This is a genomic window from Protofrankia sp. Cas3 (genome assembly GCF_963555955.1).
Lineage (GTDB): Bacteria > Actinomycetota > Actinomycetes > Frankiales > Frankiaceae > Protofrankia.
The window spans coordinates 1-48,525 of record NZ_CAUVXP010000023.1 but is presented as its reverse complement, the minus strand read 5'-3'; the positions used below and the strand labels follow the sequence as shown (position 1 = coordinate 48,525).

52 protein-coding genes and 2 pseudogenes are annotated in these 48,525 nt (G+C 68.2%); 36 read left to right on the top strand and 18 right to left on the bottom strand.

Annotated features, from left to right (window positions below; genetic code table 11):
- Positions 1-120 precede the first annotated feature (120 nt).
- Positions 121-1,173 (bottom strand): lactonase family protein, encoded by a 1,053-nt coding sequence (locus U9983_RS07045; RefSeq protein WP_322748258.1) that lies wholly within the window; start codon positions 1,171-1,173, stop codon positions 121-123.
- A 358-nt stretch (positions 1,174-1,531) separates the two neighbouring features.
- On the opposite strand from U9983_RS07045, the gene U9983_RS07035 reads away from it, so the two are divergent.
- From U9983_RS07035 to U9983_RS07025, 3 genes are all read left to right on the top strand, one after another.
- Positions 1,532-2,143 carry a TetR/AcrR family transcriptional regulator gene (locus U9983_RS07035; protein ID WP_322753244.1) on the top strand — a complete coding sequence of 204 codons (612 nt, stop codon included), beginning with the start codon at positions 1,532-1,534 and terminating at the stop codon, positions 2,141-2,143.
- Between the two features lie 78 nt (positions 2,144-2,221).
- Positions 2,222-3,712: an MFS transporter gene (locus U9983_RS07030; protein ID WP_322753243.1), complete on the top strand. Its 1,491-nt coding sequence runs from the start codon at positions 2,222-2,224 to the stop codon at positions 3,710-3,712.
- 51 nt (positions 3,713-3,763) lie between these two features.
- Positions 3,764-4,225 carry an SRPBCC domain-containing protein gene (locus tag U9983_RS07025; protein ID WP_322748261.1) on the top strand — a complete coding sequence of 154 codons (462 nt, stop codon included), beginning with the start codon at positions 3,764-3,766 and terminating at the stop codon, positions 4,223-4,225.
- A gap of 192 nt (positions 4,226-4,417) precedes the next feature.
- On the opposite strand, the gene U9983_RS07020 is transcribed toward U9983_RS07025, so the two are convergent.
- From U9983_RS07020 to U9983_RS07005, 4 genes are read right to left on the bottom strand one after another with little or no spacing between them, the layout of a single operon-like run.
- Positions 4,418-5,155 carry a hypothetical protein gene (locus U9983_RS07020; protein ID WP_322753242.1) on the bottom strand — a complete coding sequence of 246 codons (738 nt, stop codon included), beginning with the start codon at positions 5,153-5,155 and terminating at the stop codon, positions 4,418-4,420.
- Positions 5,152-5,532: a hypothetical protein gene (locus tag U9983_RS07015; RefSeq protein ID WP_322753241.1), complete on the bottom strand. Its 381-nt coding sequence runs from the start codon at positions 5,530-5,532 to the stop codon at positions 5,152-5,154. The genes U9983_RS07020 and U9983_RS07015 overlap by 4 nt, the downstream gene beginning before the upstream one ends.
- A gap of 43 nt (positions 5,533-5,575) precedes the next feature.
- Positions 5,576-6,499, bottom strand: a complete 924-nt coding sequence (locus U9983_RS07010; RefSeq protein ID WP_322753240.1) for a M48 family metalloprotease — start codon at positions 6,497-6,499, stop codon at positions 5,576-5,578.
- A 2-nt stretch (positions 6,500-6,501) separates the two neighbouring features.
- Positions 6,502-6,951, bottom strand: coding sequence for a BlaI/MecI/CopY family transcriptional regulator (locus U9983_RS07005; protein ID WP_322753239.1), 450 nt, complete (start codon positions 6,949-6,951; stop codon positions 6,502-6,504).
- A gap of 115 nt (positions 6,952-7,066) precedes the next feature.
- Between U9983_RS07005 and U9983_RS07000 the strand changes: the two genes are divergently transcribed.
- The 13 genes from U9983_RS07000 (at position 7,067) to U9983_RS06940 (ending at position 16,641) form a co-directional block, all read left to right on the top strand.
- Positions 7,067-7,501 carry a hypothetical protein gene (locus tag U9983_RS07000; RefSeq protein WP_322753238.1) on the top strand — a complete coding sequence of 145 codons (435 nt, stop codon included), beginning with the start codon at positions 7,067-7,069 and terminating at the stop codon, positions 7,499-7,501.
- On the top strand, positions 7,498-8,553 hold the full coding sequence (locus U9983_RS06995; RefSeq protein ID WP_322753237.1) for an undecaprenyl-diphosphate phosphatase: 1,056 nt from the start codon (positions 7,498-7,500) through the stop codon (positions 8,551-8,553). Before U9983_RS07000 ends, U9983_RS06995 begins: the two co-directional genes overlap by 4 nt.
- 181 nt (positions 8,554-8,734) lie before the next feature.
- Positions 8,735-9,736: an ABC transporter ATP-binding protein gene (locus tag U9983_RS06990; RefSeq protein WP_322753236.1), complete on the top strand. Its 1,002-nt coding sequence runs from the start codon at positions 8,735-8,737 to the stop codon at positions 9,734-9,736.
- Positions 9,733-10,608, top strand: a complete 876-nt coding sequence (locus U9983_RS06985) for an ABC transporter permease (RefSeq protein WP_322753235.1) — start codon at positions 9,733-9,735, stop codon at positions 10,606-10,608. The genes U9983_RS06990 and U9983_RS06985 overlap by 4 nt, the downstream gene beginning before the upstream one ends.
- 5 nt (positions 10,609-10,613) lie before the next feature.
- Positions 10,614-11,120 carry a hypothetical protein gene (locus U9983_RS06980; RefSeq protein ID WP_322753234.1) on the top strand — a complete coding sequence of 169 codons (507 nt, stop codon included), beginning with the start codon at positions 10,614-10,616 and terminating at the stop codon, positions 11,118-11,120.
- 338 nt (positions 11,121-11,458) lie between these two features.
- Complete coding sequence (locus U9983_RS06975) at positions 11,459-11,836, top strand: GntR family transcriptional regulator (protein ID WP_322748270.1); 378 nt, start codon at positions 11,459-11,461, stop codon at positions 11,834-11,836.
- Positions 11,833-12,726, top strand: coding sequence for an ABC transporter ATP-binding protein (locus U9983_RS06970; RefSeq protein WP_322753233.1), 894 nt, complete (start codon positions 11,833-11,835; stop codon positions 12,724-12,726). Before U9983_RS06975 ends, U9983_RS06970 begins: the two co-directional genes overlap by 4 nt.
- Positions 12,723-13,409, top strand: a complete 687-nt coding sequence (locus U9983_RS06965) for an ABC transporter permease (protein ID WP_322753232.1) — start codon at positions 12,723-12,725, stop codon at positions 13,407-13,409. Before U9983_RS06970 ends, U9983_RS06965 begins: the two co-directional genes overlap by 4 nt.
- A 541-nt stretch (positions 13,410-13,950) precedes the next feature.
- On the top strand, positions 13,951-14,703 hold the full coding sequence (locus U9983_RS06960; protein WP_322753231.1) for an SDR family NAD(P)-dependent oxidoreductase: 753 nt from the start codon (positions 13,951-13,953) through the stop codon (positions 14,701-14,703).
- Positions 14,704-14,953: 250 nt separating this feature from the next.
- Positions 14,954-15,157, top strand: coding sequence for a hypothetical protein (locus U9983_RS06955; protein WP_322753230.1), 204 nt, complete (start codon positions 14,954-14,956; stop codon positions 15,155-15,157).
- On the top strand, positions 15,154-15,777 hold the full coding sequence (locus U9983_RS06950; protein WP_322753229.1) for a hypothetical protein: 624 nt from the start codon (positions 15,154-15,156) through the stop codon (positions 15,775-15,777). Before U9983_RS06955 ends, U9983_RS06950 begins: the two co-directional genes overlap by 4 nt.
- Positions 15,778-16,171: 394 nt before the next feature.
- The gene (locus tag U9983_RS06945) at positions 16,172-16,402 is read left to right on the top strand and encodes a hypothetical protein (RefSeq protein WP_322753228.1); all 231 of its coding nucleotides are present in this window, start codon (positions 16,172-16,174) and stop codon (positions 16,400-16,402) included.
- Positions 16,399-16,641 carry a hypothetical protein gene (locus U9983_RS06940; RefSeq protein ID WP_416211299.1) on the top strand — a complete coding sequence of 81 codons (243 nt, stop codon included), beginning with the start codon at positions 16,399-16,401 and terminating at the stop codon, positions 16,639-16,641. The genes U9983_RS06945 and U9983_RS06940 overlap by 4 nt, the downstream gene beginning before the upstream one ends.
- Positions 16,642-16,658: 17 nt before the next feature.
- Here U9983_RS06940 and U9983_RS06935 read toward each other — a convergent pair whose 3' ends face one another.
- Positions 16,659-19,121, bottom strand: a complete 2,463-nt coding sequence (locus tag U9983_RS06935) for a heavy metal translocating P-type ATPase (RefSeq protein ID WP_416211300.1) — start codon at positions 19,119-19,121, stop codon at positions 16,659-16,661.
- A gap of 222 nt (positions 19,122-19,343) precedes the next feature.
- Complete coding sequence (locus tag U9983_RS06930) at positions 19,344-19,553, bottom strand: DUF2933 domain-containing protein (RefSeq protein ID WP_322748278.1); 210 nt, start codon at positions 19,551-19,553, stop codon at positions 19,344-19,346.
- 519 nt (positions 19,554-20,072) lie between these two features.
- Between U9983_RS06930 and U9983_RS06925 the strand changes: the two genes are divergently transcribed.
- From U9983_RS06925 to U9983_RS06900, 6 genes are all read left to right on the top strand, one after another.
- Positions 20,073-20,408, top strand: coding sequence for a cytochrome c biogenesis CcdA family protein (locus U9983_RS06925; protein ID WP_322753226.1), 336 nt, complete (start codon positions 20,073-20,075; stop codon positions 20,406-20,408).
- Between the two features lie 92 nt (positions 20,409-20,500).
- Positions 20,501-20,992: a BlaI/MecI/CopY family transcriptional regulator gene (locus U9983_RS06920; RefSeq protein WP_322753225.1), complete on the top strand. Its 492-nt coding sequence runs from the start codon at positions 20,501-20,503 to the stop codon at positions 20,990-20,992.
- Positions 20,989-21,141, top strand: coding sequence for a hypothetical protein (locus U9983_RS06915; protein WP_322753224.1), 153 nt, complete (start codon positions 20,989-20,991; stop codon positions 21,139-21,141). Before U9983_RS06920 ends, U9983_RS06915 begins: the two co-directional genes overlap by 4 nt.
- Complete coding sequence (locus tag U9983_RS06910; RefSeq protein ID WP_322748281.1) at positions 21,141-21,476, top strand: hypothetical protein; 336 nt, start codon at positions 21,141-21,143, stop codon at positions 21,474-21,476. The genes U9983_RS06915 and U9983_RS06910 overlap by 1 nt, the downstream gene beginning before the upstream one ends.
- The gene (locus U9983_RS06905; protein WP_322753246.1) at positions 21,440-21,883 is read left to right on the top strand and encodes a DUF3105 domain-containing protein; all 444 of its coding nucleotides are present in this window, start codon (positions 21,440-21,442) and stop codon (positions 21,881-21,883) included. Before U9983_RS06910 ends, U9983_RS06905 begins: the two co-directional genes overlap by 37 nt.
- Positions 21,884-21,944: 61 nt before the next feature.
- On the top strand, positions 21,945-22,703 hold the full coding sequence (locus U9983_RS06900) for a class I SAM-dependent methyltransferase (protein ID WP_322753223.1): 759 nt from the start codon (positions 21,945-21,947) through the stop codon (positions 22,701-22,703).
- 327 nt (positions 22,704-23,030) lie between these two features.
- Here U9983_RS06900 and U9983_RS06895 read toward each other — a convergent pair whose 3' ends face one another.
- Positions 23,031-23,732, bottom strand: a complete 702-nt coding sequence (locus U9983_RS06895; RefSeq protein WP_322753222.1) for a phosphate signaling complex PhoU family protein — start codon at positions 23,730-23,732, stop codon at positions 23,031-23,033.
- Between the two features lie 120 nt (positions 23,733-23,852).
- On the opposite strand from U9983_RS06895, the gene U9983_RS06890 reads away from it, so the two are divergent.
- Together U9983_RS06890 and U9983_RS06885 are read left to right on the top strand one after the other, a co-directional pair.
- The gene (locus tag U9983_RS06890; RefSeq protein ID WP_322753221.1) at positions 23,853-24,149 is read left to right on the top strand and encodes a hypothetical protein; all 297 of its coding nucleotides are present in this window, start codon (positions 23,853-23,855) and stop codon (positions 24,147-24,149) included.
- A 44-nt stretch (positions 24,150-24,193) separates the two neighbouring features.
- Positions 24,194-24,440: pseudogene (locus tag U9983_RS06885) on the top strand (DDE-type integrase/transposase/recombinase); the annotation flags it as partial.
- 159 nt (positions 24,441-24,599) lie between these two features.
- Here the strand turns inward: U9983_RS06885 and U9983_RS06880 are convergent.
- Complete coding sequence (locus U9983_RS06880) at positions 24,600-25,301, bottom strand: response regulator (RefSeq protein ID WP_322753220.1); 702 nt, start codon at positions 25,299-25,301, stop codon at positions 24,600-24,602.
- A complete protein-coding gene (locus U9983_RS06875) occupies positions 25,298-26,914 on the bottom strand; it encodes a sensor histidine kinase (protein ID WP_322753219.1) in 1,617 nt (538 codons plus the stop codon). Before U9983_RS06875 ends, U9983_RS06880 begins: the two co-directional genes overlap by 4 nt.
- 289 nt (positions 26,915-27,203) lie before the next feature.
- On the opposite strand from U9983_RS06875, the gene U9983_RS06870 reads away from it, so the two are divergent.
- From U9983_RS06870 to U9983_RS06860, 3 genes are all read left to right on the top strand, one after another.
- Positions 27,204-28,049 (top strand): ABC transporter ATP-binding protein, encoded by an 846-nt coding sequence (locus tag U9983_RS06870; protein ID WP_175324757.1) that lies wholly within the window; start codon positions 27,204-27,206, stop codon positions 28,047-28,049.
- Positions 28,046-28,921, top strand: coding sequence for an ABC transporter permease (locus U9983_RS06865; protein WP_322753218.1), 876 nt, complete (start codon positions 28,046-28,048; stop codon positions 28,919-28,921). Before U9983_RS06870 ends, U9983_RS06865 begins: the two co-directional genes overlap by 4 nt.
- Before the next feature lie 205 nt (positions 28,922-29,126).
- Positions 29,127-30,041, top strand: coding sequence for an ABC transporter substrate-binding protein (locus U9983_RS06860; protein WP_322753217.1), 915 nt, complete (start codon positions 29,127-29,129; stop codon positions 30,039-30,041).
- A gap of 203 nt (positions 30,042-30,244) precedes the next feature.
- Here U9983_RS06860 and U9983_RS27755 read toward each other — a convergent pair.
- Both U9983_RS27755 and U9983_RS06845 read right to left on the bottom strand, forming a co-directional pair.
- Positions 30,245-30,822, bottom strand: a pseudogene (locus U9983_RS27755) (transposase); the annotation flags it as partial.
- A gap of 218 nt (positions 30,823-31,040) precedes the next feature.
- Positions 31,041-31,262: an antitoxin gene (locus U9983_RS06845; protein WP_322753214.1), complete on the bottom strand. Its 222-nt coding sequence runs from the start codon at positions 31,260-31,262 to the stop codon at positions 31,041-31,043.
- A 301-nt stretch (positions 31,263-31,563) separates the two neighbouring features.
- Between U9983_RS06845 and U9983_RS06840 the strand changes: the two genes are divergently transcribed.
- Positions 31,564-32,751, top strand: a complete 1,188-nt coding sequence (locus tag U9983_RS06840; RefSeq protein ID WP_322753213.1) for an epoxide hydrolase — start codon at positions 31,564-31,566, stop codon at positions 32,749-32,751.
- Positions 32,752-32,855: 104 nt separating this feature from the next.
- Here the strand turns inward: U9983_RS06840 and U9983_RS06835 are convergent, their stop codons facing one another.
- The 3 genes from U9983_RS06835 to U9983_RS06825 form a co-directional block, all read right to left on the bottom strand.
- Positions 32,856-33,926: an oxidoreductase family protein gene (locus U9983_RS06835; RefSeq protein ID WP_322753212.1), complete on the bottom strand. Its 1,071-nt coding sequence runs from the start codon at positions 33,924-33,926 to the stop codon at positions 32,856-32,858.
- The gene (locus tag U9983_RS06830) at positions 33,923-35,092 is read right to left on the bottom strand and encodes an epoxide hydrolase (RefSeq protein ID WP_322753211.1); all 1,170 of its coding nucleotides are present in this window, start codon (positions 35,090-35,092) and stop codon (positions 33,923-33,925) included. Before U9983_RS06830 ends, U9983_RS06835 begins: the two co-directional genes overlap by 4 nt.
- A gap of 213 nt (positions 35,093-35,305) precedes the next feature.
- Positions 35,306-36,418 carry a type III polyketide synthase gene (locus tag U9983_RS06825; protein WP_322753210.1) on the bottom strand — a complete coding sequence of 371 codons (1,113 nt, stop codon included), beginning with the start codon at positions 36,416-36,418 and terminating at the stop codon, positions 35,306-35,308.
- A gap of 467 nt (positions 36,419-36,885) precedes the next feature.
- Between U9983_RS06825 and U9983_RS06820 the strand changes: the two genes are divergently transcribed.
- Positions 36,886-37,026: a hypothetical protein gene (locus U9983_RS06820; RefSeq protein ID WP_322753209.1), complete on the top strand. Its 141-nt coding sequence runs from the start codon at positions 36,886-36,888 to the stop codon at positions 37,024-37,026.
- Between the two features lie 193 nt (positions 37,027-37,219).
- Here the strand turns inward: U9983_RS06820 and U9983_RS06815 are convergent, their stop codons facing one another.
- From U9983_RS06815 to U9983_RS06805, 3 genes are all read right to left on the bottom strand, one after another.
- Positions 37,220-37,852, bottom strand: a complete 633-nt coding sequence (locus tag U9983_RS06815) for a DUF4232 domain-containing protein (protein ID WP_322753208.1) — start codon at positions 37,850-37,852, stop codon at positions 37,220-37,222.
- A gap of 37 nt (positions 37,853-37,889) precedes the next feature.
- Positions 37,890-39,017 (bottom strand): amidohydrolase family protein, encoded by a 1,128-nt coding sequence (locus U9983_RS06810; RefSeq protein ID WP_322753207.1) that lies wholly within the window; start codon positions 39,015-39,017, stop codon positions 37,890-37,892.
- Positions 39,018-39,274: 257 nt separating this feature from the next.
- A complete protein-coding gene (locus U9983_RS06805; protein WP_322753206.1) occupies positions 39,275-40,486 on the bottom strand; it encodes a cytochrome P450 in 1,212 nt (403 codons plus the stop codon).
- 475 nt (positions 40,487-40,961) lie between these two features.
- On the opposite strand from U9983_RS06805, the gene U9983_RS06800 reads away from it, so the two are divergent.
- The 7 genes from U9983_RS06800 to U9983_RS06770 all read left to right on the top strand — a co-directional run.
- Positions 40,962-41,195 carry a hypothetical protein gene (locus U9983_RS06800; protein WP_322753205.1) on the top strand — a complete coding sequence of 78 codons (234 nt, stop codon included), beginning with the start codon at positions 40,962-40,964 and terminating at the stop codon, positions 41,193-41,195.
- A gap of 78 nt (positions 41,196-41,273) precedes the next feature.
- On the top strand, positions 41,274-41,495 hold the full coding sequence (locus U9983_RS06795; protein ID WP_322753204.1) for a MazF family transcriptional regulator: 222 nt from the start codon (positions 41,274-41,276) through the stop codon (positions 41,493-41,495).
- On the top strand, positions 41,492-42,199 hold the full coding sequence (locus U9983_RS06790; protein ID WP_322753203.1) for a Fic family protein: 708 nt from the start codon (positions 41,492-41,494) through the stop codon (positions 42,197-42,199). Before U9983_RS06795 ends, U9983_RS06790 begins: the two co-directional genes overlap by 4 nt.
- A gap of 10 nt (positions 42,200-42,209) precedes the next feature.
- Positions 42,210-42,359, top strand: a complete 150-nt coding sequence (locus U9983_RS06785) for an XRE family transcriptional regulator (RefSeq protein ID WP_322753245.1) — start codon at positions 42,210-42,212, stop codon at positions 42,357-42,359.
- A gap of 117 nt (positions 42,360-42,476) precedes the next feature.
- Positions 42,477-42,614, top strand: coding sequence for a hypothetical protein (locus tag U9983_RS06780; protein WP_322753202.1), 138 nt, complete (start codon positions 42,477-42,479; stop codon positions 42,612-42,614).
- Positions 42,615-42,722: 108 nt separating this feature from the next.
- Positions 42,723-44,282 carry a sulfatase-like hydrolase/transferase gene (locus U9983_RS06775; protein WP_322753201.1) on the top strand — a complete coding sequence of 520 codons (1,560 nt, stop codon included), beginning with the start codon at positions 42,723-42,725 and terminating at the stop codon, positions 44,280-44,282.
- 232 nt (positions 44,283-44,514) lie between these two features.
- Positions 44,515-48,525, top strand: a 4,011-nt coding sequence (locus U9983_RS06770) for a hypothetical protein (protein ID WP_322753200.1), incomplete at its 3' end; no start/stop codon positions are given.

Genomic DNA, 48,525 nt, shown 5'->3' with positions numbered 1-48,525 from the left:
GCTCTGATCCGCGCAGCACACGGCCCCTGCGGCGTCAACCGGCCATGGCGGTACCGCAGGGCGGGAGGTGAAGATCCGCACGGAACAGGTCTCAATCACGCAACGCACTGAATTCTATGATCAACGTGCGGCCAGGCCGGCAACGGTCTGCGGAACGCCCTCGAACGCGCCGACCGGCGCGAGTCGACCATCCTGCCCCACCGCCCAGCCGAGAACCCGGCGGCCGTCGGTGTCGATCGCGTACAGGTAGCGGCCGTCGGAGGTGATGGCCTCGTCACGGATGCCCTTCGCATCCCTCCCGGTCGAACCCGCCACCGGTTCGAGGAGCGTGAGCCCTCCATCGTTGTCGACCTGATAGCTCGAGACCGTTCCATCACCGAAGTTCGTCACGTAGGCGAACCGCCCGTCCCTGGTCACGGCGGCCCAGCAGACCTCGCTACGGGTGTCGCCGACCGAACCACTCACCGCAGCGAGCCGGCCCGCGCCCGCCACGGCATACGAGGAAGCCGCCGCGGCACCGGCCTCACCACCGAAGGCCTCAGTCACGATCATCGAGCCCTGCGGGGTGAAATCGAAGCCGTAGGGAGTCCGCCCAGCGGCCGGGATCGTCGTGGGACCATCGGCATAGCCGCGCTCGTCGATCCGATAAGCGCTGATGCTGTTCGTCCCACGTTCGGTGACCACCAGCGTCCGGCCGTCCGGGCTGAAGGACACCTGGGCCGGATCCGCGTTGCCGGCGCTCAGGGACCTCGCCGAGCCCTCGAGCGGGGTCAGCCTCCCGTCCCGAAGGCGAAAACCACTGATGTTCGGCGTGCCGTTGTTGAGCACGTAGACGAGGTCGCCGTTCACCGCGACGCTCGTCGGCCTGGCACCACCGGAGGAGACACGATCGGAGAGCCGCAGCCTGTCGTCCTCCGCCATGAGCAGGGACAGGTCATCGCTGCCGGCGTTCGTGATCAGGAGCCACCGACCGTCGTCGCTGAGAACAACGGAACTCTGCGACGGCAGGTGCGGAGTTCCGGTTCCGCGGCCGCCGGTCTCGAAACGCCCCAACGGAGCAAGCATGCCGTCCGCGGAACGCCTGAAGGCGACAGCCTCGTTCCTGGCAACATCATTGGTCTGGACGTACACGGCAGCGCCCATCGCGCTCCGATTACCTACACGTTCAGTCATCGTTCTCCTTCGAGCTCATGGGCATCGAATTTCAGGTTCCCGATGAGCCCACATCTACCCGTACCCGGTGAGGCCACAAACCCGACGGCGGAGGAACGCGGTATCCATCGTGAAAAAGCCCAGGCCAGGACACCGGATACCGGTACCTGCAGAAACGTGCGCCACGATGCGTCCGCCCGTCGGGGCGCTGGATCATTCCGGCACGATGCAGGATCCGCCAGACCGTAACGACCCGACCGGATAGCCCAGCCCGACGGGCTCGCCCTGGATCCGGCGGTGACGCGAGGTGCGTACCCCAGCCCAGCCCCGCGACGCCGCGTCCCCTGTTGCCGGTCGCTCGTAGTCCAAAGTTGGTTAGATGAAGACGATGCCGAGCGAGCCGATGACCGCCCGCGGGCGCGCGAGTCGCGAGCGGATCGTCGCGCGCGTTGCGGACGTCGTCGCCGAGCACGGTGTGCGGGCGGTAAGTCTGGAGCAGGTGCTGGCCGCGGCCGGGGCGAGCAAGAGCCAGCTCTACCACTACTTCGGCGGCCGGGACCAGCTTATGGAGGCGGCGGTGGCATACCGGTGCGAGCAGGTCGTCGCGAGCCTGACGCAGGCGTTCGCCGCAGTGGCGACGATGGCGGACCTCGAGCGCGTGCTGGCGGGTTTCGTCGCCGCCTACGAGCAGGACCCGTCCGGATGCCCGATCGGGACGCTGGCCAGCGACGTCGCCGGACACCACGAGGGAGCCCGCGAACGGGTCGTCGACGCGTTCGCCGCGTGGGAACGGCTGTTCTCCGACGCGTTCGAGCGGATGCGGGCGGCGGGTGAGCTGCGGGCGGACGCCGCACCCGGCCAGCTCGCCACAGCCGTGCTGGCGGGTCTTGAAGGCGGCATGCTCCTGAGCGAAACCCGCCGCGACGGCACGTCGCTGCGGATCGCGGTGGACGCGGCGCTCACGTTCGCGCGCACGTTCGCCACGGTCTGACCGCCCACCGGACTGGACGGAATCGTCCAGTCCGGTCTAGCCTTCGCTGGACGATTCCGTCCAATCTGAAGGTGGTCGATGAGCGTCCCGTCCGATTCAGTCCTTGCCACCCGCCGCGGCGTACTCACGCTGGGGCTGCTGTGCACGGTCCAGTTCCTCGACATCGTCGACTCCTCGATCATGAACGTCGCGTTGCCGTCGATCCGCCGCGACCTGGGCTTCTCCCAGCAGAACCTGCAGTGGGTACTGTCCGGCTACGTCGTGACCTACGGCGGGTTCCTCCTGCTCGGCGGCCGAGCGGCGGACGTGCTCGGCCGCCGCCGCGTGCTGGTCGCGGGCACGACCGTGTTCGCGGTCTGTTCGCTGGCCGGCGGCCTCGCCACACACTCAGGGACGCTGATCGCAGCGCGGGTCGCCCAAGGCATCGGCGCGGCGCTGATGGCACCCGCCGGACTGTCGATCCTGACCACCACCTTCACCACCGGCCGTGACCGCACCCGGGCGCTCGGCGTGTGGGGCGCGATGAGCGGGCTGGGTGCCGCCGTCGGCGTGTTCCTCGGCGGCATGCTCTCGCAGGGGCCCGGCTGGCGGTGGGTGCTCTTCGTCAACATCCCCGTCTGCGTCCTCGTCGGCGCCGCCGCGTTCCGCCTCGTTTCGGCCGAACGGGCCCGCGGGCCGCGCGCCGGCTTCGATGCCGGCGGGGCGATCCTGGTCACCGGCGGGATGCTGCTGGGCCTCTACGCGCTGGTGAAAGCGCCCGACGCCGGCTGGGTCACCGCGCACACGATCGGCGAGCTGGCATGCGCGGCCGTGCTGCTCGCCGCCTTCGCCGCCAACGAACGCCGCGTCCGCGACCCGCTGTTCCCGTTCACCCTGTTCCGCGTCCCGGGGCTGGCGGCGGCGGACGCCACCCAGCTGCTCGCCTTCGCCGGCTTCCTGTCGATGTTCTTCTTCCTCACCCTCTACATGCAGAACGTGCTCGGCTACTCCCCGATCCGCGGCGGGGCCGCCTACCTGCCCGTGACCGCCGGCATCATGCTTGCCGCGGGAGTGTCGACCCAGCTCGTCGGCCGTCTCGGAACCCGGCCGATCATCACCGGCGGTGCGCTGATCGCCGCCGGTGGGATGTACTACCTGTCCCGCGCGCCGGTCCACGGCTCGTACCTCACCGACCTGCTACCCGGCCTTCTGATCATGTCGGTGGGGCTCGGTGCCGTGTTCGTCACCGTCACCACCGCCGCCAACGCCGGTGTCCCCGCCGACCAGGCCGGGCTCGCCGCCGGCCTGCTCAACACGTCCCTGCAACTCGGCTCCGCGCTCGGGCTCGCCGTCTTCTCCGCGCTCGCCACCGCCCGCACCCACCACCTGCTCGCCGGCCACACCGCCCCGCAGCAGGCGCTCGCGTCCGGTCTTGCGCGAGCGCTGCTCGCCGGCAGCCTGTCCGTTCTCGCCGCCGCCCTGATCGCCCTGCGTGCCCCCAACATCAGCCCACAAGACGCCCACCCCGCGCCCGCACCCGACGCCGGCACCCGACGCCTCCTGCGCCCCGCGGCCGAACCAGCCGAATAGGCCGCACCCGGACCTACCCGCCCGCTCGCACACCGACGACGAGGACCCGTCATGACCACGACCACCACCCCGACGACCCAGACCTACCGGGTCTTCATCCGCGCCACCCCGCAGCAGATCTGGGACGCGATAACCAAACCCGAATTCAGCCCCGGCTATCTTTTCGGCGCACTGGTCGAAACCACCGGGACAGTCGGCTCACCGTTCCGCTACCACTCGCCCGACCGTACCGCCCTCTGGGGCGACGAGACCGTCCTCGACGCCGACCCGCCACACCGCCTCGTCGTCGGCTACCGCGCGCTCTACGACCCCGATCTCGCCACCGAAGCCCCCAGCCGGGTCAGCTGGCACGTCGCCTCCGAAGAAAATCGAGTCAGCCTGCTCACCGTCACCCACGACCGTCTCGAGGGCGCCCCCAAGACCGCCGCGCGCGTCGCCGACACCGGATGGATGCGCGTCCTGTCCGGCCTCAAAACCCTGCTCGAAACCGGCGAACCGCTGAACGCCGGCTGACCTGCGGCCCCCTGGGGGTTCGCCGCACCGTCCACGCCGCGGGAATCCTGCCGCGGAGGCCACGGCTACGTGCGACCGAACACCCTCATACAAATAGATCTTCGCAGATTGATCGTCTGACCGGGCGCGAGGCGATGCTGCCCGTGCTCGTCGTCGATCGGCACGAGCGATCGGGGAAGGCCGAGCCTTCGGTCAGGGAGACGGCGTACCAGCCACGCGACGGCGGAGGTGCGCGGTGACGGTGAGGGCAACCATCGTGGTCAGGGCGATGAGCCCGGGGAGCGCGCCGTCACCGGCCGGCCAGTCCAGCCCGGCGCCGTCGGCGGCCCAGAACACTCCGAACGAGGTGGTCAGGACACCGACCACAAATGTGATCGTGTTTTCCGGGATGCGGGTCAGGGGCCGCACGACCGCCGCCCCGACGGCGGTCACGGTGAGCACGGCGCATCCGGCGGCGGCCGCGGTCAGCGGTGTGCGTCCGCTGGTGGCGCCGGTGGTGACGACGATGAGCGCGACCTCAAGGCCTTCCAGCAGGACGGCCTTGAACGCGAGAGTGAAACCGTAGCCATCGAGGTGACCACCGACGGGTCCGGCGTCGACGGCGGCGGCCTGGTAGCGGGTGAACACGGCCTGTTCGTCGCGCAACGGTTTGCTCCCGGCGGCACGCAGGACCGCTTTGCGTAGCCACCCGACGCCGACGGCGAGCAGCAGCACCCCGACGACCAGCCGGAGCGGAGCCAGTGGGACGCGGGCGAGCGCCGGTCCGGCCGCGGCGACCACGACCGCCAGGACCGCGGTCCCACCGGCGGTACCGAGCAACACCGGCCGCCAGCCGCGGCTGATCCCGACGGCCAGCACGATGGTGAACGCCTCCACCGCCTCGACCGTGCAGGCGAGGAACGTCGTGGCGAACAGGAGCGGGGCGTTCACCGGCCCGGCCCCGAAGGTGGCGTGTCCGGCCGGTCGGGATCGGCCGCCGCGGCGGGATCGGCCGCCGCGTTGGGATCGGCCGCCGCGTTGGGATCGGGATCGGCGGCCGGATCGTGCCGGGCGCGGTAGCGGTGCGCGGCGAACAGCCCGGCGGCGAACACCAGCAGCAGCCCGGTGGACGCCCAGCCGGCCGCCTTCTCAACCTTTGCGTAGGAGGCGCCGGCGGCGTAGCCGAGCAGGGTGAACCCGAGGAAAACCGCGGCCTCGGCAAAGGCGAGGACACCGACAAGAGCGTAGGCGGCCGGGCCGTGCAGGACCAGGAGATGCCCGAGCAGCCCCCCACCCGCCGCGGTGATCATGGTGATGGCGGCGGTCATCGCAGCCACCGGGCACACAGAACATGGATGAGGGGGGCCATGGTTAGTGGGGCCAGCCGTGCATGGCGAGTTCGAACAGCCGCTCAACCTCGCGGCCCGCCTCGACCGCACATACGGCGGCGATCAGGCCGAGGGCGGCCGGAACCACGGCCTGCCCCCACCGCGGCGGTGGGGGCAGGGCGAGGAGCGCGGCGACCCGGCGCGACACCGCATGCTCGTGGAACGCCAACGCCGAGGGCGCAGCCGCGTCGGTGTCGATGGTGGCCAGGGCGGCCCGCGCGAGCGCCACCGCGGCGAGACCACGGTCGGCGACCGCGGTGGCGGCGTCTTCATCGGCCCACCGCTCCAGGGTGTAGTCGCAGTCGGCGACCAGCGGCCACAGCAGCGGGTTCAGACCGGCCGCGAGACGAACCAGCAGCCGATAACCCAGATGGGCATGACGCAGATGGCAGTGTTCGTGCGCGAGTAGGACCCGCCGCTCCGCCGCGGTCAGGGCACGCAGCAGCGACGAGGTCACCACCACCCGGCCGGGTAGCCCCGGCACGGCGAGCGCCCGCGGCGCCGGATCGTCGACGACGACCAGACCGCCGCCGGTCGCCGGCGGACAGTGCCGGGCGGTGCGCAGCAGCCAGCCGACGTCCCGGCCGCAACGCAGCACCGAGACCATCATGGTGGCCGCGGCGACGACGACCAGAACCGTGGCAAGGGTAGCGATCATCGGGGACACCGGGTCGTGCGCGGCCAGGACCGGGCCAGACCAGTGCCCGAGCCGTCGCACCAGGGGAAACTGGCCGATCAGCGTCCAGGCCAGCAGGGCCAGATCCCACGCCCACCCGCAGCCGGCGGTGACCGCGGCGGCGGCCAGGACGGCCGCGGCCCGCCGTGGCGGGAGCCGCCGTGCGGCGGCCGGGGCCACGGTCGCGAGCAGCACCGAGGCGGCCAAAGCCAGGTAGACACTGATCCACATTGCTAGGCCCCGCCCCGCCCGCCGTCGGACCGGCCGGCGTGGTGCGGACCGGCGGCGGGCGGACCGGCGACGGGCAGGGTCTGGGCGGCCAGCAGGGATCGCAGGACCGCGCCTTCGGCGGGGCTGAGTTGTTCGACGAACCGCTGCAGCACCGCGGTCGGGGTCTCCCCCCGGGTCAGCAGGGTCTTCATCTGGCGGGCGGCGAGTTCCTCCCGCGCGGCCACCGCCCGCCAGGCGTAGCCACGGCCGGTCGGTATCCGTTCCGCCAGGCCCTTCTCCGCCAACCGGGTGAGGATTGTCGTCACCGTCGTATAGGCGAGATCGCCGCCGAGGGACTGCTGGATCGCGGCCGGGGTCACCGGCTCGTCGCTGGCCCACAGCGCGGCCAGGACCTCGCTTTCCAGCGCGCCCCGTGCCCGGCGGGCCCGCCGACTCTCACTCCGGTCGCCCATGCAACCCCCCGCCATCCCATATCTACGACGTCTCGTCGTAGCATACGACAACGTCGTAGTAGTCTACCGGAAGTAGTGGCTGCATCACGTTCAGCGCGCGCAGAGAGGGGACGGTGTGACCAGCGACGAGGACCGCGTCGAGACCGATGCACCCGGGCGTGCCCGCCGGCGGGATGACACACCCGCCGCCCGACCCCCCGGCCGCCCGTCATGGCGTGGACGGATGCGGTGGCCGCACCACCGGGACTCGGTGTGGTCGCTGGCCGCCGTGGTGTTCGTCGTCGTCTTCGTCGGTGTCGGTCTCCTCCTCGCCGGGCTCCACCTCGAACCCCACGCAGTCAACACCCCCGACTTCCCCCATGTCGGAGCCGCGCTCCTGGGCGCGGGAGTCGGCATCGTCGCCGCCGGCGGTCTCCTCGCCGTGCTCCTACGCCACCTCCGACGCGTGGACCCGACCACACGCCACCCCTGCGACACCCCCGGCACGGACACCCGCCGCGACGGGTCGACATCCCCCGCCCACACCGAAAGGAGACGAGAGAAACCGTGAGTGACCTCACCTACACCCAGTCGATTATCACCGGATTATTGCAAGGTGTGACCGAACTGTTCCCGGTGTCCAGCCTCGGGCATTCCGTGTTGGTCCCCGCGATGATCGGTGGAAGCTGGAAACACCTCGTCACCGAATCGGCGACCTCCACCAGCGAACAGTCGCCCTATCTGGCGTTCATCGTCGCGCTGCACGTCGCGACCGCCGTCGCGTTGCTTATCTTCTTCCGCTCCGACTGGGCCCGCATCATCCGCGCCCTGGTCCACACAGTCCGCACCCGCACTGTGACCACTGCGGACGAGCGACTAGCCTGGCTGATCATCATCGCCACGGTCCCGGTCGGACTCGCCGGCCTGGCGTTGGAACACACCTTCCGGACCCTGTTCGCCAAACCGCTGGCCGCCGCGCTGTTCCTCACCCTCAACGGCGTCATCCTCCTCGGCGGCGAGTCCCTGCGCCGCCGCAGCGAGGCACGAGCCCGCCAGACCCAGGACGTCCCGACCATCCCGCTCGCCGTCCGCGAACAGACCCGAACCCGCGTGACCCAGGACGCCCCGACCGTCCCGGTCGCCGTCCGCGGACAGACCATGGCCCCGGCCAACCGCCCGGTAGCCCACCACGCGGCGCCGTCGCACGGCGGCCTGGTCGTCGCCGAGCACCGCAGCCTCGACCGACTCGCCTACCGGGAAGCCGGCGTCATCGGCCTGTTCCAAACCCTCGCGCTGTTCGCCGGCATCTCCCGGTCCGGGATCACCATGGTCGGCGGGCTGCTGCGCGGCCTCGACCACGAGGACGCCGCCCGGTTCTCCTTCCTGCTCGCCACCCCCGTCATCCTCGCCGCCGGCGTCCTGAAACTCCCCGCCCTCGCCGGTGGCGCCGGCAGCCACATCCACGGCCAGGTCATCGTCGGGATGCTCGTCGCCGGCACCGCCGCCTACCTGTCCCTGCGGTTCCTCACCCACTACTTCCAGACCCGTACCCTCACCCCGTTCGCCGTCTACTGCCTCGTTGCCGGGGGCCTTGCCACCCTGCGTTTCACCATCGGCAGTTGACGGCGACCGGCACGGCCAGGGCGGTGATCCGACGCCGTGCTCCTCAACGGGGGAAACGCCGGCGGTCTCGCGGCCTGTCGCCGCTCTCCTCCTGCCCGTCCGGTGCCCGGACCTGGCCGCACGCCATCTGTCCCGCCGTGGCGACCCGCCGCGGCCAACCCACAAGAAAGAGAGAGGGCGTATGACGCCTGTCGTGCCAGCGGTGGAAGCCACCGGCCTGGTCAAACGTTTCGGTGGCCTCACCGCGGTCGCCGAGGTCGACCTGCGCGTGGACGTCGGCGAGGTCTACGGCATCCTCGGCCCCAACGGCGCCGGAAAGACCACATTCCTGCGGATGCTGTTCGGGCTCATCCGCCCCGACGCCGGCACCCTGCGGGTATTCGGCCGGACCTGGGCGCAGGCCGGCCCCCGCACCCTCGACGGGGTCGCGGGATTCATCGAAAGCCCCCGCTTCTACCCCTACCTGTCCGGCCGGCGCAACCTGACGCTGCTCGCCGGCCTCGACGCCGGTGATACCACCGACGCCGCCGGACGCATCGACAGCGTCCTCGACCTCGTCGACCTCGCCGGCCGGGCCGGCGACAAGGTCCGCGGCTACTCCTTCGGGATGCGCCAACGCCTCGGTGTCGCCGCCGCACTACTGCGCGACCCCCAGCTACTCGTCCTCGACGAACCCGCCAACGGCCTGGACCCCGCCGGGATCCGCGACATGCGCGCCCTGGTCAAACGCCTCGCCGCCGGCGGACTCACCGTGCTGCTGAGCAGCCACAACATGGACGAGGTCGAGGAGATCTGCGACAACGTCACCATCATGCGCACCGGCCGGGTCGCCTACCACGGCTCCATCACCGACCTACGCACCCAGGCCCCCGACCCGGCCCACCGACTGGCCACCAGTAACGACGACCATGCGCTGCGCCTCGCGGCCGCGCACCCCGGGGTAACCGTCGCCCCGCACCCCGCCGGCGGGCTTGCGCTGCACGCCCAACCCGACCAGGTCGACGCCTACACCATCGCGCTGGGCCAGGCCGCAATCGCGGTCCGCACCCTCACCCTCGAGGTCGCACCGCTGGAGTCGCTGTTCTTCCTCCTCACCGAAACCACCCCCGACCCCGACCCCGTGCCCGCTGCGCGCAGCGGCCGGGGCAGCGGCCCGGACGCCCTGACCGGAGCAGCCCGATGACCACCATCACCCCCGACGCGCCGACGACGACCGGCACCGACGGCCCGCCACGGACGCCCGGCCGGGTCGTGACCGTCTACCGCTGGGAGATCACCAAACTCGCCGCCCAGGCCCGCACCCGTGCGACCCTCGCCGTCTGCCTGGTCACACCGTTCGTCTTCGTCGTCCTGCTCAACCAGCAGGACCGGCTCCCCAAAGACACCCTCTACGGCCGATGGGTGCACACCAGCGGCTTCGCCACCCCGCTGCTCATCCTCGGGTTCGCCGCCCAGTGGGTGTTCCCGCTGCTGACCAGCCTGGTCGCCGGTGACATCTTCGCCAGCGAGGACCAGCACGGCACCTGGAAGACCATCCTGACCCGCTCCCACAGCCGCACCCAGATCTTCTGGGGCAAAACCCTGGCCGCAGCCACCTTCGCGACGCTCGTGCTCGCCGTACTCGCGGTCAGCGCCCTGGCCGCAGGCGTCCTGCTCGTCGGACACCAGCCGTTGGAAAGCCTGTCGGGCACCCTGCTGCCCGCCGGCCACGCCGCCGGACTGGTCCTCGCCGCATGGGCGACCGCGCTCCCGCCCCTACTCGGGTTCACCAGCATCGGGCTGATGCTTTCGGTGGTCACCCGCAGCAGTCCGGTCGGGATCGTCGGCCCGATCATCCTCGGGCTGGTCATGCAGCTCTACGCGTTCCTCAACGGCACCGACACCATCCGCCACCTGCTCCTGACCACCCCGTTCGACTCCTGGCACGGCCTGCTGGCCGCCAACCCCTACTACGGCCCGCTGTCCCAGGGCACGCTCGTCAGCCTCGCCTACATCGCGATCTGCCTGGGCGTCGCCTACACCGTGCTGCGCCGCCGCGACATCACCGGAGGCTGACCCCGATGCCACGACCCATCCTGCCCCACCTGCCGCTCGTTACCCGCCTGCCCCGGGCGGTCGCCGCCGCCGGTGTCACGGTTGCTCTCACCGCCGCACTGGCCGGCTGCGGCTCCCCCGACATCACCCGCCCCCGGCTGGAGGGCTCCATCAGCCCCGTCTTCGCCCACCTCTACGTCCAACAGCAGGCCCTGCTCGGCCATCCCGGCCTCACCCCGGCCGCGGTCGCAGCCGCGGCGACCTGTCACCGCGGCAGCCCCACCACGCCGGGCACGGCCGGCCCAGCCGTGGCCGATCAGGGTGCCGGCAGCGACTGGGCCTGCACAGTCACCTGGACCGACACGACCGGCACGGCCCAGAACGGCAAGTACGACGTCCAGGCCCGTTCCAACGGCTGCTACATGGCCAGCGGCCCCGCGAAACTCGTCGGCCCCCTCACCATCGCGACCGCCACCGGTACGAACGTCATCAATCCGGTCTTCGAGTTCGACGGCTGCTTCAACACCACCTGACAGCCCCTCCGGCACCGGTAGCGATCGCCCATCGCGGCGCACCGTCACACGATCGGCCAGGAGTCAACACCGCCACAACGGGCAGGATCGGATACAAGGTCCGACCTCATGCAAGGGCGACCAGGTCGGATCACGGCCCCCGGCCGTGCCACGCTCCGTCTCCCGGCCGAGGGCCGGCCCTCGCCCGACACCCCCGCAGGCGAGGCAACGCCCGCTCGTGGCGGGGGTCGCGGTCTGTGCCGATCGATCGTCCGCCCTTGACGGATCCCGCTTCCCCAGTACATTAGTTCAGTAACTAACCGACGAGCATAGGCATCGCCGGCCCCCGGGGAGTGGATGTGCTCGATGACGGGACACCGCTGTTCGCCCAGATCGCGCAGCGGCTGGCCGAGGAGATCGCCGAGGGTGCGCTCGCGGAGGGCGAACGGGTGCCGTCGACCAACGAACTGGCCGCCTACCACCGGATCAACCCGGCCACCGCGGCCAAGGGCATCAACCGACTGACCGACGACGGGCTGCTGGAGAAGCGTCGGGGGATCGGCATGTTCGTGGCGGCCGGCGCCCGCGAGCGACTGCTCGAGGAGCGCCGCAAGCGGTTCGCCGAGCGCTACGTGCAGCCGCTGGTCGCCGAGGCCCACCGGCTCGGGATCGACGCCGACGCGCTGGTGGCGCTGATCCAGGAAGCCATCCACGCCCAGGGAGGTATCACGCTGTGACGGCGACGATCTCGGTGACCGGCCTGACCCGCCGCTACCGCAACCACCTCGCCCTCCACGACGTCACGTTCGACATCGAAGGGCCGTCCATCACCGGGCTGCTGGGTCGCAACGGCGCAGGCAAGACCACCCTGTTGCGCATCGTCGCCGCCCAGGAGCGCCCCTCGGCCGGGCAGGTCCTGGTGCTGGGCGCCAGCCCGATCGAGAACGACGCCATCCTGCGCCGCATGGTGTTCGTTCGCGAAGATCAAGTCTTCCCCGACTTCACGGTCGGCCACGCCCTGAAGGTGGCGTCATGGTTCTATCCCAACTGGAGTGGTGAGCTGGCCGAGACGCTGACCGGCGAGTTCGACCTGCCGACCGACCGGGCGATCAAGCGGCTCTCCCGGGGGATGCGTTCGGCGCTGAGCATTGTGATCGGCCTGGCGGCACGGGCCGAGGTGACGCTGTTCGACGAGCCCTACGCCGGTCTCGACGCGGTCGCCCGCCAGCTGTTCTACGACCGGCTGCTCGTCGAATACGCCGAGCACCCCCGTACGGTGCTGCTGTCCACCCACCTGATCAACGAGGTCGCCGGGCTGCTGGAACGGGTGGTGATGATCGACCGAGGGCGGGTCATCCTCGACGCCGCCGCCGACGACATTCGCGGCGCGTTCACGACCGTGAGCGGCCCGACCACCGCGGTGGAGGAGCTCGTCGCCGGCCGCCCCACCTGGGACCGCCGCCAGATCGCCTCCCAGGAGTCTGTCGTCGTCGGGGCCCTCGATGACGGCGACCGGATTCGCGCCCGCGACCTGCACCTCAGCGTGGAATCCCTGTCGCTGCAGCAGGTGATGGTCCACGCCTCGGGCCGGGCCGCCGAGGAGCCGCAGGAGAGGACGAGCGCATGACCAGCTGGCTCACCGTCATCAACGTTGCCCGCTACCACCTCATCCAACGGGTCATCTACGTGGTGATGCCCTGGGCGATCCTGGCGTTCAGCTTCGCCGTCAACCTGGTCGTCGCCGCCGAGACCCCGGGCAACCACACCGGCGGGCTAGCCTCGATCTACACCTACATATTCCTCTGCGGGCTGCTCAGCACCTCCCGGTCGTTGCCGTTCGGACTCGCCCTCGGAGTCAGCCGGCGCTGCTACTACCTCGGGACCGCAGGCCTCGCTGTCGTCCTCGCCGCCGTCTACGGACTCGCTCTCACCGTGCTACAGGCCATCGAGCGGGCCACCGGCGGATGGGGCGTGACCCTGCACTTCTTCCGGGTGACCTACATCCTCGCCGGGCCGTGGTATCTCACCTGGCTGACCTCGTTCGTGGGCCTGGCGCTGCTGTTCGTCTACGGCATGTGGTTCGGTATCGTCTACCGCCGCTGGAACGTCACCGGCCTGGTCGCCTTCATCGCCGGCCAGATCACCGTGCTGCTCGCCGCCACACTCATCGCCACCTGGACCGATGCCTGGCCAGGCATCGGCCACTTCTTCAGCGCCCTGCGCGCCGCCGGGCTGACCGGCGTACTCGCCGCCCTCACGGCCACGCTCTTCGCCGGTGGACTCACCACGATCCGCCGGGCCACGGTCTGATCACACCGCCGCGCTGCACCTCCCAGGCCAACGGTGAAGCGGTCGTCAAATGCAGACAAGCCACCAGCTCTTCTTACTGAGGAAGAACTCGTAGGGTTACGACGGTTCGATCATCAAACCCCTACGGCAGTGGGGTTTCACAACATTACCGATGTAACTCCCCGCTTTCTTCCTCGATATTCCGTGGGTCGTTCTCCCCAGCCGTGGCGACGCATCCTCGTTCTGGTTCAGTCCGGCCTGCCCGAGTGTCTGCTCGACTTCGAGCAGGCGACGCAATACCTTGAGCCTGTGGGCCGCTCTTCGTTGGTAAAGGCTTTCTGTCGGTCGGCGATCCGGTCAGCCGGGGTTGGATCCGGACTCGCCGCAGGTAACGATTCTGCCATACCAAGACTAACCTGTGGCGGCCGCTGGTACGGTCACCGGATGTTTGCTTTGCCGAGATGAGGTTGCGTGCCGGGTAGGAGTACCGGACATACATGTCTACTCGATTGAGGAAACTGGTATGCGAGATGGCATCAACAGGAATCCTGGTGAGTAACCGATGACAGCGAAGTACGAGGTTCATCGGGCCCTGGTGACCGGTGCCGGAAGCGGAATGGGACAGCTCCTCGCCCTTCGTCTGGTCAGGCGCGGCATAGACCTGATTGCGGTCGATTGGGACGAAGCCGGCCTCAAGGTCTTCAAGGATGCCGGTCCTGGAAAAGTGACGACTCATACCGTCGATGTCACCGACGCGGACGCCGTGGCTGCTGTTGTGACCGCGCAGAGCCACGATCTGCTTGTGACTGCCGCTGGGATCGGGCACACGGGCAGGATCGTCGAGACTCCCGCGGCCGTGCACGCGAGGATCATGGCGGTGAATTACCAGGGCACGGTCAACACGGTGACAGCCGCGCTACCCGGGTATCTCGCGCAGGGGTCGGGCATGATCGTTCTTTTCTCGTCGATTCTCGGTTGGTTGCCGGTGCCGCAGCACGGTCCCTACGGCGCAACCAAGTCGGCGCTGATCATCTATGCCCAGACGTTGCGGCATGAACTTCGCGGGACTGGTGTAAAGGTCAGCTGTGTCTGTCCGCCGGCGGTGGCGACCCCGATGCTCGACGACATGCCCGCGGCGAAGGCGGTCTCACAGCGTACGATGATGACACCGATGGCCGCGGTCACCGCGATCGAACGTGGTCTCGACAGGAACCGTTTCTGGATCTTTCCAGGTGTCGCGGGGCCGGTGGCGCTTGGTCAGCGGCTGTTCCCCGGAGTGCTGCGAGTAGCAATCGGTGGCCTGATGGGCAGATAGCCGGGGGCCGCGCGAAGCGCGGTGACCAGCCGGGTGGCGAAGCCGGCCTGCACGCGAGGGTGATGTCGAAGGCAAGTGCCCATCATCCAGATCAGGTTGATCCGTTCGGCCCTGGTTCAGCGGTACGGAAATGGGGACGCTCTCCAACAAGAGGTGAACGACCATGCCATGGGCTGGGCGCGTCTTCTTTCAGGAGGGTGATAGCGATGATGTGGGGCTGGGGTGGGGTGCCTGGCTTATGATGTCCGTGATGACGGCCCTGTTCTGGGGCCTGATCATCGCTGGTGTCGTCACGCTCGTTCGCTATGTGGGCGGCGGTCATACCGCCGGCCACCCGGGTACCGGCAGCGGACAGGCCGATGCCGAGCATGTGCTGACCGAGCGGTTCGCCCGCGGGGAGATCGACGAGGACGAGTACAAGCGGCGGTCTGACCTGCTGCGCACAGGCCGGTGAATCCGGTACGCGGGGGTCAGAAGGCTCGGCTGGCCGTGGCCGGGGCCGTGGCGGCCACACTCGTTCTGGCTGCCGCCTCGGCGGTGGCGCTCGCCGCGATGGGCGGATCCTTCCGCAGCCCGCCACCCGTGGCGGCCCCGTGCGGTACACCCCCGCTGGCCGGCACGGTCGTGAACGTGACCTTGGCCGACAGGGGCGGGGGCGGGGGCGGGGGCGGGGGCGGGGGCATGATGAGCGGGCGTTACGGACCGGGTCCGATGATGGGCGGCCCGGGAGGCATGGACCTGATGCGTGTGATTGCCAACGTCGGTGTCGTACCGGCGGGGACGGTGTCGCTGCGGGCACTCAACGCGGGGAGACGGATCCACGAGCTGATGGTGCTTCCGCTGCCGGCCGGCCAGGTGGTCGGGCAACGCCCGGTCGACGGCGATGGTCGCATCGACGAGGCGGGCAGCCTGGGTGAGGCGTCGCGCAGCTGTGGGGCCGGGTCCGGCGACGGAATCACCGCCGGTTCGACGGGCTGGACGACGCTGACGCTGTCTCCTGGCCGCTACGAATTCGTGTGCAACCTGCCCTTCCACTATGCGGCTGGCATGTACACCGAGCTTGACGCCCGTTGACACCACGGCGGGCCAGTCCCGGCCTGGAGGAACAGCGGTAGCGCGCTGGTCGGCGAGATCCGCCGGGTGCTGCGCGGCGGCGGACTGTTCGTCGTCACCGGCCAGCACACCGGCGGTGCCATGACCGTGCTGGCGTCCCGCACGGTGACGACATGCGGGAGAGCCATCCGAGCGCCGGACCGGCTCCCGAGGTATCGCCAAGTCACCACCAACCTGATTACTATTCTAGATAGTACGAACAAGGCTCGTATGATTGCCACGGGAAGAACGGCGGCGGCACCACGCCTTCGCCCGGCTGCCCGCCCCACCGCATCGTTGCGCCATCGGACCCGAATCACCCGACACGCCTGCTCGACCCCACTGATCGACCCCACTGATCGACCCGCCAGGAGAAATGGACGCGGTGCTCTACGCCCTGCCGGCGCTGGCCTGCCCAGTCGGGATGGGCGCAATGATGTGGCTGATGATGCGCGGCAAGAGCAACCGGCCCAGCCAGACCCCCCTGGCAGGTACCGGGCAGGCCGATCCGCGGGAGACCGAACTCGCCGCGCTGCGGGAGGAAATCCAGCACCTGCGCGGCACGCAGCGTCCGGTTCCCGCGGGCAGCAAGCAGCAGCCCCGATGACGGGGGTGCCGCCCAGCCAACCACCGCCGCACGAGCGGACCACCCGCAACGTGTCAAACGCGGCGAGTTCCAAGCCGTCCACGCAGGCGGCCCTGCGACGCAACCTGAACAAGGTTTTCCTGGACCACTGGTCGTTCCTGATCGGTGAGATCGTGCTGGAGAGCTGCATCATCCGGGTCCTGACCAGGATCTACCTGACCCTGAGCTTCGATGTCACCGCGGGTAAGACCCGGTGGTAGCGCGACCGCCGGGGTGCTCACTGCGCGAGAGACGGCGTGGGTGCCGGCCGGACGTCCGGCTCTTTCGGCTCCTCCGCTGGCGTGGCGAGGGAGCGGGGTAGCCGCAGCCGCTTGAGCAGGAGTGCATTGACGGCGACCAGGAAGCTGGACCCGGACATGGCCAGGGCCGCGATCTCAGGACGCAGCACCAATCCGAATGCGGGTTCGAACGCTCCCGCCGCGATCGGCAGGGCGATGGTGTTGTAGCCGACGGCCCAACCGAGGTTCTGGCGCATCTTGCGTAGCGTGCCGCGGCCGATGAGCAGCGCGGCCGGCACGTCGAGCGGCTCGGAGCGCATCAGCACCACGTCGGCGGTCTCGATCGCCACGTCGGTGCCGGCACCGATGGCGATACCGAGGTCGGCCTGGGCCAGCGCCGGAGCGTCGTTGACACCGTCGCCGACCATGGCGACCCGACGGCCGTCGCGCTGCAGCCCGGCGACCTTCGCGGCCTTGTCGCCGGGCAGCACCTCGGCGATGACCGTGTCGATGCCGAGCTCGCCGGCGATCCGCTCGGCGGTGGCCCGGTTGTCACCGGTGAGCATGATCACATCGATACCGGCGTCGTGCAGCGCCCGCACCGCCGCGGCAGCCGTCGGCCGCGGCGCGTCGGCGATGCCGATGATCCCGGCCAGTTGGCCGTCGACCGCGACGCCCACCGCGGTCCGGCCGCCCGCCGCCAGTTCGTCCCACCGCCCATCACGGTTACCCTGTGGGACTCCTTCCTGTTCGATCAGCCGGCGGTTGCCGACCGCAACCCGCCGCCCGTCGACGGTGGCGACCGCCCCGCGCCCGGCGTGGCTCGCGAACGCCTCCGCCCGGGCCGCCGGTACCCCACGTCCGTCGGCATGCCGGACGACCGCCGCGGCGAGTGGATGCTCGGACTCCCGTTCGACCGCGGCCACCAGCCGCAGCAGCTCCTCCTCGACCAGACCGTCGACGCTGCCGTCCACGAGGATCGCGGTCACCTCCGGTTCGCCCTTGGTCAGGGTGCCGGTCTTGTCCAGGACGACCGCGTCGATCCGGGCTGAGGTCTCCAACGCGGTCGCGTTCTTGAACAGGATGCCGCGTTTCGCACCGAGACCGGTCCCCACCATGATTGCCGTAGGGGTGGCGAGTCCCAACGCGTCCGGGCAGGTGATGACGACCACCGTGATCGCGAACAGGACTGCCTCCGTGGCGGGACGGCCGGTCCCCAGCAGCCAGACGAGCAGTGTGCCGAGCCCGCCCAGCAGCGCGACGAGCACCAGCCAGAACGCCGCCCGGTCGGCCAGCCGCTGACCGGGCGCCCTGCTGTTCTGCGCCTCCTGAACGAGCGCGACGATCTGCGCCAGTGCCGTGTCCGCCCCGACCTTGGTGGCCCGGACCCGCAGGGTGCCGCTGGTGTTGATGGTCGCGCCGATCACCTCCGCGCCGACGGTCTTGTGCACCGGCAGGCTCTCGCCGGTCACCATCGACTCGTCCACGTCGGACTCGCCCGCCTCGACCACCCCGTCGACGGCGATCCTGCCACCGGGGCGGACGAGCAGCAGGTCACCGACGGCCACCTCGGCGGTCGGCACCTCGACCGGTTCGCCGTCCCGCACCACCAGCGCCGTCTCCGGCGCGAGCTCGAGCAGAGTGCGGATCGCGTCGGTGGCTCCGCCGCGGGCGCGCAGCTCGAACCAGTGCCCCAGCAGCACGAACGCGGCGAGCACGGTCGCCGCCTCGTAGAAGACGTCCCCGCCGCCGGTGAGCGTGACAACGAGGGAGTATGCCCAGCCGATGCCGACAGCGACCGCGACCAGCACCATCATGTCCAGCGTCCGTGCGCGCAGGGCCCGTACCGCCCCGTCGAAGAAGATCCACGACGCCCAGAAGATCACAGGCAGGCTGAGGATCAGCTGAAACACGTCGTCGCGCAACCCGAACGGCGCGGCCACGTCGAAGCCCAGGACGTCACGGCCGATCGCCGACCAGAGCAGGATCGGGATCGAGAAGAGCGCCGCGACCAGGAAACGATTGCGCATGTCGGCGACCATCGCCGCCATCGACATCCCCGCATGCCCACCATGCCCCACGGCCTCAGCCTCAGCCTCAGCCTCAGCCTCGGCCTCGGCCTGCGAGGTCACCGCTCCCTCGGCCGCGGCTGGGGCGAGGTGCCCGGCCGTGGCCGTGTCCGCGGCATGGTCAGGGTGATCCGCATCCGCCGGATGCGGCATGGGAGCTCGGTGCGGCTCGGCGAGCGGGTCACAGACATGGTCGGGCACGGACTGGCCCCGGCAATGCAGGCCGCAGTCGCGAACCCAACCGGCCAGTTCCGCTACGGACGTCCGCATCGGGTCGAACCGTACGGTCGCGGTCTGGGAGACCGGGTTCGCCGCCACCTCGTGCACCCCGGGGCGGCGGCCCAGCACTGCCTCCACCCGCGCCTTCTCGGTCGCCCAGTACAGGCCCGACATCTGGAGAACCGCGGTCGCCAGACCCTCTCCTCCATCGATCGCCTCGCGGCCGGCGGGGACCCCGCGGTAGGCGGAGACGTCCATCACACCCCTCCTTGTGCCCCAGCGTCCTATGGCCGTGCTGTTCGGGCGAGTGGCGGGTAACCCCCGGGATGCTGGCCGGGTCCACTGTGATTGCCATGCACGCCGTGTCCGCCATGCATGAAGAGCATCAGTTGGGCCTTACCGTTGGGGGCGCGCGGAGTTGCTTTCCTTCTCGTGATGGTGGTCATCGCCTCCCATCCCGCCCATCATGAAAAACATCATCAGTGGGCAGCCGGCGAGGAGTAGAAGAGTGAACAGCGCCGTGGCCGGCAGCAGCCCGGTGATGACGAGGCCTCCGATGATGATTGAAGCGGCCAGGGCGTAGACGGGCACATTTTTCTTCATCATCAGCGGCCTCCCTTGTCGGGCGTTGCAACGTCAGTCTTTCCCTGCATACCCCCTGGAAGCAGGGAACGCGGCAGCGCGTAGGGAGGCCGATGTGCATGGCAACGGAGTGCCGAAAGACCTGCCATGCCGCGTCTGCAGCTGCCTCCACCGTGGACGACGGGTGTGGTTTTGCAGCGGGCCGGAACCCGACGGCCACCCCCTGTGCGTGGGTCCGGTTGTACGCCGTGACCAGCCCGGGGGTTTCGACGCGGCACGGCGCGTACCACGGACGCCCACACGTTGATGACCACGATCTGGCCGCGCAGCGCGGCGAGGTCGACAGCGTCGTGGTTCGCGCACCCGGCGAGAACGGCACGTCCGATCGCGGACACCACGGGGACGCGCCGTAGACGCATCTCTCTACTATGCCGGATAGTGGCTGTGGCTTCTACGACCGGTCGAAGTGGCTGTAGAAGCCGACGACGCGCGGCGACGGCCCTGGGGCCGGTGTGGGAGGTGGGCTGATGCTGCTGGCGGCGGGTGGCGAGGTGGTGGCGTCGCAGCCGGACGCTGGTCGGCGGTGTGCTGTTCGTCCTGGGTTTCTCCGCGGTCTTCGTCAGCTACGGAGCCGCGTTCGGCGGGGCGGGCCGGGTTCTGCTGATCCACCAGCAGGTGATCACCCGGGTACTCGGCGGTCTGACGATCCTGCTCGGGTTGATGTTCGCCGGCCTGCTGGAACGGCTGCCGTGGACGGGCCGCAGCCTCCGGGTGCACTACCGGCCGGCGGCGGGGCTGGCCGGTGCACCGTTGCTGGGGGTGCTGTTCGGGATCGTCTGGATGCAGGGTCTGATCAGCGGGTACCGGACACCGTTGTAGGCCAGCCGGGAACGGGTTGTCGTGCGCCGTGGAGGTGGCGGTCCGGGTTATCCACCCTCGCCGCCCCGATGGTCTACGATCGACGTTCGTAGATGAATGGGTACTTCTTCCGGGTGTGGACGTGGGCCGCGTCAGCCGGGGCAGGGCGCCAGGTGGGACGTGTGGAGGCGGCAGGCGTGCGGGGACTGGGTGAGCTGGAGGCCGTGGTCATGGACAGGCTCTGGTCGGCGAGCCAGCCGCAGACGGTCCGCGCGGTGTATGAGGAACTGCTGGTGCACCGCCGGATCGCCTACACGACGGTGATGACGGTGATGGACAACCTGCGCCGCAAGGGCTGGCTGCGTCGAAGCCTCGACGGTCGGGCCTACCTGTACGAGCCGGTACGTTCGCGGGAGGTCCACAGCGCCGAGGTGATGGGGGAGGCGCTCGCCGACAGTACCGACCGGGCGGTGACGCTGATGCACTTCGTCGAGCACATGTCGCCGGCCGAGGCACGGCTGCTGCGGGACGCTCTCGCGCAGCCCGGCCGGTCCGGCCGGGGCCAGACGCCTGGGCGTGGGCGTGCGGTGGGAGGAGCGGCGTGAAGGTCGCGGTGACGCTGCTGGCCTACGCGGCGCTACTCGCCACGGCCGCGCCCCGGCTGCTCCGGCGCGCGTCCTGGCCGGACCGGGCGCGCCGCGCCCATGCCCGCAAGCTCGCGATCCTGGCGCGCGGACGCGGCACGTCCGTGTAATGGTCGCCGCCTGCCTGGTGGCAGCCCTGGGCGCGGCCGGTTGCGGTGCGGGTGGCTCCGGCTCGTCGGGCGGGCCGGCGGACCTGCCGGCGGCGGCGGTGACGGTGGGGTTGGGCGGGGCGAGCAGCGGTCCGATCGCCGTCACCGATGCGACAGTCGTGCCCGGCCCGTCGGGATCGCCGGCCCGTGCTTACCTCACGATCCGCAACGCCGCCGCGGCGGCCGACACCCTGACGGCGGTCAGCAGCAACGTGAGCACCACCGCCCGCCTCGAACATGGCGGGAGCCCTGACGGCGGATCGACGCGTGCCGCGGTGCCGGTGCCGGCGGCCTGACCAACCCGCACACCGACCAGCCGGTCCGCTACCCGCAGACCCCACCCGCCGGCGGCCCCCACGACCCGGTATGGCTCAACTGCGGGATCTACAACCAGCCCGTCCGCAACGAAAACGCGGTCCACTCCCTCGAACACGGCGCCGTCTGGATCACCTATCAGCCCGACCTGGCCGCTGACCAGGTCGCCGCCCTGCGGCGGATCGTCGGCACCAACGCCATGGAGATCCTCAGCCCCTATCCGGGTATTCCGTCGCCGATCGTCGTCTCCGCCTGGGCCCGCCAGCTCCAACTGACCAGCGCTGAGGACCCCCGCCTGGCCCAGTTCCTCCGCGCCTTGCGCAACGGCGCCCAAGCACCCGAACCCGCAGGGCCGTGCACCGGCGGAACCGGCACCCCGACCGGGTGACTCCGTACGTTCGACGTTCCCACCCAGTAACCGTCCCCCGCCGGGCAAAGGACGTGATCGAATGCCGGAAACACCGCACCCTGGCAATACCGAACGCCTGCGCCGCTACTGGGACAGGCACGCACACACCTACGACCGGGAAATGGCCTTCTTCGAGCGAGTCCTCTTCGGCGACGGCCGTGCCTGGGTCTGCACACAGGCCACCGGCGACGTGCTCGAGGTCGCGATCGGCACCGGCCGCAACCTCGCCTACTATCCAGACACCGTCACACTCACAGGAATCGACCTCAGCCCGGCGATGCTGGACATCGCCAGGCAGCGAGCGCAGGACCTCGACCGTACCGTCGACATCCACGTCGGCGACGCTCAGGCATTGGACCTGCCCGACGCCTCCTTCGACACCGTGGTATGCACCCTGTCCCTGTGCGCCATCCCCGACATCCACCGGGCCGTCGCCGAGATGAAGCGGGTGCTGCGTCCCGGCGGCCGGCTGCTGCTCCTGGACCATGTGGCCGGCTCGCCGTGGCATGTACGAGCAGCCCAGCGACTACTCGAAACAATCACCATTCGGATTGGCGGCGAACACCTACGCCGACGTCCCCTGCTACAGGCGCAAACCGAAGGCTTCACGATCGAACGGCAGGAACGCTACAAACTCGGCATCGTCGAACGGCTCGTGGCCCGCAAGCCGCCCACGTCCGTCACCCAGTCATCTGACGCCACGGCAACAGCTGAGACGGTCGCAGAGACGGCACGAGGGCTGGCGTTGCCACCCTCTCCCCCACCGCGAGACCGAGGGGCCTGGTGCTCCCGCTCGTAGGTCGCCTTGGGATCGTCAGTGCCGAGCGGACCCGGAGAGGCGGTAACGCTGTGGCCATCGCCTCCGCGGACATCCCCGTGATCCAGGCGCGTGTGCGCGTCGGAGCCTCGGCGGGAAGATCCGCAGCGGCGGCGTTCGCGAGCGCGAGTCCGGCGCGGGCATGGCCCAGTTCCAGGGCCTGGACTGCCATGGACCGCAGCACGGTAGCCCGCATCAGCGGGTCCTCGGCTTCGTCCGCGAACCGTACCGCCTGCACGTAGTACCGCTGTGCGAGGCCAGCTTTACCGAGTGTCCACTAAAGCGGGTACGGTCCAATCGCCGTGGAGCCTACCGGGGGTGGATTCCCACCTGGGGGGACAGCAAGAGGCCATCGGGCAGGGGCGGGAGCCGGTGCAGACGGGTGAGGCGGCGGGCGGCGGTGGCGGCCTGGTCTGCGTAGCGCTCGTAGTAACGCGACAGCAGGGTGAGGTCCACGGCCCGTTGGACGCCGTGGGGCCAGTCGGGGTCGGTGACGGTGGTCATCAGCTGGCGGTGGATGCGGTCGATGGGGTCGTCGCCGGCGACGACGCATCCGGCGGCGGCGACCGGGTCGTCGGCGCGCAGCGCGTCGGCGAGGCGGTGGGCCTGGTCGGCGCACAGCCGGCCGAGGCCGGTGAGGGTGGGTCGCAGGCCGGCGGGGACCGTCACGGTGGGGGCGCGGAGATCGGCGATGGCGGCGATGTGGTCGGCGAGTTCTCCCATCCGCTGTACCGCCATGGTGATCCGCAGGCTGGCCATGACCAGATGCAGGTCGCCGGCGACCGGGCTTTGGCGGGCCAGCAGGACGACCAGGTCGTCGTCCAATGTCTGGCAGGCGGCGCGCAGCCCGACGGTGGCGGTGTGCACGCCGGCGGTGGCGGCCCGTGCGGTCACCGCGACGGTCGCCTCAGTGAGGATCTGACTGGTCTGGTCGGCGAGCGTGGCGAGCAGGAGACGGAGCCGGTGGAGGTCCGCGGTGTACTCGAAGCGGTGCGGTCCGGGCGTGTCCATGCCTCCTATTGTCCGCGGTGTGTCCGTGGGTGCACCAGTGGTTGCGCCCGGCGGTAGTCGGCCCCTCCGGGGTGGCTGTGTCGCGTGGCACTCACCCCGGCAAGCACCTAACGTAATCGCATGGATGTGATAGGTGACGGTCAGGTGGTGGATCTCGCGGCGGTCGCGGCGGGCCTGGCCACCCGCGGGCTCTCGGTGGCAGCCTGGGAGGTGGTCGGTTGGCCGGCGAACCGCGGCTACGCCCGCGCCCACGGTCACGACGGCGGCGTCGTCGGTGTCCTCCCCCTCGACGGCACGACACCGCCACCGGCCCAGGACATCGTCGCCCTGCTCGCCCGGGTCGCCGCCCGATCCGACCCGCGCCGGTCTACACCCGCACCGATACCGGCTGGGCCGTGTCGCTGGCCGACGTGCTGATCGACCACCTGCGCCCCGGGTACACCGCCCTCGGCTGAATCCCGCTGCTGCCCACTGCCCATCACCTTGATACCCGGCGGGCGAACAACCGGATCGAGTCCGATCACAGCCAGCTGAAAGCCCGGTTGCGGCCGATGAGCGGGCTGAAACGCTTCCGCTCCGCCCAGCCGGTCAGTTCCGGGCATGCGTTCGCGGGAGCACATCCGCCGCGGCCACTACAAACTCAGCGTCGACACCGACCCGCACCTGCGGCTGACGGCTGCCTTCGCCGAGCTCACCCTGACGATCTGATCATCGGTCCGACAGAGCTTGCCATGTCCTGCCTTCGCGTAATGCAACAAAGCCGATCCGAGCCCTCCGTCGGGTTGAGCGTCGACCACTCCCGCGAGGCTCCGGACGGCGGACTCCGGACCGTTCTCACGTCCGTCCCCTCAATCAACAGCGCCCACGCTATGGTCTTGTTCGGCGGCGGTCGGGGGCTGCTGAGTGGTAGCGATGTACGGGACGCCCGGTTGATCCGTAGGCAAGGTCGAGTGCGACTAGGCCACGCCGTTGTAAGTCAGCGAGGTAGCGCTGGGCTGTTGGGCGGCTCATACCGAGCTGTTGGGAAATTTGGGCGGCGCTGACCGGCTCGGCTGCTGCGCTGACAGCATCGAGGATTTTCGCCATCGTCGGCGGTAGTTGGATGGGTGGAGAGGAGTTGAGTGCGGTCGGAGCGCGCAGAAGGTTGTAAAGGGCGTCGACGGTTTCCTGGTCAGCCTGGTCGGAGCTCTCGAGCTGCTCGCGCCACCGGCGGTAGGCCCGAAGCTGATCACGTAATTGTGCGACTCCGAACGGTTTAACGAGATAATATACTGCCCCGAGGTGCATCGCCGTGCGTACGGCGTGGAGGTCGCGGGCTGCGGTGACGACGATACAGTCGGGAACCCTGCCGGCTGTGGCTTTCAGAGTGCGCAACAGGGACAGGCCATCCTCGTCGGGTAGGTGGATGTCGAGGAGGAGTAGCTCGGGCTGGAAGTCGCGAATCGCGGTGCGTGCCTCGGCCGCGCTGTGTGCTTCTCCGACGCAGTGAAAGCCTGGGACCTGTTCGACGATGGCCGCGTGAATGCTGGCGACCCGGTAGTCGTCGTCGATGACGAGGATGGGAATCACCGTGAGTTCTCCCGTGTGCTGAGGCCTGGCGTTGAGGTGGTTGAATCGGGGATGGGTAATCGGACTTCAAACCGGGCGCCTGGCCCTGGGGATACGGTGACAGAGCCGCCGGTACGGTGTACGAGTCGATGTATCAGGGCGAGCCCGAGGCCACGGCGTATCTCCCCGCGGGGGGTTTTGGTGGAGTAGCCGTCCTGGAAGATTTCCTCGATCGTGTCGGGTACGACGCCGGGTCCGGTATCGGTGACCCTGATGAACACCTCGCCGTCATCGTCGCTGATATGTACGCTGACTTGCCGGGGGCCGGGTTCACCCGCGACCGCGTCGACCGCATTGTTGATCAGATTTCCAATGATTGTTATTAGCGCCTGAGGATCCATGGCGGGCTGGTCCAGGTGCGATGTGTCATCGATGATCACCTGTACGTCCTGCTCGGCCGCGATCGTCACCTTGGCCGTGAGTAGCGCGGCTATCGATGGCGGCGCGATTCGGGCTCGCAGTTCCTCGCCTTGACCAAGGGTGGTTTGGGAGATCTCGGCCAGATAGCTCGCTGCCTCCTCCGGTTTGGAGAGTTCAAGCAGACCTGCGATGACGTGTAGCCGGTTTGCGAACTCGTGTTCCTGGGCGCGGAGCGCCGCGGAGAGGCCGGTGACCGCGTGCAACTCACGGATCAGTGCCTCGAACTCGGTGCGGTCGCGTAGCGTGACCACGTACCCGACGTCACGCCCGGACAGTAGGACCGGCATTCGGTTGACTACAAGTAGGTATTCATCGGTGAGGGCGACCTGGTCGGCGCCCGAAATGTCGCCGGCGAGCATGTCGTGCAGCCGGCCGGGCGGCACCAACTCATCGAGGTGCTGCCCGGTTGCCGTGGATGTGATCCGCAGCAGCCGCCGAGCTTCATTGTTGATCAGATTGACGCAACCGTTGGCATCGAAACCGAGCACACCCTCGCGGATGCCGTGCAGCATCGCCTCGCGCTCCTGCAGCAGCGATGCGATTTCCGACAGCTCCAGACCGAAGGTGATTCGCTTGATTGTCCGGGCAAGCGCCCACGAGGCAACCGTGCTGAGTGCGAGGATGAGGGCCGAATACAGGAGAATCAACAGAGCTTCGTGCCGCAGCTGGCTCGTCACGTTGCGTTCCAGGATGCCGACTGAGACCTCACCTATGGCGGCGCCGTCCGAGTCGAAGACAGGAGCCTTACCGTTGGCCGAGCGGCCCAGACTGCCGTGATCGATGCCGACATGAGTACGCCCGTCCAGGGCGACCACGGGTTCTTCGAGCCGCTGCCCGATCAGTGCCGGGTTCGGATGGGATAGACGGACACCTGCCCGGTCGGCGACCACAACATAGTCTGCGCCGGTGCTCCGCCCGATCTGGTTGGCCAGACCTTGAATGACGCGTTGGGGATCGGGGCGTAACACCGCTGCTCTGACGTCGGGGATCTGTGCCACCGTCGCGGCGATGTCGACGGCGCGCGTCTCGTACTGCCGATCGAGTGACCGGCGGGTGAGCTCGACGTAGAGCGCGCCGCCTAACGCGATCGTGACAACGAGGATGCCCAGCACGCCGATGAGGATCTGCGATGCCAGGGTGCGTGAGCGCCACATCGAGGTTCCTCCATTCTGTCGATCATGGAACGTGTTACGCCGGTTACGGAAGAGGCGGCGCGGCATCCCACATGGTAAGTGGCGGCCGAGCAGAACGCACTGAAATCACCAGAAGGCGCTGCCGCTGAGCTTTGCGAGCAGAACGACGAGTAACGCGGGATAGCCACACAACCTTCTGAATTATTTCGCTCTCGTTTCCAGACTCCTACTGTCCTCCCACACAGCCGGTACGCCACCCACTGATCTGCGCCGGCGATGCCGTTTTCATGGTCAGGAAGGACCAGCGACAGTGCGATTACCACAGCACAGCGATTCCGGGACGCTGGCGATCGATCTACGAGCGGTCACGAAAAGGTTCACGACCCCGTCCGGGGCAACGTACACGGCGCTGAAAGACCTGAATCTAGGGGTGGTGGCCGGGGAGTTCTGCGCGATCGTCGGACCGACGGGCTGTGGGAAGTCGACCACGCTGACCTTGGTGTCCGGGCTGGAACGACCGTCGCTGGGAACGGTCAAAGTCCACGGTGCGGACGTATCGGGTATCACCCCGGGAGTTGCGTTCATGTTCCAGACCGATGCGGTCCTGCCGTGGAAGACGGTGCTCGACAACGTCGCACTAGGACCGCGCTTTCGCGGCACCTCAAAGTCCGCGGCCAATACGAAGGCCCGCGACTGGCTGCGCCGGGTCGGGCTGGCTGGTTTCGAGGACCGGTTCCCCCACCAGCTCTCCGGCGGCATGCGCAAGCGGGTGGCCCTGGCCCAGAGTCTGATCAACGAGCCGCGGATCCTATTGATGGACGAGCCGTTTAGCGCGCTGGACGTTCAAACCCGCTCGATCATGTCCAATGAGTTACTGCAGTTGTGGGACCTCACTCGTCCCGCCGTCGTCTTCGTCACCCATGATCTCGAGGAGGCAATCGCTCTGGCTGACAAGGTCGTCGTTCTCACCGCGGGTCCCGGCGGCACCGTCAAGGCCAGTTTCGAGATCGATTTGCCGCGGCCTCGTGTGGTGCAGGAAATTCGCTTCGAGCAACATTTCGTCGATCTCTACCATCAGATATGGGAAGCCCTACGCTCGGAAGTTGATATCGCCTATGCGCAGACCACCGCTGCGACTACGAAGAGGGCGCCATGATGACCGTCACCGCGAATCTGACGACAGCGGGCGAGAAACATGAGGTCTCCGCGAACGAGCGGGTCTACCGCTCCAAAGTACGCCGACGTAAGCTCATCGTTCACCTCACCCAGCTCGCTTTCCTGGTCGTGGTGATCGGTGGCTGGGAGCTGTATGTAGGGTCCGATTCACGAAAGATCATCCTATATGGAGTGCCGTCCGGGATCGTCAGCCGTCTACACACCTGGGTCGCCGACGGAACCGCGATCGGCTCTCTCGGAGACCAGATAAAGATCACTTTGGAGGAAGCGCTGATCGGCTTCGCCATCGGCACTGCGCTTGGCATCGCCGCCGGGATCGCGCTCGGACGGATCCGTTTCCTCGCCGACGTATTCAGCCCCTACATCAAGGTCCTGAATTCGATCCCGCGCATTGTCCTCGGGTCGGTGTTCGTGCTGGCCTTCGGCCTAGGCATCGAATCGAAGGTCCTGCTGGTCATCGTGCTGGTGTTCTTCGGTGTGTTCTTCAACGCCTTCCAAGGCGTCCGCGAAGTCGACCGCAACCTCATCGCCAACGCCACCATCCTCGGCGGCTCCCCCTGGCAGGTCACCCGGCAGGTCATACTCCCGTCGGCGTTCACCTGGATCATCGCCAGCCTGCACGTCAGCTTCGGCTTCGCCCTCATCGGCGCGATCGTCGGAGAGTTCCTCGGCGGCTCGCACGGCCTCGGCGTACTTATCAAGAACGCGCAAGGCACCTTCGACGCCAACGGTGTCTGGGCCGCGATGGTCATCATGGGCATGGTCGCTCTGCTCGCGGAATGGTTCATCACCAAGCTCGAAAACCGTCTCCTCCGGTGGCGGCCACCGCAACTCGCCGGACCGGACCTGTAACAACCGAAGAACTCACCGCGCTCGACTCATACCGACCAGGCTTTCCCATCCACAACAAAAGGGGAACCGCATGTCCAGAACAAGATTACTAGCCGCGGCTGGGATCGCCGCAGCCCTGGTCGCAACCGGATGCAGCTCGAACGCCAGCCATACCAGCAGCGGAACGACAAATGTCGGTACCGACTCAGGCACCAAGGTAAGTATCATGGTTGGTGGCCTCAACAAGCAGATCTACCTTCCCTTCATGCTTGCCCAGCAGTTGGGTTACTACAAGGACCAAGGCCTCAACATCGCGCTCTCTGACGAGCCGGCCGGTGTAGATGCCACAACAAACATGCTCGCAGGCAAGGTCGATGGCGTCGGCGGCTTCTATGACCACACCATCGACCTGCAGGGCCTCGGCCAGTCAGCGGAGTCCGTGGTCTCCATGCTGGTCACCCCTGGCGAGGTCGAGCTGTGCCGCAACGACCTCGAGAACCAGATCAAGTCCCCAGCCGACTGGAAGGGCCGTAACCTCGGCATCACCGACCTGGGTTCGTCCACCGACTTCCTGACCCAGTACCTGGCGCAGAAGAACGGCGTAGACCCCACCACCATCAACCGAATCGGTGTCCAAGCCGGCGCCACCTTGATCGGCGCGATGACGCACAAGAATGTTGACTGCGCCATGACCACCGAACCCACCGTGTCGCAACTGCTCGCCAACAAGCAAGCCTACATTTTGCTCGATATGCGTTCTGACGCTGGGGCCACCCAGGCGCTCGGCGGCGAATACCCGGCGACGTCGCTGTACATGACTACCTCCTATATCAAAAATAACCCACAAACGGTACAGAAGCTGGTCAACGCCTACGTCAAAACCCTGAAATGGATCCAGGAGCACACTGCCGCCCAGATCGCCGACATGATGCCCGCCGACTACTACGCCGGTGTCGGCAAGGACGCCTACGTCGCCGCCCTCAACAGCGAGAAGGGCATCTACAACCCAACCGGCATTATGCCACCCAACGGACCGCCTACAAACCTGAAAGTGCTCTCGGCATTCAACAAGAACATCATCGGCAAGATGATCGACCTGAGCAGGACCTACACGGACCAGTTTGTGGAGAACGCCACATAACGCCGCCATCCATCGCCGAGCAGTCGACTGTGCCCGCCCATCCCCTTACCTGGAATGGGCGGGCACTGCGTGCATCGCCCGACCCTGTGGGGTGCCAGAACTGTGCCACCAGCGTTGAGCTGGGATTTTGCACGACGCGTTCGTACTCGTTGATCAGACCACCGAGGACAGGTCCGCGTTTGACCAGTCGCCGGGAAAGATCAGCGGCGGGGTAGCCTGACCGCGGAGATGCCGGTGTCTGCGAGGACCGCGTCGAACGACGCGGTGAACCGCCCGGCCCGGTCACGGACCAGGACCTGGAAATCGGCCACCGGGTCGCCGAGGTCCATCAGAAGGTTTCGAATCTGCCCGGTGGTCCACGGTCCGTCCGGGCTGGCGGTGATCCCGAGGATGTGCACGTAGCGGGAGCCGACTTCCATGACAAACAAGCAGTACAGGCGGGCGAGCGTTACCGCGCGGTCCACGCGGAAGAAGTCCACCGCCAGCATCGTCGACGCCTGGGTGCGCAGGAACTCCCCGCCACCTGGTGTCGGTGTGCCGCTTCGGTCCCGGGTGTGACCAGCCGGTGCGCCCGCAGGTTTCGGGGCAGCAACCGGATCAGCGCAGCCAGGACCGCACGGTCGGCCCAGTCCAGCCGCGGTGTCGGACGTGTGCGGCGCAGCACCGCGACCTCGTGCGGCAACACCAGCAACTCCAGGTCCTTGGACGCCGACGAACGGCCGAGCAGAACCAGCCAGCCGCACACCCGAACAAAGATCGGATAGAGCAGACGCACCGACATGGCCGACCATCATGCCGACAGCCAGGCCGCCACATCACCCCAGCTCACAGGCCCAAGCCGACTTCTGGCACCCCACAGGCCGCTACGGCAGGCGGAGCCGCTCGGTGGGCTGCCCGGTGACCGCGGCCATCAACTCGAAAGGTCGGCATCGGGACTCTCGCTCAACCGGACGAGGGCGGACTTGTTGACAAGCCAACGCCGCGTCTCGGTCGTGGTGGTCATGTCCAGGCCTGCCGCATGACCTCGGGGTCGCCGAGATCACGAAACGCGGCACTGAACCAGCGCAGGTCGTCCAAAGTCACCAGGGCTACCGAGCGCGCCGCGTCCTGGGCGAGCTGCCGGCGAAGGTACTCGTTGCGAGATAGGCCGAGCCTGGCGGCATGAGCCTCGACGGCAGCCAGCACGTCATCGGATACGTCACGAATGAGCACGTCGGACATCGACCACACCTCCAAAGGCCACGCCTCCAGGCGATATCCACTGCTATCAGGACCCAAGTGCCCGCACCTGACCTTGCCAACGCAACAGACCCCGGTGGGATGCATCGTTGCTCGACGCCAGACCGGGGTATGAGGGCAGGGAGTGCCACGGGCGCGACGCGTCCGCCCGAGCCGCAATCGTGCGGCAGTACCAACTATTGCGCCGGCGCCCGGATGAAGATCGTTGCCCTGAAACCGCAGACCGGAGCCGACCGGTCCGGCCGTCCGTCGCCAACAACCAGTCCAGGAACGTGGAGACTCAATGTCCGACAAAACTGATATCCGCACCTTCCGGGTCGACATACCCGAAGAAGCGATCGCCGACCTTCGGCGGCGCATCGCCGCTACCCGCTGGCCCTCCAGAGAACTGGTAACAGATCGGTCGCAGGGCGTGCATTTGGCGACGATCCAGGAGCTCGCCCGCTACTGGGCGGCCGATTACGACTGGCGCCGGTGCGAGGCGAGACTGAACGCACTGCCGCAGTTCACGACCGAGATCGACGGAGTGGATATCCACTTCATCCACGTGAAGTCGCGGCACGAGCACGCGTTGCCACTGATCATGACGCACGGCTGGCCCGGCTCGGTCATCGAGCTGCTCGAGGTCGTCGGCCCGCTCACCGACCCGACCGCGCACGGCGGACGCGCCGAGGACGCGTTCGACCTCGTGCTGCCCTCCCTGCCCGGCTACGGCTTCTCCGGCGAGCCGACGGAGGTCGGCTGGGACCCCGGTCGCGTCGCGCGCGCCTGGGCGGAGCTGATGCACCGCCTCGGCTACACCCACTACGTCGCCCAGGGCGGCGACGTGGGCTCCGCCGTCACCGACGCGATGGGCCGCCAGGCACCCGAGGGCCTGCTTGGCATCCACATCAACCTGCTCCTGACGGCGTTGGCCGGCAACGGCCCCCCGCCGGCGGAACCCTCCGAGAAGGAACGCGCGGCGCTCGACGCCATCGCCACCTTCAACACGAGCGGCAGGGGCTACTTTCTGGAGCAGGCCACGCGGCCCCAGACGATCGGCTACGCCTTGCTGGATTCACCCGTCGCGCTGGCGGCCTGGATGCTCGACCACGACACAGACAGCTACGAGAAGATCTCACACGCCTTCCTTGACAAGCAGCCCGTGGGCACACTCACCCGGGACAGAATCGTCGACAACATCACGCTGTACTGGCTGACGGGCACCGGGGCCTCGGCGGCCCGGTCCTACTGGGAGAGCGGACGCTCCGCAGCTCTTGCGGCCGGCCAGACTCCCCCAGCGGTCTCGATCCCGGTCGGCTTCACCACGTTCCCCGGCGAGATCTTCCAGGCCCCACGCAGCTGGGTCGAGAAGGCCTACCCCAACCTCATCTACTTCAACGAGGTCGACAAGGGCGGCCACTTCGCCGCCTGGGAAGAGCCCGAACTGTTCGCGACCGAGATCCGGGCAGCATCCACGTCGCTGCGCTGACGACTGGTCGTCGGCGATCGTGGACGCGGCGAGCCTGCGAGCAAAGAAGGGGGCACACCGACGGGTCCGAACCCGATCGATCGCGACAAACCCGGCTCGACAGGTCAACCAAGGGCTGCGGCTACCTCGAGATCGAGCACCGCGTGGGCGAAGCGTCCGACAGTGGCCGCGTGGATCGGCTCGGGATTCATCCACTCCAGGCTCGTCAGCCATGCCATGAGCCCGAACGCCATGTGGCGCCGGTAGTCGAGCCAGAGCTCGTCGAATGTCACAGGTTGCACACCGGCGGCGATGAGACAGCCACGGTAGCTGCGCAGCAGGTCGTGTTCGGCGGCACGCCGATCGTCGACATCGAGCGCCGAAGTGATGAAATAGGCGACATCATGGGCTGGGCGCATGCGGCAGATGGTCTGCCAGTCGACGAGCCCTAGCGTGCCATCGTGGCGCCGGAACCAGTTTCCGATGTGGTCATCCCCATGGGCGAGCACCCAGGGGCCTTCCTGACTCTGGTCGACCCAGCGCCAGAACAGGTCGATGACGAGGTCGGGCCGGTGCAGCTCCATGGGGATCGCCGCCGAACGCAGCGGCAGAGCGAGAAAGTGCGCGACCCGCTCGGCATCCATAGTCGCGAAGTAGTGACCCGACGGGTTGTCCCGGGTGACGTAGGAATGCAGTGCGGGGTGCTCACGCAGGACCGGGCTGGCGTACGTCGCGCCGTGGTAGCGGGCGATCAATTCGAGGCCGGCGGCCACGTCGTCGATCGACAGCGGCGAGGTGGCCCGGCAGAAGGTGGCCTCCCGGCGCAGGTCGTCGAGGACGACGACACCGAGACGCGTGCGCGGATCGGCGTCGGCGAACCACGCCGCAGTGCCCGTCGGCGGCAGGCCGGGCGCGAGGTCGCGGTAGAAGACGGCCTCTCGCTCGTAGATCCCGGTGGCGGCCATCAGGGCCGCGTTGTCCTCGAAGGCACCCTTGACACACACCGAGCCCGGGGCGCCCGGCGGCGGGTCGCCGTCCCCGTAGGTCGGTTGGACGAACACTTTCGTTGCCGTACCGCGCAGCACCTCGTCTACGGCGACATCGACCACCTCGACACCGGGTAGCCGGGTGCCCAGCGCCATGGTGAGCCATTCCGGGGTGATGTCGTCGATCGTCGACGGCAGCGCCGCGGTCATCGGAACGCTCGGAAAAAGGTACGAAGCTCATCGACGAACAGGTCGGGTACCTGCAGGGCGGCAAAATGACCACCCTTGGGCATCGACGAGACGTGCACGATGTTGATCCGCGGTCGGGCCCAGGCCAGCGGCATGCGGTAGTGCTCGCCCGGGAAGTCAGCATAGCCGGTCGGAACCTCGACCCGGGGTGGTTCGGACTGCCCGCCGACGCCCGCGTTCTCGTAGTACCAGCGGGCCGACGAGGCGATCGTCTGGGTGACCCAGTAGATCGTGATGTTCGTCAGGAGCTGATCCTTGGTGAATGCCCGCTCGACGTCGCCGTCGCAGTCGGTCCATGACCGGAACTTGTCCACGATCCACCCCGCCAGGCCTGCCGGCGAGTCCATCAGTGCGCTGCCGACGGTGTGCGGCCTCGTGCCCTGGATCTTCCAGTAGCCGGTGTCGCTGTCGAGGAACGCCAGCGTGCGCTGCGCCAGCGCGGCATCCTCAGCCGACAAGCCGGCGAACGGGTCGCGGTCAGCCGGTGGGCCGACGGGCAGCAGGTTGAGGTGCACGGCGGCGACGTGCCCGGCATCGAGCTCGCCGAGCAGCGCCGAGATCTGGGCGCCGATGTCGCCGCCCTGCGCGACGTAGCGCTCGTAGCCGAGCCGTCCCATCAGCTCGGCGAACGCCTGCGCCACCCGTCGGTCGGTGACACGGCAGGACGACGGACCGGAGAAGCCGAAACCCGGCAGCGACGGTACGACGACGTTGAACGCGTCGGCACGGTCGCCGCCGTGCGCCGCCGGGTCGGACAGCGGGCCGAGCACGTCGAGGAACTCGGCGACCGAACCAGGCCAGCCGTGCGTGAGGATGAGCGGGAGCGCGTCGGGTTCCGGCGACCGGACGTGCAGGAAGTGGATACCGAGCCCATTGATGTCGGTGACGTGCTGCGGGAAGGTGTTGAGCCGGGCTTCGGCGGCACGCCAGTCGAAGGCCGTCCGCCAGTGCTCGCACAACTCCCGCAGGTATGCCACGGCGACGCCGTAGTCCCATCCGCTGCCGGGCAGGTCCTCGACCCATCGTGTCCGCTCAAGCCGGCCGCGTAAGTCGTCAAGCACCGCGTCATCGATCTCGACCTGGAACGGGCGAAGCTCGATACTGTGGCCTTTCTCCTCCGCAATCATGCAGCAGATTGAACCATTTAAGTGACGTAAGCGCCAGCGGCGGCTGAAACCTCCAGCACACGGGACGACAACGTGTACGCAATGCCTACTGCAGTGTGACAACGGCTGGTCAGCTGGTGCGTCGTCGCCCGCCGACGTCTGATCGCAGGGGGTTCTGGAGCCCCGCAGGGTGCTGTGGTCGTGGATCGTGACTTCGAGCGTGATGTCGCCGGATCAGAAACGCAGCAGGGCCGCCTCCGTGGTCAGCCCCGGTCCGAACGCGATGAGCACAGCGTGGTCGCCGGCTTCCGGCCGGTCCAGCGCGAGCATCCGCTGCAGGACCAGCAGGACGGTGGCCGACGAGCAGTTGCCATAGTCGCGCAGGACCTCCATGGATGGTCGCAGCTGCGCCTCCGACAGGCCGAGCGCGGCGCCGACCTCGGCCACGATCCGCGGGCCGCCGGGGTGGATCGCCCAGTGCCGCACGTCGGCGACACCCAGGCCCGACCCCTCGAGCAGCTGGTCGACGAACGGCGGGGTGGTCGACCCGAGCATCGCCGGGACCGCCGGGGACATACATAACCGGAATCCGTCTTCTTGGACCCGGATCCTCATGTGTTCTGCGGTTCCCGGGTGCGTCACTGTGCGGGTGGCGACGACGTCCGCGCTGACGCCACAGGCCGGAGCGCCGGCGCTCGGGTGGTCGGTCGTCGGATGACCGACGGGTCGGTCCGCCGGGCGTGTGCCCAGCAGCATCGCCGCGCTCGCGTCGCCGAACAGGCCTTGCACGATAATCTGCTCCGAGATCGCGTCCGGCTGGCAGTGCATGGACGTCAGCTCTGTGCAAACCACGAGGACGAGCTCATCGGGCCGGGCGGCGAGGGCGTCAAGTGCGGTCCGTAGCCCGGTGATGGCCGCGTAGCAGCCCATGTGGCCGATGGAGATACGCCGGATGTCGGAGCGCAGCCCGAGTTCCGCGGCGAGGCGGACCTCCGGACCGGGACAGGTGTAGCCGGTGGTGCTCACCATGATGAACGTGCCGACCGTGGCCGGATCGTGGCCGGCGAGGACCGCCGGCACCACCCGTCGACCCAGTTCAAGCGCACCCTGTTCCCAGGCGTCCATCAGTGCTCCGGTGGGCGGAAAGCCGTCGGAGTAGGCCCGGCGCGGGTCCCAGTAGAAGTGCCTGCGCTGGACCCGGGTGGAGTCGATGAAGAGCCGACGCGCATGCGGGACACCGCTGTAGAGCTGGCTGTAGAAGCCGTCGAAGAGTTCGGTCTGGCCGATCGTCGTATCCGGCGCGGCTGAACTGACCGCCAGCAGAACTGGCTCGCGACGAAGAGTCACATCACCTCCTGCCCGCCCGGGATTTAGTCCGTCTTTTGGTTGACCTACAACACGATCTGCACTCCCGGACAAACTGATCACACTCCTTAGCTGTTACTGCGGGCCGCCGTGTGGAGTCACCGCGGGAGAAACCATCGCGGCTGAACCGACCCCTTCGCCCCATCCCCGCTGAAGGAGCTTCCCCGTTACTACAAGCCGGTCCGCCAGCGGATGTCGCATCGGTACTCACCATCTCCATTTTCCACTTTCCGACGCGCTCCCGCTGTCTTGTGGCTTCTTGTTTGGGACCAGGTTCGCCGACGGAAACGAGGTAGAGACAGAATCCATTTAACCTGGATGCACCGACCGGTATAGGCCGAACGCCCAGCTCAATGCCGGTGGCCGAGTTCTGGAACCCCGCAGGGTCACCTGCCCGAAGCCGGATCACCTAGATTGACGTGATGACTACGTCAAGCTATCGTCGATCCATGCTCTGCCCCACGCTGGTCCTCAGACCTGCCGACGATCAGGTACTCAGCGAGATCGACGGCATGCGGGATGCACTGCGGCACCACATCCAGACCATGCCGTCGAAATGGACTGAGAGGCTCCGGACGTTCCTGACCTGAAGGGCCCGGAAGAATCTCGACCGGGCTGACAGAATGCTGGCATTGCAGATAAAATGCAGGCATGACCGCGATCACGATCCGCGACGTCCCGGACCCGGCTCTGGAGGCATCGACGAGGGCCGGGAACACGGGTGAGCAGTCAGGCGGCGTTGCCACAAGGGCCAGGCCGATCTCTGGCACCCCACCGGCGTTCTCACCGGGTGAGCGCGGAAATCTGGAGCTGGTGGACGGACGGGCTTGCGCACACCGTTTCCGGTCCGTTGCCCGGCAGCAGCAGTGCCGTCAGGTTGGCCGGCGGGTAGACACGAAGGCCGACGGCCTCGGCGGTCTGGTACGGCTCCTCGCACCCGGCCTGTATACCGGTGTGAATCATCGCGAGAACGCCGGTCACGTGCTGCCCGGGCAGCAACGGGACCGGCATACCAGGACCACCGGTGCGATCTGCGGCGGCACCGAGCTGACGGCCACCAGCGTCGACGTACGACACACCGGGAAAGCCCCCGATCACGCAGGATGTGGCGCCGATGTTGGTCAGGATGATCTGCTCGTAGCTGTGCCCCGCAGCGTTGTCCAGGTTGGCGGCGCTCACCCGCAGGTTCACGGTCAGGCAGCCATGCCCCGGGTCAGCCGCCGTGGAACCGACGGCTGACCCGGACGTCGCACCGGGCGGGAACACCGTCCGGACGGCCGATGATGGCGATGGGGAGCGACCCGACGCCGGTGTCGCCGCCACACCGCCCGCGCTGGAAGCACATCCCGTACTGACCGCCATCAGTGCCACGGCAACCGCGATGCGTGCGACACACTCGCGGGCCGGCCGTGACATGCTGTGCGCTCCGCCGTTCACACCAACCTGCCCCCTTCTACTCGGGCGGGGAGCTGACGTGCGGGAACAGCTCCTCGAACGCACCGCGGGTGATGCGGTGGCGTACCTCGGGCGTCACCCCGTCGAAGAGCTCGCGTAGCGTCTTCTGAGTATGACCGAAAGTGCCCTCCAGGTGCGGGTAATCGCTTCCGAACATCACGTTCCGGTAGCCCATCGCCCACAGCGCCGCCGGCGCTGACTCGTCGTGCTGGAATGATGCGTACACCTGGCGGTAGAGGATCTGTTTGGGTTCGCGGGACAACTTTGGTCGCACGAACGCGGCGTGCTGGCGGTACCCCTCGTTGAGGCGGTCGCCTACGAACGGCACCCAGGTCGCCCCGCCCTCGGAGATGAGGATCTTCAGGTCGGGGTGACGGTCGAGGGCGCCGCCGCCGACGAGCTTGGCCGCCGTCCGCTGTCCCTCATAGGAGGTCTCCAGGAGGTTGAGAACGGCACCGCCGGGCCCGCGGTACAGCACGCGTTCATTATTTTCGGTGCCGATATGGAAGCCGAGAACCATCCCTGCCTCTTCTGCGGCCGCCCACAACGGCTCCCATGAGAGGTCATTCCAGTCCTTCATACCGGGCGGTATCCCGGTGGGAAGAGATACTATTTTCAGCCCTACCGAGGCGGCGTGCTGAACCTCCGCCACCGCGTCGTCGATCGAGAGCAACGGCATGAGCCCGGCAGGCACGAGCCGGTCGGGGGCAGCGCCCTGGATCTCTGAGACGAGCCACTCGTTCTCAGCCCGGGCCGCATCCCGGACGAGCACGGAGTCCTCGATCATGTTCGACCACAGGCCGAGCGAGGCGTACACCACCTCCGCCCAGATGCCCTCGTTGTTGAGATCGACCAGGCGTGCCTTGACATCGCGGGCGCCCGGTGGTCGGTGTGACATCTCCACTATCGTCTCGCCACTGGCACCCCGTACCGTCATGACCTTCGGCAGGGTACGGCGAAAACTCTTGCCGTCGACGTGGACGATCTCCTCATTCTCGCCGACCTTCTCGCTCCGTGGCATCCGCTCCGCCTGCTTCGCCGGCAGGATCTGGAACCACAGGTCGTCCGGTTCGAGGAAGTGCGAGTCGCCCGAGTGAGCCCAGATCTTTCTCGTACCTTCGTTCATCGTGACCTCCGTGCCGGCCAGGTCGGGTCCGGCGGGTAGCGCGAGCCGTCCGTGCGGAGCTGCCGCACTCACGATAAATCGAACAATCCGCCGATGCATTCGGGTACCAACCTCGGAAGCCGGGCGGGTTCAAGCGGGGGAACAGTCCCATGGAGCGGTGACGAACCACGGTGGACCTGAGCCGGCCATGTGGTCAGCCGCGCTCCTGCTGCGCTGCGAACTCCGCCATCCACGGGTTGGACGCCGTGGACGGTCGGTCAATCCCGAAGGCGGACCGGAAGGGTGTCCAACCCGTGGATGGCGACCGTGTCGCGCCAGACGGGTTCGTCGGTCAGCGACAGTCCGGGGACGCGGCGTAGGAGGGTGTCCACGGCGATCTGGGTCTCCAGCCGGCCGAGATGCGCGCCAAGGCAGTAGTGGAGCCCTTCGCTGAACGAAAGGTGGCGCGGCGCGGGGGTGCGGCCGGCGAACCGGGTGATGTCCAGACACTCCGGATCGGTGTACACGGCGGGGTCGCGGTTGGCGGCGGCGGTCAGGACGACGATGCCGTCCCCCCGCGCGAACGTGTGCCCGGCCAACTCCCGTTCCGCCAGCGCGACCCGATGGGTGAACTGTACAGGCGGCTCGTAGCGGAGCAACTCGTCGACGGCTGGCGCCGCGAGATCGGGATCGGCAAGCCAGAGCGCGATCTGGTCGGGGTTGCGCAACAGGGCCACGACACCCTTGCCGATCAGGTCCGAGACGGTCTCGTACCCCCCGATCAGCAGCCCCACGGACAGCCCGAGCGCCTCCCGGCTGCTCAGTTCGCCGCGGTCCTCGGCCGCGCACATCCCGCTCAGCATGTCGTCGCGAGGATCCTTGCGCCGCTGCGCGAGTAGCGCCGCGAAGTACGCCTCGAACTCTCGCATGGCCTCCGGCCTGCGCGCCAGGCTCTCGGGTGACTGCAGGATGTCCGGGTCTGTGCCACGGACGATCTCCAGCGACCACTTCTGGACCGCTGGGTAGTCCTCGGGCGGGATGCCGAGCATGTCACCGATGACGGTGAGCGGCAGTGGCCGTGCGAACGCCTCCATCAGGTCGACCTCACCGGCCTCGATCGCCGTGTCGAGCAGCGTATTGACGAGGTCCTCGATCTGCTGTCGGAGCCCCTCGGTGTTGCGCGGGACGAACGCCCGTTTGACCAGTCCTCGCATCCGGGTGTGGTTCGGCGGGTCCATCCGCAGCATCGATCCCGGCACGTCGTCGGGCGCCACTCCTGGACGGAAGGGGTTGATGCCCTCCTCGTAGCCGTGGCCCCACAGCGCGTCCGTGAAAACCGCCGAGCACTCCTCGTAGCGGGTCGCCATGAGAATATTCGGCCTGATCGGGTACAGCGCGGCAAAATCGCGGACGGCCGCGTACCGCGGGTAGGGGTTGGCTCGATGCATGGGATGAAAGGCGTCGAAGACAACCTGCGGCGCAGTGGACACGTCCACGCCCTTCTCTCGGCACGAGTGTCTCGAAATCATCTCACCGGGATGCCGCCGATTACACTCTCCGTCGACTGCCGCGAGATGAACATTCTTCGAACCAATCCGACCGCGATGCCGATGAAATGTTCACATGGATTCCTGCACACCGCAATCCGGCCTATGATCCGATAAAAAAACAGATCGCCGATGTAAACACCCGGAGAGATGAGGAATAGTGCGTACCGGAGTCCCAGTCGACGTCAGTCGACGCCATATGTGACCACGGGAGCGCTGATTTGTCCATCTACGTGTTGGACCAGGGGCATCCGGACGAGCGCACACGGCTGGAAGCGATGGCGCAGCTGTGGGATCCAGGCACCATGCGGCTCGTGGAAGCCCTGGGCATCGGCGCCGGGCATCGCTGCCTCGAGGTCGGCGCGGGCACCGGCTCGGTCGCGCGGGCGCTGGCCGAGGTCGTCGGCTCCGCGGTGATGTGCTCAGCCTGGGCTTCACCGACGAGGCCGCTCAGTACTACGGCACTCAGTTCCGCAGCACCGGCGAGTCGTGGCTCGCCTGGCAGCTCCTCGTGGAGCGATTCCAGCGGAGCATCATCGAAGCCGGACTGCTGACGCGGGACGAGGTGGACCGGTGGTGGTCTCTCAGCCGCGACGAGAACAACCTCATCATCAGCGCGGCGATGTTCGCCGCCTGTGCCCGCCGTGCCTGATCCCCTTGCCCTGGGCCCGCTCCGCGAGCAGACGCGCCAGCTGGGCGTCGGCCGCCACCACGGCGAGTTCGTACTGGGATGTACTCTGTTCGTATGCAGAAGAAGGTCGTCACGATCGGGAATTCGGCGGGCATCACGATCAGCCCAACCGAGCTGCGTGCCCTGGGCGTCGGCCCCGGAGATACGGTCGAGGTGACCGTCCGTGCCGGGGTACTCGAGGCCCGCGCCGTGAGCCGATATGAGGACACCCCCCTGCCCGACCTGATGGCCGTGATCAATGCGGCGCGGACCCGGCCGTGACCTGGACCCGACAGGAGTTCCTGACCGATGTCGCCCGGACCGGGGTTCTATCGCCGGAGTACGCCGAGGACGTGCTGGTGCGCCTGGCGCACCACTCCGCGGCGCTTGAGGGCAACACTCTCACCCTGGCCGACACAATCACCCTGCTGGTCGACGAACGGGTGCCTGTGGCCGGCACGCCGGTGCGCGAGTTGTACGAGGTTGCCAACCACTACCAGGCTCTCGCCCGCATCCTGCGGGCCGTCGCCGACGACGAACCCCTGAGCACCGACCTCGTCCGGGACCTGCACGCTGCGCTGATGGACCGCTTAGCCCACGACCGCGGCCAGTACAAGACATCCAGCAACATCGTCGCCGGCGCGTCGTGGCAGCCTGCACCACCCGAACGCGTCCCAGAACTCATGCTCCAGTGGGCCGACCAGACTGAGTGGCAAACCGCCAGCCTCGACAACGAGGCGCTGCTGGAGGCGATCGCCGGCGGGCACGTCGCTTTCGAACGCATCCACCCGTTCTCCGACGGCAACGGCCGTACCGGCCGCGCGATCATCGCCTACCAGACCATCCGCAGGTTCGGGTTTCCCGCCATCGTCCAGGTCACCCAGCGATCCGGGTATATCACCATGCTCGACACCCAGAACACGCCCACCCTGACCCGACTCCTCACGGTCTCACTCGCCGACGAGGCAAGCCGCGCCGCGGCGTAGCTGCTCGCGGCTGCACGTCAAGCAGCCGTCCGTGTCCGATCTTGAGCGGGGCGCTCTGGATCGTGCTGGGCTGTCGACCATTCGAGCCTATGTGGCGGCACTCGGCGGGAAGATCGAAATTGTCGCTGGCTTCGGTGACCGCCGGGTGGTCCTCAGCTGAGACCTGTGCGCCGGAGAGTGGCGGCTGCGACGCCCCCATCCGGGCACGTCGTGCCTACCAGAACGCCCATCCCGCGTGTTGGCTCCGGTGAACCGCGTCGCGCCGAACTGGTCCCACATGTCCATTTCCACGATCCGCCACCGCACTCTTCCACATGCCTGGCCGGACACCACGACAGTGGACCTCGCCGACGCAACCGACACGCATGCAGTGCCTGAGCGGATCAACAGCGTGCGTGACGGCTTTTCGCTCTGACATCGAATTCGAACGCTCGTGACAGGGAACCAGAACAAACACGCTCGAAGCTGCGGATGTTGCCTGACAAGTCAGCTGCACATCCGACGGATCTCTGGAGCGTTCATCATGAGCAAGCCCCCGCCGATCCCACCCCACCGCACCGACCCGCAACCAGGCTCAGCCGAACAACGACGCACCTCCCGGCGGCGTTTTCTCGAGGCCGGGCTGGCCGCCGCGACGCTGCCGATCGGTGCGGGGGTGTTCGCGGCCCGCCCAGCCGCCGCCGCGCAACCAACCGCCGATGCGACCGGAAGCCGGCCCAACCTGCTGATCCTGATGACCGACCAGGAGCGCACGGAGGTGGTGCTTCCCAGCGGTTTCAGCCTGCCGGCCCGCGACCGGGTGGCGAGCGACGGGGTGACCTTCGGCCTGCATCACACACCGACAGCCCCCTGCTCCCCCGCCCGGTCCACCGTGTTCACCGGCCTACATGCGCCGGTCAACGGCGTTTTGGACAACGTCGGCGCGGCGCAGCCGGACCTGTCCGCGACGATCCCCACGCTGGGCACCATGGTGAAGGCCGCCGGTTACCACACCTGTTACATCGGCAAGTGGCACCTGACCCAGAACATCACCACCGACCCGGCCTACCTCACCCCCTACGGCTTCGACGAGGCGATCGACCTACTCGCCGGTGGCACCCCGAATGAGGGAACCCAGCAGGACCCGGGCGTCGCCCAGCAGGCCGAGGCATGGCTCGCCGCGCACGCCGCTGACAGCCAGCCATGGCTGTGTGTGGTCAGCTTCGTCAACCCGCACGACATGATGTTCTGCCCGCGCTTCTACCGGCTCGATGACGTGCCCGACTACGGCGCCGCGGTGCCGACGAACTTCGAGTCGGACCTGTCCTCGAAGCCGCCGGTTCAGACCGTGTGGCGGGGTGAGAACGAGGCGGTCGGCGGCGCGATGCCGAACGCGGTCGCAGCCCCCGACGACGCACACCAGTGGCGGCAGTGGGGGAACTGGTACCTGGAATTGCTGCGGCGTACCGACGTGCTGATGAGCGGCGTGCTCGACGCACTCGACGCCTCCGGTCGGGCCGCCGACACGGTCGTGGTCCGGTTGGCCGATCACGGCGAAATGGGCGGCGGACACGGGCTACGACAGAAAGGAGCGATGATCTATCAGGAGAACCTACGGGTGCCGTTGGTGATCGCCGATCCGCGGCGTCCGGCCACCCATGGCAGCACCTCGACGGCTCTCACCTCGCACATCGACGTCGTGCCCACCCTGGCCTCGCTCGCCGGGATCGACGCCACGGCCTTCGGCCCGCTGGTCGGCCATGACCTCACGGTTCTGCTCGACCAGCCAGGCGGGTCGGTCCGCACCAGTCTGCTGGTGACGTCGGACGCGACCAGCAGCGGGCTCGGGCTGCCAGGGCTGCGGTACTGCATCCGGGGGGTGCTGACCGCGCGCTACAGCTTCGGCCGGTACACCACTCCCGATGGCATCGACAGCCCGCCGTCCGGCTACACCTTCGAGTGCTATGACCGCCTGGCCGACCCGGGTGAGCTGCACAACCTCGCCAACGACCCATCGCGGGCGAGCCTACTGAAGGACCTGAACGACCTGGTGAACCAGCTGATCGCCGACGAGCTTCAGGTTGGGGGGACGGCACATGCGTAAGGGTGCCCGGCAATAGGGGCGTGGATGTCGCCGCAGCCCCCTGACAGCACCATCACGGGCCAGACCCGTGAATGGACACGCCGACGTCCGTTTTGTCGCATTTCTGACAATGAACGATGAATGCGAGGACGGCCTCGGATGAATAGTGACCGAACAGGAAGGCTGACTGTCACCCCTTTGCTGGCCAGCGGTCCAGTGTGACGTGCTGTTGCCATAACGGGGGGATGGGCACGTGAAGCGAACGTCGGTATTCGCGTTGTTGTCGTTGCTGGCCGGGACGCTGTTGAGCGGCCTGGGACCCGCAGTTTCCGCCTCGGCGGCGACGCCGGATGTGATCGACGTGGTGTCGGTAAACGGGACGACGTCCGGGGCTTCCGCGGTCTCCATCATGCCGATGTTGTCGACGGGCGTGACCGGGACGCCGATTGCGTTGCCGACGGCCGCGAGCGGGGGTAATCGTCCCCTTACGTTGAGCGGGTCCGCATCCTCTGAGGGGCAGCTCAGCCTGTCCAGTGATGGGCGCTATCTCACCCTTGCCGGCTACTCCGCGTCACCGGGAACAGGGTCTGTCGCATCGACGTCGTCGGCGAGTGTGCCGCGGGTGGTTGGTCGTATCAACGGTGCGGGCAACGTCGACACCTCGACCATGCTCGGCACTGATGCGTTTACCGGTAACAACGTCCGCGCGGCGACGACGTCTGACGGGTCCCGCTTCTGGATCACGGGAGCCAATGGCGGCGCGTCGACGGTGAAGGGCGGCGTCGTCACGGCGGCGCTCGGGGCGACGACCGCGACGTCGGTCTCGACGACGGTGTCGGCTGGTCGGGTCCTGAACACGGCTGGCGGGAACCTGTACTTCGGAACCGACAAGACGACGCCGACCGGGGTGTCTCGGGTCGGGACCGGCCTGCCGTCGACGAGCGGGCAGAGCTTGAGCTTCCTCGGCGGCACGGCGGACCCGTACGGGTTTGCGCTGGTGACGGTCGGCGGCGGCGCTGTACCGGACACCCTGTACGTCGCCGACGGGACCACCGGTGGCTTGACCAAGTTCTTCTTCAACGGGTCGGCGTGGCAGTCAAAGGGCACCGTCGGCGGCGGCACACCGTTGTTCGGTGTCGCGGCGCGTGTCGAGAACGGCGGGGTGCAGATCTTCGCCACTACCCTGGGCGGGTCGAAGGTGGACAGCGTCTTCGACAGCTCAGGCGCCGGCGGCACGTTCACCGGCGCTCTGACCACGATCGCCTCGGCAGCCAGCGGGACGTCGTACCGAGGTATCGCGTTCGCGCCCGCCGGGCAGCCGGCGCCCGGACCCCAGCCCGTGCTCACCCTCGGTGACACCGTGCTGGGCAATGTGATCGGCGACGCGGACAACCCGACCCTGACCGTGGCGCTGTCCGACCCCGATTCGACGGTCGACGTGAGCACGCTCGCGGTGACCGTCGCCACATCCAACTCCGCCGTCGCCCCACTGGGCAACATCAGTGTCAGCGGCTCCGGGGCAACCCGCACCGTCAGCGTCGCGCCGACGGGCGTCGGCTACTCGACCATCACCGTGACCACCACCGACCCGCTCGGCCGCACCGGCACGGCGTCCTTCACCTACGGTGCGTCAGCCCCCGCGACGGACACCACCAGCCACTGGCTCGACGGCGCATCCGACGCGTCGACCGCGATCGACGTCGGCGGCGGCTACCTCCTTGTCGGCGACGACACGAGCAACGTGCTGCGTCTCTACCGCGGCGACCGTTCCGGTCTGCCGGTGAAGACCTGGGACATCGGCAGCCAGCTCGGTCTGGGCACCAAGGGGTCGGACTCGATGGATGTCGAGGCCGCCGCGCGGCTGGGTGACACCGTCTACTGGACCGGATCGATGGGCAATGCCTCCGACGACGGCGCACTGCGCCCGACTCGGTCCACGCTGTTCGCGACCCGGCTGTCCGGTAGCGGCGCGACGACGGACCTGACGCTGGTCGGCTCCTATTCGAACCTGCGCGCCGACCTGATCGGCTGGGACCAGGCAAACGGCAACCCGCTCGGGCTGGCTGACAGCGCGGCTGCCGGCCACCTGCCCAAGACGATCGACGGGTTCAACGTCGAGGGCATGGAGTTCGCCGCCGGCGGCTCCGGGACCGCGTACGTCGGATTCCGTGCCCCGTTGGAAACGGTCAGCGACCGAAATCTCGCTCTCGTGGTACCGGTGACCAACCTGCCCACACTCGTGACCGGTGCTGGGGTGGCCGCGACGTTCGGCTCGCCGATGCTGTGGAACCTGGGCGGGTTGTCGGTCCGGGACATCCGCCGCAACGCCGACGGCCAGTACCTGATCCTTGGCGGCTCCTACACCGGCGGAAATCCCACCTTCCGCCTCTTCACGTGGAACGGCGACCCGGCCTCGCCCCCGGTCGCGGCCACGACGGTGCTACCGGCACCGCTGGGCAGTTGGGAGTCGATCGTGGCCACGCCGGACCCGATCGGCGACGGCGCGCAGGTCCAGCTGATCGAAGACGACGGCGGCGTCGACTTCTACGGTGATGGCGCCACGACCGAGGCCAAGGCGCTCCCCCTGGGGCTGCGCAAGAGCCGCATCGACACCTTCACCCTGGCTCTGCCGACACAGGCGATCAGCTTCACCACGACTCCGCCCGTGCCCGCGACCTTCGGTGAGCGCTACCACGTCGCCGCTACAGGTGGTAGGTCCGGCCTGCCGGTCACGTTCAGCGTCGGCGGGACCGACAGCTGCACAGTCGGGGACGCGACCAGCGGCACGGACACGGATGGAAACGGCACCGGCGCCGCGACGATCACTCTCGCCGACGTCGGCTCCTGCACCGTCATGGCCACCGAGGCCGGCGGCGCGAGCTACCAGCCGGCGGTGTCGGTGCCGCAGTCGTTCTCGGTCACACCAGCGACCCCCACCGTCAACTGGCCGGCGCCGGATCCGATCACCTACGGAACCGGCATCTCGAACGCCCAGGTGAACGCAACCGCGAACGTTCCCGGAACGTTCCACTACAACGTCTCGCCCGGTGACGTCCTCACCGCCGGACCGCAGACGCTAACCGTGACCTTCACTCCCACGGACAGTGCGCGCTACACGAGTGCGACCGCGTCGGTCACCCTCGACGTTCACCAAGCCGCCCAGTCCATCAACGTCGCCGCCATCGGTAACCACACCTTTGGCGACGCGCCGGTGTTGCTCACCGCAAACGGTGGCGGGTCACCCTCGCCGGTCACCTTCAGCACGGCTGGGCCGTGCACTGTGGACCAGACCGACAAGGGGCCCCTGCTGACCTTCACCGGGGCCGGCACCTGCACCGTCATCGCCAACCAATCCGGTTACATCAACTATCTGCCGGCTAGTGCGGTTTCGCGCAGCGTGAACATCGCGAAGGCGACGCCGGGCCTGACGTGGTCGTCGCCGGCGGACATCACCTACGGCACGCCGCTGTCGGCAACAGAGCTCGACGCCACCGCCACTGTTGACGGCACCTACGCCTACAGCGACGACGATCAGGCAGGTGATGCCAGCGATCGCGTGCTGCACGCCGGCCCGCACACGCTGCACGTGACATTCACCCCGGTCGACGTCACCGACTACACCAGCGTCACCCGCGACGTCACGCTGACCGTCGACAAGGCCGACCCGCAACTCGCCTGGACCCCCGCTGTCGCCAGCCTGGTCTACGGGGTGCCGCTCGGCGGCAATCAGCTCGACGCCACCGCGGATGTGTCCGGCTCGTTCAGCTACACCCCGCCGGCCGGCACAGTGCTGCACGCGGGGACCCACACCCTGTCCGCGAACTTCGTCCCCGACGACACCACCGACTACACCTCCGCCGGCACCGTCACCACGCCTCTGGTCGTCGACAAGGCACCCCAGGAACTGTCCATCGATCCACCCGGCCAGCACACCTTCGGCGACACCCCGTTCACCGTGACGGCCACCGCCGGTCACTCCGGCAACCCGATCACCTTCACCCCGGTCGGACCATGTCAGCTCGCCAGCCCCAGCTCGAACGGCGATCCCGTCCGCGGCTCGGTCACGGTCACCATCACCGGCGCCGGTGACTGCTCGATCACCGCTCACCAGGACGGTTCCGAGGACTACCTGCCTGCACCGGCCACGACGACCGACCTCACCGTCGCCAAGGCCATCCCCGTCCTGACCTGGCCGACGCCGGCACACATCACCTACGGCTCGGTCCTCGGCTCCGGGCAGCTGGGCGCCACCGCGAACGTCAGC

Coding starts and splice junctions, on each gene's coding strand:
- U9983_RS07045 (WP_322748258.1), bottom strand. CDS start 1,173: ATGACTGAACGTGTAGGTAATCGGAGCGCGATGGGCGCTGCCGTGTAC.
- U9983_RS07035 (WP_322753244.1), top strand. CDS start 1,532: ATGAAGACGATGCCGAGCGAGCCGATGACCGCCCGCGGGCGCGCGAGT.
- U9983_RS07030 (WP_322753243.1), top strand. CDS start 2,222: ATGAGCGTCCCGTCCGATTCAGTCCTTGCCACCCGCCGCGGCGTACTC.
- U9983_RS07025 (WP_322748261.1), top strand. CDS start 3,764: ATGACCACGACCACCACCCCGACGACCCAGACCTACCGGGTCTTCATC.
- U9983_RS07015 (WP_322753241.1), bottom strand. CDS start 5,532: ATGACCGCCGCCATCACCATGATCACCGCGGCGGGTGGGGGGCTGCTC.
- U9983_RS07010 (WP_322753240.1), bottom strand. CDS start 6,499: ATGTGGATCAGTGTCTACCTGGCTTTGGCCGCCTCGGTGCTGCTCGCG.
- U9983_RS07005 (WP_322753239.1), bottom strand. CDS start 6,951: ATGGGCGACCGGAGTGAGAGTCGGCGGGCCCGCCGGGCACGGGGCGCG.
- U9983_RS06990 (WP_322753236.1), top strand. CDS start 8,735: ATGACGCCTGTCGTGCCAGCGGTGGAAGCCACCGGCCTGGTCAAACGT.
- U9983_RS06985 (WP_322753235.1), top strand. CDS start 9,733: ATGACCACCATCACCCCCGACGCGCCGACGACGACCGGCACCGACGGC.
- U9983_RS06980 (WP_322753234.1), top strand. CDS start 10,614: ATGCCACGACCCATCCTGCCCCACCTGCCGCTCGTTACCCGCCTGCCC.
- U9983_RS06965 (WP_322753232.1), top strand. CDS start 12,723: ATGACCAGCTGGCTCACCGTCATCAACGTTGCCCGCTACCACCTCATC.
- U9983_RS06960 (WP_322753231.1), top strand. CDS start 13,951: ATGACAGCGAAGTACGAGGTTCATCGGGCCCTGGTGACCGGTGCCGGA.
- U9983_RS06955 (WP_322753230.1), top strand. CDS start 14,954: ATGACGGCCCTGTTCTGGGGCCTGATCATCGCTGGTGTCGTCACGCTC.
- U9983_RS06945 (WP_322753228.1), top strand. CDS start 16,172: ATGGACGCGGTGCTCTACGCCCTGCCGGCGCTGGCCTGCCCAGTCGGG.
- U9983_RS06940 (WP_416211299.1), top strand. CDS start 16,399: ATGACGGGGGTGCCGCCCAGCCAACCACCGCCGCACGAGCGGACCACC.
- U9983_RS06935 (WP_416211300.1), bottom strand. CDS start 19,121: ATGTCGGGCCTGTACTGGGCGACCGAGAAGGCGCGGGTGGAGGCAGTG.
- U9983_RS06930 (WP_322748278.1), bottom strand. CDS start 19,553: ATGATGAAGAAAAATGTGCCCGTCTACGCCCTGGCCGCTTCAATCATC.
- U9983_RS06920 (WP_322753225.1), top strand. CDS start 20,501: ATGAATGGGTACTTCTTCCGGGTGTGGACGTGGGCCGCGTCAGCCGGG.
- U9983_RS06910 (WP_322748281.1), top strand. CDS start 21,141: ATGGTCGCCGCCTGCCTGGTGGCAGCCCTGGGCGCGGCCGGTTGCGGT.
- U9983_RS06900 (WP_322753223.1), top strand. CDS start 21,945: ATGCCGGAAACACCGCACCCTGGCAATACCGAACGCCTGCGCCGCTAC.
- U9983_RS06895 (WP_322753222.1), bottom strand. CDS start 23,732: ATGGACACGCCCGGACCGCACCGCTTCGAGTACACCGCGGACCTCCAC.
- U9983_RS06890 (WP_322753221.1), top strand. CDS start 23,853: ATGGATGTGATAGGTGACGGTCAGGTGGTGGATCTCGCGGCGGTCGCG.
- U9983_RS06875 (WP_322753219.1), bottom strand. CDS start 26,914: ATGTGGCGCTCACGCACCCTGGCATCGCAGATCCTCATCGGCGTGCTG.
- U9983_RS06865 (WP_322753218.1), top strand. CDS start 28,046: ATGATGACCGTCACCGCGAATCTGACGACAGCGGGCGAGAAACATGAG.
- U9983_RS06860 (WP_322753217.1), top strand. CDS start 29,127: ATGGTTGGTGGCCTCAACAAGCAGATCTACCTTCCCTTCATGCTTGCC.
- U9983_RS06845 (WP_322753214.1), bottom strand. CDS start 31,262: ATGTCCGACGTGCTCATTCGTGACGTATCCGATGACGTGCTGGCTGCC.
- U9983_RS06840 (WP_322753213.1), top strand. CDS start 31,564: ATGTCCGACAAAACTGATATCCGCACCTTCCGGGTCGACATACCCGAA.
- U9983_RS06835 (WP_322753212.1), bottom strand. CDS start 33,926: ATGACCGCGGCGCTGCCGTCGACGATCGACGACATCACCCCGGAATGG.
- U9983_RS06830 (WP_322753211.1), bottom strand. CDS start 35,092: ATGATTGCGGAGGAGAAAGGCCACAGTATCGAGCTTCGCCCGTTCCAG.
- U9983_RS06820 (WP_322753209.1), top strand. CDS start 36,886: ATGCTCTGCCCCACGCTGGTCCTCAGACCTGCCGACGATCAGGTACTC.
- U9983_RS06815 (WP_322753208.1), bottom strand. CDS start 37,852: ATGTCACGGCCGGCCCGCGAGTGTGTCGCACGCATCGCGGTTGCCGTG.
- U9983_RS06810 (WP_322753207.1), bottom strand. CDS start 39,017: ATGAACGAAGGTACGAGAAAGATCTGGGCTCACTCGGGCGACTCGCAC.
- U9983_RS06795 (WP_322753204.1), top strand. CDS start 41,274: ATGTACTCTGTTCGTATGCAGAAGAAGGTCGTCACGATCGGGAATTCG.
- U9983_RS06780 (WP_322753202.1), top strand. CDS start 42,477: ATGTCCATTTCCACGATCCGCCACCGCACTCTTCCACATGCCTGGCCG.
- U9983_RS06775 (WP_322753201.1), top strand. CDS start 42,723: ATGAGCAAGCCCCCGCCGATCCCACCCCACCGCACCGACCCGCAACCA.